Here is a 55,606-nt window from a genome sequence, read left to right as displayed (position 1 = left end):
CGGTGGGCGACTCCATCACACGCGGTTTCGACGCCTGTTCGGTCCTGGCCGACTGCCCCGAGGTCTCCTGGGCCACGGGCAACGACCCCGAGGTCGACTCGCTGGCCACCCGGCTGCTGGGGGGCGCCGAGGCGCCGGCGCGGAGCTGGAACTACGCGGTCACCGGCTCGCGGATGGCGGACCTGCCGGGGCAGCTGGCCTCGGCGGCGACCCACAAACCCGACCTGGTCACGGTGATGGTGGGCTCGAACGACGCCTGCCGGCCCACGGCTTCGTCGATGACGCCGGTGGCGGAGTTCCGGGCAGGTTTCGAGAAGGCCCTCACCGAACTGCGGGCCGCGTCCCCCGCCTCCCAGGTGTACGTGTCCAGCGTGCCGGACCTCCAGCGGCTGTGGGAGCAGGGCAAGGACAGCCCGATGGTCCGGCAGATCTGGAAGCTGGGGATCTGCCAGTCGATGCTCGCCGATCCGCTGTCGGCGGCCTCGGGGGCGACGGCCCGGCGCGAGCAAGTGCGGGCGCGGGTGGTCGAGTACAACGAGGTGCTGCGCGAGGTCTGCGGGAAGGATCCGCTGTGCCGCTACGACGGCGGGGCGGTGTTCCAGTACCCCTTCTCGGCGGAGCAGTTGAGCCGCTGGGACTGGTTCCACCCGGGCAAGGACGGTCAGGCGCGGCTGGCGGAACTCGCCCACCGTCAGGTGACGGCGGCCGAACCGCCACGTTGACGCGGACGGCCCGGGTGGACGGCGGGCGGACCGGGGGCGGGTGTCAGGGCCCGCCCCCGGTCCTGTTCCGGGGGCCGTATCAGGGGTGATTTCCGGCCATTTGCCGTTGTTACGGTGTGTTACGTGATGTCGAGCGTGGCGCTCAGTCGCGTGTCGCCGTGCGAGTGGCTCGCGCGGACCTCGTAGACCCCGCCGATCCGCTGCCAGCCGCGGGCCTCCTCGTCCCAGATCTCGAAGGCCCGGGCGGGCAGGGCGATCACGGCCTCGACGCTCTCGCCGGGGCCGGCCACGACACCCTCGAAGGCGGCCAGCCAGCTCGCCGGGCGTTCCACAGGGTCGGCCGCCGGCGCCAGGTAGACCTGGACGACCTCGCGGCCGGGCCGGGTGCCGGTGTTGGTGAGGCGGACCCGGACGGTGTCGGGGGTGACCTCCAGGGACTCGTACGTCCAGTCGGTGTAGCCGAGGCCGTGCCCGAAGGGGTAGGCCGGGGCGACGCCGTGCTTCTCGTAGGCGCGGTAGCCGATGAAGAGCCCCTCCCCGTACTCCAGGCACCCCTCGCCGGGGAGGACCTCGGTGACGGGGGCGTCGGCGAACCGGGCGGGCCAGGTGGTGGGCAGCCGGCCGCCCGGTTCCGCGTCCCCGAGGAGTACGTCGGCCAGCGCGGCCCCGCCCTCCTGCCCGGGGAACCAGGTCAGCAGTACGGCGGCCACCTCCTCGCGCCAGGGGAGCTCCACCGGGGAGCCCGCGTTGACGACGACCACGGTGTTCGGGTTGACGGCGGCGACGGCGCGCACCAGGTCGTCCTGACGGCCCGGCAGACACAGGTCGCGTCGGTCGAAGCCCTCGGACTCGACGCGCTCGGTGGTGGCGACGACCACCACGGCGGTGTCGGCGCCGCGGGCGGCCTCCACGGCCTCGGCGATCAGCTCGTCGGCGTCGCGGCGCGGGCCGAGGTGGAGCAGCGAGAACATGATCGCCTTGAGCGGCATCTCGGTCATGTCGGGGACCTGGCAGGTCAGCGACACCTCTACGGGCTCGCCCTCGGTGAGGGCGATCCGGGCGCGTTCGGCGGGGGCGCCGAAGAAGGCCTCGAAGGGGTCGGCCTCGTTGCCCATCTCCTGGACGCCCTCCCACAGGGTCCGCCCGCCGACGGCCAGGGTGAAGGCGCCGAGGCCGCGCGTGCCGAAGGCGTGCTCGCCGCTCTCGCGCGGCACGAACCGGCCGGTGACCTCGATGCTCGCCATGGTCTCGTACGAGGCCCCCGCGGGCAGGTCGTCGCCGATCCACTGGACCTGGCCCGACGGGAGGCTGCCCGTACCGAGGACCGCGCCGGAGGCGTCGCGGCAGACCGCGTGCAGCTCGAAGCCCTGGTCGGCGGCGGCCGGTTCCTCGGAGGGGTCTGCGCCCACGGCGAAGGTGAGCGAGCCGTCCGGCAGGGCCGCCGTGAGGCCGTCGAGCGGGGAGACGATCCGCTCGGGGAAGACGGTGGCGGAGCCGCCGCCGAGGACGCGGGCGTCGCGGGCGGCGGCGCCGATGAGGGCGACGGTGCGGCCCGCGGCGGCGTCCAGCGGCAGGGCGCCGTCCTCGTTGCGGACCAGGACGAAGCCGCGGACGGCCAGTTCACGGGCGAGGGCCTGGCCGTCGACCGGGGCGGGGGCCTCGGCGACGGCGGCGGGGGCGCCCTCCAGGACGCCGACCCGGGCGGCGAGGCGCAGGACGTTGCGCACGGCCTCGTCCACGGTGGCCTCGGCGACCTCGCCGGAGCGTACGGCCGCGGCGAGGGCGGGCCCGTAGACGGTCGTCGGGCCGGGCATGGCCACGTCGAGTCCGCCTTCGATGTCGCCGGTGGTGGAGCGGGCGGCCATCCAGTCGGAGACGTTGTACCCGTCGAAGCCCCATTCGCCGCGCAGGACCTCGTTCACCAGGTACCGGTGCTCGGTCATGGTCGTGCCGTTGACCTGGTTGTAGGCCGTCATGATGCCCCAGGGGTGGGCATTGGCGACGATGGCCTCGAAGGGCGCCAGGTAGAGCTCGCGCAGCGGGCGCGCGGCGATGACGTTGTCGACGGTGAACCGCTCGGTCTCGGCGTCGTTGCCGACGAAGTGCTTGACGGTGGTGCCCACGCCGCCGTCCTGGACGCCGTTCACGTAGCCGCTGCCGATGGCGCCGGTGAGGTAGGGGTCCTCGGAGTAGCACTCGAAGTGGCGGCCGCCGAGCGGCGAGCGGTGCAGGTTGACCGTGGGCGCGAGGAGGACGTGGACGCCCTTGCGGCGGGCCTCCTGGGCGAGGAGCCGGCCGGCCCGGCGGGCGAGCGCGGGATCCCAGGCGGCGGCGAGCGCGGTCGGGGACGGCAGCGCGACGGACGGGTCGTCGGCGGTCCACCGCACGCCGCGCACCCCGATGGGGCCGTCGGACATGACCAGGGACTTCAGCCCGATCTCGGGGAGGGCGGGCAGGGACCACATGTCCTGGCCCGACAGGAGGCGGGCCTTGGTGTCGAGGTCGAGCTTGTCGAGCGCCGCTTCCACGGCGTCCTGGCGGATCTGTTCGCGGGCCTGATCGGCATCGGTCACGGCCGTGCCTCCTCGTTGGGTGCGGTGCGTGCGTGCGGTGCCCCCATCGTGGACCTGTTGCCTGTAGAGCGGTAGGGTTCGTGATGTATTCGTGATATTGGGTTGTCGTACGGTCCTTCTGACAGGTGTGGACGGAAAGGGGTGCCGGGGCGATGGTCAGGGCGAGGAGCGAGGAGCGGCGCGGGGAGATCGTCCGCGCGGCGCTGGAGGTGATCGCGGAGCGCGGCTACCGGGGGGCGTCCCTGGGCTCGGTCGCCGAGCGCGTGGGCCTGACCCAGCAGGGGCTGCTGCACTACTTCCCGACGAAGGAGGCCCTGCTGGTCGCGGTGCTGGAGGAGCGCGACCGCTGGGACACCGGCGGCGGCTCGCGCGCCTCGGCCGACGCCTGGCGCCTGGACCTGCTGGCCTCGCTGGTGGACTACAACGCCATGCGCCCGGGCATCGTGCAGACCTTCTCGGCGCTGCTGGGCGAGAGCGTCACCGACGGCCACCCCGCCCGGGAGTTCTTCACCGAGCGCTACGCCCAGGTGCGTTCGGAGACGGCCGCGGTGCTGCGCGCCGAGTTCGGCGACCGCCTCCCCTCCGGCCTCACCCCGGAACAGGCCGCCCCGCTGCTGACGGCGGTCATGGACGGCCTCCAGTACCAGTGGCTGCTGGCCCCGGAGTCGGTGGACATGCCCGCCGCCTTCCGCTCCTTCCTGGCCCTGCTGCGGGGGCCGGACACGGCTTAGGCTGATCATGTGAAGATCGCCGCAGCGCAGCTGACCTGCGTACCCGCCGATGTCCGCGCCAACGCCGCGCAGGCCGCCGCCCTCGCCGCCTCGGCCCGTGAACAGGGCGCCGAGCTGGTCGTGTTCCCCGAGCTCACGCTCACCGGCTACGAGCTGGAGGCGCTGGCCGCCGACCCCGGACTGTGGACGGCCGCCGACGACCCCCGGCTGGACCCCGTGCGCTCCGCCGGCATCGCGACCGCGGTCAATGTCGCCCTCCCCTCCGGCGGCCCGCGCCCCCTCATCGCCACGCTGGTCCACGACGCGGACGGGGCGCACGTGACCACGTACGCCAAGCAGCACCTGTACCGGCACGAGCGGGAGCAGTTCGCGGCCGGTGGGGGCGACGGCTGCTTCGAACTGGGCGGGATCCGCTTCTCCTTGGGCATCTGCTACGACAACCACTTCCCGGAGCTGACCGGCCGGGCCGCGGCGGACGGCTGCCGCGTCCACCTGGCCAGCTCCCTGTACGGGACGGGCGACGGGATCCACGAGCGGGCCACCGTCCACCCGGGCATCGCCGAGGACCACGGCCTGTACGTGGTCCTCGCCAACCACGTCGGCGCGGCCGGCCCGTGGACCGGCTGCGGCCGGGCCGCGATATGGGCCCCGGGCGGTGCGCTGCTGGCCGAGGCCGACGACCGTACGGCCTGCGTGGTGACGGCCTCGGTGTGATGGGGTGGCGGCCATGAGCGACTACGAGACGATCACGGTTCCGGAACGGCTCCACGGCTACCCGGGCGTGGCCTTCGGCGGCTACGTGGCGGGCGTACTGGCCGGGCGGGCCGCCGCGGCGACCGTACGGGTGGACTTCCGGCGGCCGGTCCCGACCGGGGCGCCGGTCCGGATCGCCCCGACCCCCGGCGGCGGCAGCGAACTGACGGACGGGGACCTGCTGCTGGCCGCGGCGAGCCCCGCCCCGCCGGCTGAACCGCAGCTGCCCGCGGCCCCCACCTGGGAGCAGGCCACGGCGGCAGCGGAGGCCTTCCGGGCGGCCCCGCCGGACGGCATGGTCGACTGCTTCGGCTGCGGCCTGGACCGGACGCCCGCCACCGGGCTGCGCCTGCACTGCGGTCTGGTGACCGGCGGCGAGGTGGTCGCCGCCGCCTGGACCCCCGCGGCGGAACTCGGCGGCGCGGACGGGCTGCTCCCGCCCGAGCTGGTGTGGGGCGCGCTGGACTGCCCCGGGAACGCGGCCGGGCGGCTGCTCGACGGCCGCCGGGCCGGGGCGGTCACGGCCGCGCTGACCGCCCGGCTGCTGCGGCCGGTCCCGGTCGGCGAGGGGCTCGTCTCCTACGCCTGGCTGCTGACGGCCTCGGGCCGCAAGTACACCGTCGGCACGGCGCTGGCCACCTCGGCGGGCGAGCTCTGCGCCGTCGGGGAGGCGCTCTGGGTGGAGCCGCGCCCCACCGCTGCCTGAGCCGGGTCCGGCAGGAGGTGCTTGGCGCCCCACTCCCCCAGGGCCTCCAGGGCCGTGTTCAGGTCCTGGCCCAGGGGGGTCAGGGAGTACTCGACGCGCGGCGGGACCTCGGCGTACACCTCGCGGTGCACGATGCCGTCCGTCTCCAGCTCGCGCAGCTGCGCGGCGAGCACCTTCTCCGAGACCCCCGGGACCAGTCTGCGCAGTTCACCGAAGCGGCGCGGGCACTGGTCCAGCTCCCACAGGAGCGACACCTTCCACTTGCCGTCGATCACGGACATCGCCGCGGCGATCCCGCAGTGGTCCGCACCCGGCCTTCGTGTCACGGACACCGCACACCCTCCCACCTGCTCGCTCACCTCGGGGTAACCACCCACTCCAAGGTGCGTACTTGAGTGACTCATGGCCTTCCACCAGGCTAAACGCCATGACCGACAACACGCCGCAGAACCCGCTCGCCACCCCTTCCGCCCCGCTCACCCTGCTCGGACTCGGCGACATGGGCACGGCCCTCGCCCGCACCTGGCTCGCCGCCGGGCACCCCCTGACCGTCTGGAACCGCACCGCCGCCAAGGCCGGGGCCCTGGTCGCGGAGGGCGCCGTCGCCGCCGCGAGCCCCGCCGAGGCGGTGGCCGCCGGCCGGCTCGTCGTGCTGTGCCTGCTGGACGACGCCTCGGTCGGCGCCGCTCTGGAGGGCGTCGACCTGACCGGCAAGGACCTGGTCAACCTCACCACCGGCACCCCGGCCGAGGGGCGCGCGCGGGCCGCCTGGGCCGAGGCGCGGGGGGCCCGGTTCGTGGACGGCGGGATCATGGCCACGCCGAACATGATCGGCATCCCGGAGGCCGGGGGCTACGTCTTCTACAGCGGCTCGCGCGCACTCTTCGACACCCACCGGGCCACGCTCCAGGTTCCGGCCGGGGCCCGCTTCGTCGGCGAGGACCCGGGGCACGCGGCCCTGCACGACGTGGCCCTGCTGAGTGCGATGTACGGGCTCTTCGCCGGGATCTCGCACGCCTACGCGCTGATCGAGGGCGAGGACATCGCGCCGAAGGACCTGTCCCCGCTGCTGTCCGAGTGGCTCGGCGCGATGGGCTTCTTCACCGGCAACGCGGCCGAGAGGCTGACCTCGCGGGACTTCACCAGCGGGGTCGTGTCCAACCTGGCCATGCAGGTCACCGGCAGCGGCACCCTGCTGCGCACCGCCGAGGAGCAGGGGGTCAGCGCGGAGCTGATCTCCCCGTACCTGGAGCTGATGCGGCGCCGGCTGGCCGCCGATCCCGCCGCCCACGGCGGCGAGGACACGGCCGGCGCCATCACGCTGCTGCGGGCCGGGGCCCGGTCCTAGAAGCCGGGCGGCGGCGGACCGAAGCCCTTGGCCGGGGTCTGGGCCTGGGCCTGGGGCGATACCGGCGCCGGTGCGCCGGTCTGCTGCGGTCCGGCCTGGGCCGCGTGGTGCGTGTGACCCGCGTGGTTCGTGTGCCCCGCCCACTGCGCCTGGTTCGCGTCGCCCGCGGGGTTCCCCGGGGCCGCCTGGTCCGCCCGCTCCCGCGGTTCGCCGGCCGGCAGCAGGTCCCGCGCCATCAGGGTGGCGCCCGCCACCGCGCCCGGCATCAGGAACACCGCGACGAAGGGCACCACGAAGGACAGCACCAGCGGCACGCCGAAGCCGAGCACCAGCATCCGCCGCGACCGCAGCAGCGCCAGCCGGTCGGCCAGCTCCACCCGGCGCCGCTGGAGGGCGACGGAGGTGAGTTCGTGGGTCAGGAAGTAGCCCGAGACGCAGAACCCGATCGCCGGGACCACGGTCTGGCCGATCACCGGGATGAAGCCCAGGGCGAAGAGCAGGATCCCGTAGAGCAGGACCCGGCCGAGCACCTTCACGCTGTCCCGGGCGGAGATCCACAGCTCCTGCCAGAGGGAGAGACCGGACTCGGGGACGTCGCCGCCCTCGCTGCGGTCGACCGCCTCCGAGAGGGACTCGTAGAACGGCTGGCCGATCAGCAGGGTCACGGCGGTGAAGGTGATCACCGCGAGGAAGAGCCCGAGGCAGAAGACCAGGGCGGTCAGGAAGCCGCGGAAGAGTCCGAGCCACGGCGAGGACCATTCGTCGGCGAAGGGGGTGGCCCAGGCGGTCAGGTCGTCGGCGCCGGAGCCGAGCCCGATCAGCGCGCCGGCGTAGAGGACGAGCGTCACCAGCCCGGGCAGCAGCCCGAATCCCAGCCAGCGGCCGTGCCCGAACACCCATCGCTGTCCGGCCAGCAGATACCGGAAGCCCCCCGCAAGATCGCTCATGCGGCCAGTTTAGGGGGTGTGCGCCGGGTCTCCGCGGGAGAGGGGCCGGGGCCGGACACCCCCCTACGGCGAAGGCCGCACCCCGGTTGCGGGGTGCGGCCTTCAGCGAGCGGTGCCGGTCAGACGGCGAGCTCGACGGTGATGTTGCCGCGGGTGGCCTTGGAGTACGGGCAGACCTGGTGGGCCTTCTCGATGAGGTCCTTGGCGGTGGCGGCGTCCACGTTCGGGATCACGGCGGAGATCTTGACGATCAGGCCGAAGCCCTCGTCGTTCTTGCCGATGCCGACCTCGGCGGTGACGGTGGAGCCGGAGATGTCGGCGTTCTCGTTCTTGGCGACGACACCCAGGGCGCCCTGGAAGCAGGCGCTGTAGCCGGCGGCGAACAGCTGCTCCGGGTTGGTGCCGGCGCCGCTGCCACCGAGCTCCTTCGGCGGGTTCACGACGACGTCGAGCTGGCCGTCGTTGGTGGCGACGCGGCCGTCACGGCCGTTCTCGGCGGTGGCGACAGCGGTGTACGCGACGTCGGAGTACTGGATGGACATATAAGAAGATCCTCCTGGTGAATCGCCGCGACTCGCGCCCACGATCGCAACGGTGTGGGGCGAGCCTAACCGGTGAAAGAAACGATCATCTTTCCGGTGTTCTCGCCGCGCAGCATGCCGAGGAAGGCGGAGGTGGCGTTCTCGACGCCCTCGACGACCGTCTCGTCGTACCGGAGCTCACCGGAACGCAGCCATCCGGCGACGTCCTGGACGAACTGCGGCTGGAGTCCGGCGTGGTCGTTGACCAGGATGCCCTGCAGGCGCAGCCGCTTGCCGATGACCTGCATCAGGTTGCGCGGACCGGGGGCGGCCTCGGTGTCGTTGTAGTGGGCGATCGCACCGCAGAGGGTGGCCCGGCCGTTCACGTTCAGGGAGGAGATGGCGGCCTCCAGGTGGTCCCCGCCGACGTTGTCGAAGTAGACGTCGATGCCCTCGGGGGCGGACTCCCGCAGCTGCTCGCCGACGGGGCCGTTCTTGTAGTTGAAGGCGGCGTCGAAGCCGTACTTCTCTGTGAGCAGCGTCACCTTCTCGTCCGAGCCGGCGGAGCCGATCACCCGGGAGGCGCCCTTGATCTTGGCGAACTGGCCGACGAGGCCGCCGACCGCACCGGCCGCGCCGGAGACGAAGACGGCGTCGCCCTCCTTGAAGGAGGCGACCTCGAAGAGCCCGGCGTAGGCGGTCAGGCCCGGCATGCCGAGGACGCCGAGGTAGGTGGAGAGCGGGGCGAGGGCGCCGTCGACCTTGGTGGCGTGCTTCGCGTCGAGCTCCGCGTACTCGCGCCAGCCCAGGCCGTGCAGGACGTGGTCGCCGACCGCGAAGCGCTCGTCGGCGGAGGCCACGACCTCGCCGACCGCGCCGCCGTCCATCGGCTGGTCCAGCTGGAAGGGCGGGATGTACGACTTCACGTCGTTCATCCGGCCGCGCATGTACGGGTCCACGGACATGTGGAGGTTGCGTACGAGGATCCGGCCGGGGGCGGGCTCGGCGGACACGGGCACCTCGCGCAGGGCGAAGTCCTCGGCGACGGGCCAGCCCTGCGGACGGCGGACGAGGTGCCACTCGCGGCTGACGGCAGGGATCTCGGACATGCGGCGCTCCTGAGGGGGAAATGGCGGTGCTTCACAGAAAAGTGCTTCACCAGGTGAAACAACCATGCGCCTGGATATTTCATGTTGTCAAGTAAATGGGTACGCTGGATCCATGCCCAGTCGTCGCGCAGACCCAGTGACCCTTGAGGTCGTCGAACTCATCGGCGACGTCGTGTCCCGCTACCACGAGGAGTACGAGCACGCCGCCGCCCGCCATCAGCTCACCGGCGCCCAGGCCCGTGTGCTCGGGCTGCTCTCCCTGGAGCCGCTGCCCATGCGCCGCATCGCGCAGAAGCTGAAGTGCGAGCCCTCCAACATCACCGGCATCATCGACCGGCTGGAGACGCGGGGCCTCGTCGAGCGCCGCCCGGACCCGGCCGACCGCCGGGTGAAGCTGGCCGCCCCCACCGAGGAGGGGCTGCAGACCGCGGACCGGCTGCGCGAGTCACTGGACTTCGCGCGCGAGCCGCTGGCCGGTCTGTCCACGGCCGAGCGGGCGGTGCTGAGGGACCTGCTCAGGCGGATGCTGGCCGATCCCGCCGGTCGCTAGTGCTGTGGCCGGAAGGGTTTGCCGGGTCGCGTCGTCCGGTGCGGTGCATCGCAAGGCGGAGGGCCGCGGCTCGTACTGGACGTACCGGCGGGGTCCGACAACGCGGCGAGGTGCCGTGCCAGGCGGCGCGACCCGGTGAACCTTTCCGGTCACAGCACTAGCAGCCGCCGAAGAGGGACTCCCAGAACGAGCACGTCTTCGTCGGGGTCGGAGAAGGGGACGGCGGCGGAGGCGGAGGCGGCGCCGGCGTCCCCGTCGGGCTCGCGGTACCGCTGGGCTTGGGCTTGCCCGTACCCGTCGGCCCTACGGTGCCCCCCGGGCCGGGCGTACCGGACGCCGGCCCCGACGTGGCCGGAGCGGGCTCGGAGGAAGTCGGCCCCGGCTGCGTGCCACCCGGGGAGGCGGTCCCCGGCCCGGCCGTCTTCGCGGCTGCCGTACCGGTCTTCGCGGCCCCGGAGGCCTTCCCGGACCCCTTGGCCGTGGGCGCCGCGCCCGTCGGGGCGTCCGGCGCCGGGACGGGTTTCTGCGGCGCGGCGTCGTCGGTCAGCACCACCGTGGCGGCCCGGTCACTACGCTCCCCGTCTGAGGCGATCCCCGCCGCCGCCAGCGTGCCGCCGGTCGCGAGCACCAGCCCGAGCCCGATCGTCAGCACCGTCCGGCGCCGCCTGCGGTGCGTGGCCCGGCGGCGGGCCCCGGACCGGCCCTGGCCCTCGCCCGGTCCGGACAGCACGACGAGCGAGTCGGCGTACACGTCGGCCAGCGTGGAGGGCTGCGCGGAGGCACCCTCCGCGGCGTAGGGCGCGGCGGGCACGTCCGGCGCCTGCGGAGCGGCGGGCATCAAGTACTGGGCCGGGGTTCCGCACCCGGCGCACGCGAGCGCGCCGTTGAGGTGCCTCCGGCAGGCGGGACAGTAGTTCATGGCGCCCGCAGGCTACGCGGTTCCCGGCAACATCCGGATCCCGGGAACGTAAGGATCCTGTGTGGAATCGTTGACGCCATGACAGCGAACCCGACTCCGGGCGCCCGTGGAGCCTTCGGTCCGGCCGCCTTCCAGCTGGTGCTGCTCCGGCGGATGGCCGACTTCCAGCCCGACCTCGCCGACCGGGCCCGCCACCGGCTGGGCGCCTCGCTCGCCGAGCAGCGGGAGGCCAACAAGCGCTGGCAGGCCATGGTCCGCTCGCCCCGGTCGCGCGGGGCCCTCGCCCGCTACCGCTCGGTGCTCGGCCCGCCGGAATCCGCCGGGGCGCGCAGGATCGGCGACCTGGAGTGCCAGGCCCTGCTGTGGCCGGTGCCGCTCTGGCCGGACCTGCGCTTCGAGGTGCTGGCCGCGCCGGACGGGGCGGTGTGGAACGAGTGGCTCGTACGGGCCCCGGGCGCGCGGGGGCCCGTACTGGAGTCGCCGGAGGACCTGCGCCCCTGGTCGGCGACGGTGGACGAGGTGGCGCGGGCCTTCCCCCCGGCGCGGCCGATGGAGGGCACCGCGCCGACCCGCTGGCGCCTGGCCTTCGCGGCGCGGGGGCGGCCGTACGTGGCGGAGTTCACATACGGGCTGCTCCAGCAGGTGTCGCCGCAGGACGAGAACCGCTAGGAGGAAGGCCTAGGAAGCCAGGAAAGCCCGTACGCCGGCCGAGGTGCCGTCGTCGCCGAGCAGGTCGTTGTGCTTCAGGCAGCCGACCGGCGTGTTGGCGGCTCCGGTCAGCGGGACGCTGTCGTCCGGATTGACCACCTCGTCGCAGTTCGACCAGAAGGTCGCGTACTTCACCGCGCCCGGGGTCTCGTCCCCGGAGTTCAGGTTCTTCACCACGTACGACCCGGGGGTCATGTCCCGGCACGCCTGGTCCCACAGGGCGCAGGCCCAGGCGGTGGAGGTGCCGCGGTTGGGTCCGGCCAGCGAGACCCAGTGGTCCACGACGGCCGCGCCGCCGCCGAACTTCACGTACCAGCGGCTGACGAGCGAGCCGAAGGAGTGCGTGACCACGTCGACCCGCGCGGCGCCGGTCTGCCGGCGGACCTCCTCGACGTACCCGGCGAGCCGTCCGGCGAGCACCTCGTTGACCGACTGGTGGGTGTCGTAACCCCAGGAGAAGAGTTCCGAGTCGGCGTACCCGGCGGCCCGCAGGTCCTCGCGCAGACCTCCCCAGACGCCCGGATCGGCGTTGTAGCCGTGGACGAAGACCACCGGATTGCGCGGTGCCGCCTGGCCGGAGGCCTGAGCGGTGACCCGGTCGGCGGCATGGGAAGGGAAGGGCGCCAGCAGCGCCAGGCAGAGTGTCAGGAGAGCCAGCAGTCTCTGGCGGGCCGTCAGCATCGAGTCCCCTTTACCTTGTTACGCGTGAGTAGCGCGTGCGGTGCGCGCATGGTGCTGCCTGTCGGTACAGAAATCCACCCCCATGCAGGCGTGGCGCACCCCCGGCCGGAGCAGCTCAACGGGCGGTAAGGGCCAAATGTCCGAGATGATATGGAAAGCGACCGGCATTCCGCCGGTCCCCTTGCGTCAGTGCTCTCGGGAGGATCTGCCGTGACCGTCAGTCTTGAGCAGTTGCGCCGCTGCCACGTCGCCGTCGACCTGGGTGCGGCCAGAACCCGTGTGTACGTCAAGGGCGCCGGCCTGGTCGTCGACGAGCCCAGCGTCGCCGCGGTGAACACGCGGACCGGCGCGCTCATCGCCGTCGGGACCTTCGCCGAACGGATGACCGGCCGCACCCCCGACTACATCCGGGTCGTACGCCCCGTCTCCGGCGGCACGGTCGTCGACATCGAGATGGCCCAGCGGATGCTGCGTCACCTGCTCGGCGAGAAACTGCGGCGCGCCCTGCGCCGCAAGCCCCGGCTGCGGGCCGCCGCCTGCACCCCGCACGACGCGGACCCGCTGGCCCAGCGGGCGACCGTGGAGACCCTGGTCGGCCTCGGGGCCCGGCGCGTCGAACTGGTCGACACCCTGATCGCCGCGGCCGTCGGCTGCGGCCTCCCCGTGGAGCAGCCGACGGCGACGATGATCATGGTGTGCGGAGCCGCCGCCACCCAGGTGGCCGTCCTCTCCCTCGGCTCGATCGTCACCGCCGAGCGGATCCCGGTCGGCGGCGAGGCCATCGACCACGCGGTGGTCCAGCACCTGCGCCACGCGCACGAGCTGATGCTGCCCAGCCAGGCCGTCCGGCCGCTGCAGCTGGCCCTGCACGGCAACGGCATCACCGCCGAGGGACCGGCCTCCACCCTGATCCACGGCCGCGACGTGGCCACCGGCCTGGCCCGCTCCGTCCAGGTGGACACCGCGGCCGTACGGGACGCCATCCACACCCCCCTGACCGCCGTCCTCGACGGCATCGGCAAGGTGCTGCGGGACTGCCCGCCGGACCTGGTCGCGGACCTGACGGACCGGGGGATCATGATGGTGGGCGGCAGCGCCCTGCTGCCGGGCCTGGACCAGATGCTCCGCGACGCCACCGGGATGCCCGTCGCCATCGCGGAACGGCCGGACGTGTGTGCCGTACTCGGTCTCGGCGCGATGCTCGAAGGGAAGATCGCCCCCATGGTCCTCAACCCGCTGGCCGAATGACGGGTCCGGAGCCCACGCCGGAACAGCAGGAGCCGGACCCGGATCAGCCGGGGCCGGAACAGCCGGACCCGGAGCAGCAGGCCCAGCCGGATCCGGCGCAGGCGGGCCTTCCCGTCCTGCTGGAGGCAGTGCTCAGCGTCGGCTCCGAGCTGGAACTGCACGCGACCCTCCAGCACATCGTGGAATCGGCGGCCGAGCTGTGCTCGGCCCGCTACGCGGCGCTCGGGGTCATCGACCCCGAGCGCGTCCGGCTGACCGAACTGTTCACCGCCGGGATGAGCGAGGCCGAGCGCGCCGCGATCCCCCACCTGCCGGACGGGCGCTGCGGCCTGCTCGGCGTCCTCGTCTCCGACCCGCGCCCGCTCCTGCTCGACGACCTCACCAAGGACCCCCGGGCCGTCGGCTTCCCGCCGGGCCACCCGCCGATGCGCAGCTTCCTGGGCGTCCCGATCCGGGTGCACACCGAGGTCTTCGGCAACCTCTACCTGACCGAGAAGCGCGGCGGCGGCCCCTTCACCGAGGAGGACCTGGCCCTGGTGCGCGTCCTTGCCTCGCAGGCGGGCATAGCGATCGGCAACGCCCGGCTGTACGAGACCGCGCGCCGCCGGGAGCGCTGGATCGAGGGCGCCGCCGCCGTGACCACGACCCTGCTGGCCGGCCGCCCGGCGGCGGACGCGCTGAAGTGCGTGGCCGAGCGGGCCCGGCTGCTCGCGGACGCGGAGGCCGGGGTGGTGCTCCAGCCGACCCCGCAGGGCGGGATGGAGATCGTGGCCGCGTCCACCCAGGGCGACCCCGGGGACCTGGTCGGGACGACCATCGCCCCCGGCTCACCGGTCCTGGAACAACTGCTCGGCGGCGAGCCGGTGTTCATAGAGGACTCGGCCACCGATCCCCGGATGACCACGCACGTGCGGAAACGGTTCGGCCCCAGCATGATGCTCCCGCTCCAGAGCGGCGGCCAGCTGATCGGCACCCTGGCCCTGCCGCGCGGCCGGGGCGGCCGCCCGTACGACGCGGTGGACCGGCTGCTGGCCTCGCAGTTCGCCTCCCAGGCCGCGCTCGCCCTCGTCCTCGCGGACGCGCAGCACGACCGGGAGCAGCTGGCGGTGTACGAGGACCGCGACCGGATCGCGCGGGACCTGCACGACCTGGTGGTGCAGCGGCTGTTCGCGACGGAGATGATGCTGGAGTCCACCCGCCGCCGCTCGTCCAACGCCCCGAGCGGAGACACGGTGGGCGAGGAGCTGACCCGCGCCGTCGACGAGCTGGACTCCACCATCCAGGAGGTCCGGACGGCCATCTTCGCCCTCCAGCAGCCGCCGTCCGACGCCCCGACGACCTTCCGCGGCCGGGTCCTGCGCGAAACGGGCGGGGCGGGGGTGCTGCTGGGCTTCCAGCCGTCGGTGCACTTCGCGGGCGCGGTGGACGCACTGATCCCGGACCCGGTGGCGGGCGATCTGCTCGCGGCCCTGCGCGGCGCGCTGGCCGCGGCGCACCGGCGCAGCGGGGTCACCTCGATCGAGGTGGAGATCGACGCCGACCCCTCCCGGGCCCGCCTGACGGTGACGGACGACGGCCGCACGGAATCGGGCACCCGGGGCACGAGGACGACCTGGGAGTCGGCGCTGTGACCGCGTGACGGCCTGTCTCCCGGCGCTCCTCAGGTGCGCACCCCCCAGGGGGTGTCCCGCCGGTCAGGCCGGATCAGCCCGGGGCGGCCGACGCCATGGATCGCAAGGCCGAGGAGGGAGTCGACGCGGAGCGTCGGCGACCGACGAGAACGCGGCGAGGCGCGGTGCCGGCCGCCCCGGGCCCGGCCTGACCGGCGAGACACCCCCTAGGCTGATTCGGTGACGACGACCCGCCTCTCGGCCCGCGCGGCCATCGCCTCCGTTGCCGATCCCGGCAGCTTCGCCGAACTTCCCGCCCCCCGCCGGGAGTCCCCGCCCGACGGGCCTCTGACCTGGGACGGTTACGACGACTCCCGCGCCCGGGCCGCCGCCCGGACCGGCGAGCAGGAGTCCGTCGTCACGGGCACCGCCCGCATCGGCGGCAGCGAAGCTGCCGTGATCTCCTTCGAGTTCGGCTTCCTCGGCGGTTCCCTGGGCGAACGCACCGGAGACCGGCTCGAAGCCGCCTACACCCACGCTCGGGAGCACCGCCTCCCCCTCGTCTCCCTCATCGCCACCGGCGGCTCCCGCATGCAGGAGGGCATGCTGGCGCTGACTCAGCTCCAGCGGGTGGCCCGCCAGTGCGTCCTCACCCGGGCCGCCGGTCTGCCCCAGATCGCCGTCCTGCGCGATCCCACCACCGGCGGCGGCTGGGCCACCCTCGGCGCCGGGGCGGACGTGATCCTCGCCCTCCCCGAGGCCCAGGTCGGCTTCGCCGGGTCCCGGGTGCGCCCGGCGGACGCGGACCCGGCGGCGTACTCCGCCGAGGGGCAGTACGCCGCCGGGCACGTGGACGCCGTCGTCGCCCCGGCGGACCTCCCCGGCACCCTGGCCGACTGGCTCCGGCTCCTGGCCGCGCCCCGCCACGCGCCCCGCCCCGAGGGGGTCGCCGAGCCCGTCCCGCCCCCGGCCGCACTGGCCGCCGTAGCACCGCCCGAGACCGGCTGGGACGCCGTGCTCCAGGCCCGCCACCCCGGCCGGCCGCGCGCCGAGGCGTACCTGGACTCCTACTTCGGCCTGCGCCTGCCCCTCTCCGGGGACCGGGCCGGCGGCACGGACCCCGGCATGCTCTGCGGGTTCGGGCTGCGGGAGGGCCGGCCGGTGGCGTACGCCGCCCAGTGCGGCACCGCCACCCGGCCGGCGGGCTACCGTACGGCCGCCCGCGTCATCCGCCTCGCGGACCGGCTCGGGATCCCCGTGCTCACCCTGGTGGACACCCCGGGCGCCGCCAACGACGCCGCCGCCGAGCACGCGGGCGCCGGGGCGGCCATCGCGGACACCTTCGCGGCGCTGGCCGCGGCCGCCGTCCCGGTCACCACCCTGCTGATCGGCGAGGGCGGCTCCGGCGGCGCCCTCGCGCTGGCCGCGCCGGGGAACACCTGGGTCACCCCGGACAGCTACTTCTCGGTGATCGCCCCCGAACTGGCGGCGGCCATCCTCAAGCGCCCCCCGGCGGCCGCCCCGGCCACCGCCGACCAGCTGCGCATCCGCCCCCAGGACCTGGTGGCCCTGGGAGTGGCCCGCGGGATCGTGCCCTTCACACCCGACCGGACCGGGCGAACCGCGCCGGGCTGATCCCGACGTGCCGCCCGAAGTGGCGTGTCAGGTGCGCCTGGTCGTAGAAGCCCGCCGCCGTGGCCGCCTCGGCGGGCCGCATCCCGGCCAGCAGCAGCCGCCGCGCCACCGCGACCCGACGCCCCGTGAGATAGGCGTGCGGGGGCAGCCCGTACGCCCTCCGGAAGCTGCGGATCAGGTGCGTCGGGTGGCAGCGGCCGCCGGAAGCCTGCCCCAGCTCCGCCGCGGCCTCCTCCAGGGTGATCCCCTCGGCCACCCGGGCGTCGAGCAGCTCGCGCAGCCGTACGGCCAGGCCCGCGTCCGGGCCCCCGTACGCCGCCGCCTCGCGCCCCGACAGCCACCGGTGCAGCCGCTCCCGTACGAAGACCAGCCGCGACTGCGCTTCGAAGGGGTCCCGCTCGCCCAGGGCGCGGTGCAGCCCGTGCACGCGCTCCCGCAACGCGGGGTCGAACAGCAGCGGGGTGTCGACGGCGGCCCCGGTCAGCGCCTCCGGCAGCACGGAGGTGTCCAGGTACAGCACGCGCTTGCGGAAGCCCGCCTCGGTCACGGTCCGCCCGTCGTGGGGCACCCCGGGCGGCAGCAGGACCACCGCCCCGTCGACGCCGACGCCGTGCCGCTCGCGGTCCAGCGCGAAGTCGACCCGGCCGCCGTCCAGGATCATCAGCGCCCAGGTGTCGTGCACATGGGCCGGGTACGCGTGCTCGGTGAACCGGGCGTGGAAGACCTCGGCGATGCCCGGCACCGACGGCTGCCAGGCGGAGACGGTGCTGCGCGGACGTATCGCGGCCATGTCAGGAACGTACAAGACCGCCCGCGGGCGGGCCGCCAGGCTGTCCGCATGACGACACACAAGGTCAACATCGCTGAAAAACTGGCTGGTTTCACCGAGCAGTGGGCCCCGCGCCGCATCGCCCGCGTCAACGACTACGAGGTCAAGCTCGCCCGGCTGCAGGGCGAGTTCGTCTGGCACACCCACGAGGACACCGACGAGCTGTTCCTGGTCGTCGGCGGCACGCTGACGATCCGTCTGCGCGACGGTGACGTGGTCCTGGGCCCCGGCGAGATGTACGTCGTCCCCCGCGGGGTGGAGCACTGCCCGGCGGCGGACGAGGAGGCGCAGATCCTGCTGTTCGAGCCGGCCGGCACCGTCAACACCGGCTCCGCGGGCGGCGCCCGCACCCGGGAGCCCGTAGAGGCGTAGGTCGTCGGGGCGGGGGTGCCCGATCAGGCCTGGGGCGACCGCGCGTCGTACCGGGCGAAGCCCCGCCAGCGCAGGGCCAGCAGGCCCAGCACCAGGACGCACCCGAGCCCGCCGCCCGTGATCGCCACGGTCGGGGAGGTCAGGTCGGCGACGGTCCCGGCGAGGAAGTCCCCGAGCCGGGGCCCGCCCGCGACGACCACGATGAAGACACCTTGCAGCCGTCCGCGCATCTCGTCCGGGGTGGCGGCCTGGAGCATGGTGGTGCGGAACACCATGGAGGTGGTGTCCGCGTACCCGGCCAGGGCGAGGAAGAGCAGCCCGAGCCACAGGTTCCGGGTGAGCCCGAAGACGGCGATGGCCAGCCCCCAGGCTCCGACGGCGAGCAGGATCGCCACGCCGTGGCGGCGGACGCGGCCGTGCCAGCCGGAGAACACCCCGCCCAGCAGCGCCCCGACTGCGGGCGCGGCCACCAGCAGGCCGACCGTCTCGGCGTCCCCGCCGAACCAGAGCCCGGCGACGGCCGGGAACAGCGCCCTCGGGTGGGCCAGCACCATGGCGGCCATGTCGGAGAAGAAGGTCATCCGGATGTTCGGCCGGGTCCCGAGGAAGCGCAGCCCGTCCAGGACGGAGGCCCTGCCGCTGCTGCCCTCGGCGCGGTCGGGCTTCATCGACGGCAGCCGCCACATCGCGTACAGGGCGGCGGTGAAGGTCACCGCGTCGATCAGGTAGGCCGCCTGGTACCCCCACCAGCCGACGGTCAGCCCGCCCAGCATGGGCCCGACCATCATCCCGGCGGTGATGGTCACGGTGTTGAGCGCGTTGGCGGCGGGCAGCTGCTCGACCGGCAGCAGGCGCGGGGTCATCGCGGCCCTGGCCGGCCCGGTGAGGGCGCCGCAGACCGACTGGAGCGCGACGACCGCGTACAGGAACCAGACCCGGTGGTAGTCGAGCAGCGCGGCCCCGGCGAGCGCGATCGACAGGCCGGCGGAGCCGAGGGAGCTGTAGAGGCCGAGCTTGCGCCGGTCCACGGTGTCGGCGATGGCCCCGCCGTAGAGCCCGAAGACGATGAGCGGGACGAGGGAGAAGAGCCCGACGAGCCCGACGGAAAAGCTGGAGCGGGTGATCTCGTAGACCTGGAGCGAGATCGCGAGGGCGGTCATCGCCTGACCCAGCCAGGAAATCGTTCCGCCGATCCACAGCCGCCGGTAGTCCACGGAGGTGCGCAGTGGAGTGAGGTCGGCGAATATGCGCCGTTGGGGGCGGGTGGTTTCGGCGGTACGGGTCACAGCGGATGATAACCAGCGGCCGTTCGCCGCCTCCCGGGATTTTTTCCCGGCTCACACACCGGCACCAGTCTCCCCACCCGGACCCCCGGCCCCATACCGGAGCGGCCCTTGCCGCTAACTCGCCACTGTCATCGGGGATTTGACCGAATCGACGTGCGCTCATCGTCTCCCGTTCAGCTCATGATGAAAAGACTCGTATGTCCAGGGAGGCGTAGTGATCGAACCTGGCAACAGCACCACGAGCACCGGCACCACGCAGAACACGGTGCGTACCACCGTTCCCCTCACCGTCGGTGTCGAGGAGGAATTCCTCCTCGTCGACGCCCGGACCTTCCGGGTGGTTCCGGCCGCCCCGCTCGTCCTCGCCACGGCCGCCGGGCTGCCCGGCGAGCTGCACCCCGAGGGCACCCGCTACCAGGTGGAGATCTCCACCCCGGTCGCCCATTCGGCGGCCACCCTGCGCGAGGAGCTCGCCGAGCTGCGGCGCACGCTGGGCCGCGCGGCCCGCGTCCACGGCTGCCGGCTGCTGGCCGCGCCCTCGCCGGTCGTGGCCGTGGAGGGGCCCCTGCACCTGACCGACGACGAGCCGCGCCAGCGCGAGCAGCACCGCCGTTTCGGCGCGCTCACCGACACCCTGGTCAGCTGCGGCCGCCACATCCACATCGGCACGCTCGACGTGGACACGGCGGTTGCGGTGTCCAACCGGGTCAGGCCGTGGCTGCCGACGCTGATCGCGCTGGCGGCCAACTCGCCGTTCTGGGGCGGCCGCGACACCGGTCACGCGAGCTGGCGGGCGATGGCCTGGGCGGGCTGGCCCTCCGCCGGGCTGCCCCCGCACTTCACGTCCACGGCCCATTTCCGGCGCTCCGTGCAGACCCTGCTCGGCTCCGGGGCCGCCCTGGACACGAAGATGGTCTATTGGGACGTCCGCCCGTCCGGGAACTGGCCGACGCTCGAGATCCGGGCGCCCGACATGTCCCCGGACATCGACACGGCGATCCTCCAGGCCGAACTGGGCCGGGCCCTGGTGGCCACGGCCATCCGGGAGATCGCGGAGCACCGGCCCGAACCGGCCGTACGGGACGACGTACTGCGCCTCGCGCGCTGGCGGGCCGCCCACGACGGACTGGAGGGCTTCGGCCTCGACCCGTACACGGGCGCCGAACTCCCGGCGGCCGACCTCGCGGAGGCACTGCTGGACCTGATCGCCCCGGAGCTGGCCGCATCCGGCGACCTCGACCACGCGGCCAGAACCCTGGCGGGCCTCCTGCGCAACGGTTCGGGCGCCCACCGGCAGCGCGCGGCCTTCGCCCGCCGCCAGGACCTCACGGACGTCCTGCGCCACCTCACGGAGGAGACGGAGAACTTCTGAGTCCCGCGGGCGCCACCCGGCCGCAGGCGGCAATGTGCCGCCGCCTGCGGCCGGGTGGTGTCGAAGGGGTCAGGAGCAGCCGGGCACGGTGCCGTAGCAGTTCGTGGGCAGGTTGTTGACGATCTTGGATTCCTGGAGCGTGACCACGCCGCCGGGCCAGTTGTTGATGCCGCCGCCGTTGCGGGCGGCGCGGTTGTCCGCGACGGTCGTGTACTCGAGCGTCAGCCGGGCGGCGTCGGCCCCCGCGACCTGCTCGTTGTTGATGCCGCCGCCGTCGCGGCCGGCCGAGTTCTCCAGGACCTTGCTCTTGCGGAGCGTCGCGGTGCCCTCGTTGTTGATGGCGCCGCCGTCACGGCCCGACTTGTTGCCGATGAAGCTCGTCTCCTGGACGTCGAGGATCGCGTCCACGCCGTTGTTGACGGCGCCGCCCTCCAGGCCGGCCCAGTTCTCGATGAACTTGCTGTAGGTGATGGTGGCCCTGCCGAGGTTGTTGAGGGCGCCGCCGTTGCCGTCGCGGGCGTCGTTGTTCGCGAGGTGGGTGTGCTCGATGGTCACCCGGCCCAGGTTCTGGATGCCACCGCCGTCCTCGTCGGCCGTGTTACCGACGACGGTGCTCTTCTTGAGCCGGAGGGTGCCCTCCGCGCTGTTGTTGATGCCGCCGCCGTCGCCGGGTTCGCCGCCCGTGGTCGTGGCCACGTTGGTCAGGACGTGGCTTTCGATGAGGGTGACGTCGCCGCCCGCGTTGGAGATGCCGCCGCCGTCGCCGCCGGCCTGGTTGCCGGCGACCTTGCTCTGCTCCAGCCGCAGCGTGCCCTCGTTGGAGATGCCGGCGCCGTCCCCGTCGACGTGGCCGCCGGTCACGGTGATGCCCTTGAGCGTGAGACTGCCGCCCTCGTTGACCGCGAGGATGCGGAACAGCGGCAGGCTGTCGACGACGGAACGGATCAGGGTCGTGTTCTTGCCGGTGAGGGTGACGTGCCCGGTGATCGCCGGCAGGGCGTTCCCGGAGTCCGAGTAATCGTCTTCGAAGCGGTAGGCGCAGTTGTCGGCCAGTGTGATCGTGCCGCCCTCGGCGTTCGTATTCGCCACCCCGATGGCTGCGATGAGTCCGGCGACGTCACCGCAGGTGATGGTCGCGTCGGACGGCTGCGCCATGGCCGGAGCGGCCACCACGCACAGACCCACGCTCGCCGCCACGGCGGCTCCGGCGAGTACGAGACGATTCTTCATCCGTGTTTCTCCCTCTCGGTTCCAAGCCGGGCGCCCCACTCGTCCTGTCTTTGGGCAGCAAAGGAGGACGATCCTGATCACGGGACACCGGCAAGACGGAACCGTGGTACCCCTCACACGCGCCAGTTCCTCGCACCACGGTTCGGACTCTCCGCAATTGCATGCGAACGGCCGTCGCTCCCGCCCTCCGGCCCGACGCCCCGCGCCGACTCCCCGGAGGGCCGCGCGCCGCGATCGTGACGGTCACCACAGGCCTGGCCCGATTGCGGGTCACCTGAGGGCGCAACAGGCCCGGAAAACGCCAAAGCCGCAGGTGCGATCGTTTCTGCACCTGCGGCTTGCAGTGGGGCGGGTGGGACTCGAACCCACGGCCGACGGATTATGAGTCCGCTGCTCTAACCGGCTGAGCTACCGCCCCTTCACGGCGTGGCGCGTACATGTGTGCGCGCCGTCTGCCGCAGCATAGCCGCTCATACGATCTCCTGCCTCGGATGCCTCGCATGATCGGCTTCGCCTGCTCAGAGAGACCTCGCTGAGGGCTGCCCGGTTCCAGGACGGGGCAGGAAAGAAGAAAAAAAGAAGAGGAGGACCCGCTGGGGCCTCCTCTTCTTCTCCTGCTCCCCCGGCTGGACTCGAACCAGCAACCCTCCGGTTAACAGCCGAATGCTCTGCCAATTGAGCTACAGGGGACCGCGCTCCCCCGACTGGACTCGAACCAGTAACCTGCCGGTTAACAGCCGGCTGCTCTGCCAATTGAGCTACAGGGGATTGCTGCGGTGCATCGAACAGCCCACCTCCGGCCTTGCCGGGGGGCGAGCGCCCGTTGCGAGTCATAGATTAGCGCAAGCAGGGGGGTGCTCCGCCAATCGGTATCGCCAGCAGGCCGGGCACCACACGACGAAGGGTGACAGGCATGCGGTACAAGGTCACGTTCGCGGTCGGACTGGCCCTCGGGTACGTGCTGGGGACGCGCGCCGGGCGCGAGCGGTACGAGCAGCTGAAGAAGTCCGCCCGGGAGCTCGCGCAGAACCCGGTGGTGCGCAATGCCGCCGAGACCGCCGGGCAGAACGGGCGGGCGTTCGCGGGGAAGGCCTTCGCCGCCGTGAGCGAGAAGGTCGGCGACGCGGTCCCGGCCTCGCTGGCGGGGCGGGTACGGGGACTGCGCGACCGGGCCGGCGCCGGCGAGGACGACTGGGGAACCAGCAACACCTGAGGAGGGACACCTGAGGCCCCGGGGATCCGGAGTCTCTGAGTCCGCGGTGCTCCCGGGGTCCGTGCAGGCTCCCGGGGGCTCCGGGGCGGTGGAGACCGGCCCGGCGTGCGGCAGAATCCTCCGTATGGGGATAGTCGCCGGGCTGGACAGTTCTTCCGCCTTCACTCGCATCGTCGTCTGTGACACCGAAACGGGTGCCGTGCTGCGCCAGGGCTACGCGCCCCATCCGCAGCCCACCGGGGAGCCCGCCGGAGCCAACCCCCACGAGACCGATCCGCAGGCCTGGCTGCTCTCGCTCGGCGAGGCCGCCGGGGGCGGGCTCCTCGAAGGGGTCCAGGCCATAGGGGTCTCGGCGCAGCAGCACGGCCTGCTGCCGCTGGACGCGCAGGGCGGGCTCGTCCGGCCCGCACTGGTCGGCAACGACAAGCGCGGCCAGGTCGCCGCCGCCGACCTCACCGACGCGCTCGGCGGGCGGCAGGCATGGGCCGAGGCGGTGGGTTCGGTCCCGCACTCCGCGCAGCCGATCGCCAAACTGGCCTGGCTGGCCCGCGCCGAACCGGAAGCGGCCCGCCGGGTGGCCGTACTGATGTCCCCGCACGACTGGCTGGTCTGGCAGTTGCTGGGCCGGCCCGCCCGGCGGACCACCGACCGGGGCGGCGCCTCGGGCACCGGGTACTGGTCGGCGGCCACCGGTTCCTGGCGCCCCGACCTGGTCGAGCTGGCGCTCGGGCACCAGGCGCTGCTGCCGGAGGTGCTCGGCCCCTCCGATTGCGCCGGGACCACGCCCGAGGGGCTGCTGATCTCCGCGGGCACGGGCGAGACGATGGCCGCGGCGCTGGGCCTGGGCGTCGGCCCCGGCGACGCGGTGGTCTCGCTGGGAGCCTCCGGTTCCGTGATGGCCGTGCACCACGAGGCGCTGTCGGAGCCGGGCGGCCTGATCACCTCCCTGGCCGACGCGGGCGGCATGCACCTGCCCGTGGTGAACACCTCCAATGCCGTACGGGCCCTGCGCGGCACGGCCGAGCTGCTGGGCACCGACCTGGAGGGACTCTCCGACCTCGCCCTGAAGTCGACGCCGGGCGCCCACGGCCTCGTACTCCTGCCGTACCTGGAGGGTGAGCGGACTCCGAACCTGCCGCACACCGCCGGGACCCTCTCGGGGCTGCGGCGGGACTCGATGAAGCCGGAGCACCTGGCCCGGGCCGCCTTCGAGGGCATGCTGTGCGGGCTGGTGGACGCGCTCGACGTGCTGCGCTCGCGCGGGGTCGGGATCCGCCGGGTGTTCCTGCTCGGCGCGGCGGCCGGGCTGCCCGCCGTACAGGCCGCGGCGCCGGGGCTGTTCGGCACGCAGATCGTGGTGCCGGAGCCGGCCGACTACGCGGCGCTCGGCGCGGCGCGCCAGGCCGCGTGGGCCCTCGGGGCGCAGCAGGGCACCCTGTCCCCGCACACCCCGCCGCTCTGGCCGGCGCCCGCGGCGCAGATCTTCGAGCCGGGCGAGGAGTTCCCGGCGTGGCAGGCGGTCCGCCAGCAGTACATCGCCACGCGCGAGCAGATCCACCCCGGGGCCTTCTGACCCGGAGGGGCTCCGGCCCCGGACCGGGCCTGCGGTTGCCCGGGTCCGGGCCTGCGCTGCCCGGGTCCAGGCCTGCGATTGCCCGGGACCAAGCCTGCGGTTGCCCGGGGCTACTCCTTTTGACCGGGCTTTGCGAAATCCGGTGGGGATCGGGCCACCGTGTGGCTCAAGATGGAGGGATCCCCCTCGATCTTGCCCACCGGAGCCTGCGCGTGCTCATACGACTTCTGCGGACCCACCTGGGTCCGTACCGGAAAGCCATCGGTCTGCTGGTCCTGCTGCAACTGCTGCAGACCAGCGCGACCCTCTACCTGCCCACGCTCAACGCGGACATCATCGACAACGGTGTCGTCAACGGCGACACCGGCTACATCCTGCGCTTCGGCGCGCTGATGCTCGGTGTCTCGCTGGTCCAGCTGGTCTGCAACGCGGGGGCCGTCTACTACGGCGCCCGTACCTCGGCGGCCCTGGGCCGGGACGTCCGCGCCGGGGTCTTCGACCGGGTGCAGAGCTTCTCCGCGCGGGAGCTGGGACAGTTCGGGGCCCCGTCGCTGATCACCCGTACGACGAACGACGTCCAGCAGGTCCAGATGCTGGTGCTGATGTCGTTCACCCTGATGGTCGCGGCGCCGATCATGTGCGTCGGCGGCATCGCCATGGCGCTCTCGCTCGACGTGCAGCTGTCGGGCGTCCTGCTCGCCGTCGTCCCCGTCCTCGGCGTCTCCGTCGGCGCGATCGTCTTCAGGACGCGGCCGCTGTTCCGGCAGATGCAGGAGCGCCTGGACACCGTGAACCGGGTCCTGCGCGAGCAGATCACCGGCAACCGGGTGATCCGCGCCTTCGTCCGCGACACCTACGAGAAGGACCGTTTCCGCGAGGCCAACGCCGAGCTGACGGGTGTGTCGCTGGCCGCCGGCAAGCTCCTCGCCCTGATGTTCCCCACGGTCATCGTGGTCGTGAACATCTCCAGCGTCGCCGTCATCTGGTTCGGTGCGATGCGCGTCGACAGCGGCGGCATGGAGATCGGCCAGCTGACGGCCTTCCTCGCCTACCTGCTCCAGATCGTCATGGCCGTGATGATGGCCACCTTCATGTTCATGATGGTGCCGCGCGCCGAGGTCTGCGCCGAGCGGATCCAGGAGGTCCTGGACACCGGGTCGAGCGTGGTCCCGCCCACCGACCCGGTGCGCGAGCTCGCCCGGCACGGGCAGCTGGAGCTGCGCGGCGCCGACTTCCGCTACCCGGGCGCCGAGGTCCCGGTGCTGCACGGGGTGGACCTGGTGGCCCGCCCCGGCGAGACCACGGCGGTGATCGGCTCCACCGGAAGCGGCAAGTCCACCCTGCTGGGCCTGGTCCCGCGGCTGTTCGACGCGACCGGCGGCGAGGTGCTGGTCGACGGGGAGGACGTCCGCCGCCTCGACCCGGAACTGCTGGCCAGGACGGTCGGCATGGTTCCGCAGAAGCCGTACCTGTTCTCCGGAACCGTGGCCTCCAACCTCCGGTACGGGCGCCCCGAGGCGACCGACGCGGAGCTGTGGCGGGCCCTGGAGGTGGCCCAGGCCAAGGAGTTCGTCACCGAGCTGGAGGGCGGCCTGGACGCCCCGATCGCCCAGGGCGGAACCAACGTCTCCGGCGGCCAGCGCCAGCGTCTGGCGATCGCCCGGACCCTGGTGCAGCGCCCGGAGATCTACCTCTTCGACGACTCCTTCTCCGCCCTGGACTACGCGACGGACGCGGCGCTGCGCGCGGCGCTCGCCCGCGAGACCGAGGACGCGACCGTGGTCATCGTCGCCCAGCGGGTGTCCACCATCCGCGAGGCCGACCGGATCGTCGTACTCGACGAGGGCAGGGTCGTGGGCGTGGGACGGCACCGCGAACTGATGGACGGGAACGAGACCTACCGGGAGATCGTGCTCTCCCAGCTGACGGAGGCGGAGGCCGGATGAGCGGGCCCGGAGGACGGATGATGATGGGGCCGGCGCAACGGTCCCTGGACTTCAAGGGCTCGGGCGGACGGCTGCTGGGCCAGATCGCGCAGGACCGGGTCAAGCTGTGGGGCATGGTCGTCGCCGTCGTCGGCAGCGTCGCCTTCACCGTGATCGGACCCAAGATCCTCGGCCGGGCCACCGACCTCGTCTTCGCGGGGATCGTGGGCCGCCAGATGCCGGCCGGGATCACCAAGCAGCAGGCGCTGGACGGGCTGCGCGCCGACGGCAGGGACGGCACGGCCGACATGCTGGCCGGCACCGACTTCACCCCGGGCCAGGGCATCGACTTCGGCGCGGTCGGGGTCGTGGCGGTCTGGGCGCTGGTGGTCTTCTCCCTGGCCGGCCTGCTGATGCTGGTCGCGACGCGGCTGTCGAACCACGTCATGAACGGCACCGTGTACCGGATGCGCGAGGAGTTGCAGGCGAAGCTGTCGCGGCTGCCGCTGTCGTACTTCGACCAGCAGAAGCGCGGTGAGGTGCTCAGCCGCGCCACCAACGACATCGACAACATCGGCCAGACGCTCCAGCAGACGATGGGGCAGCTGCTGAACTCCCTGCTGACCATCGTCGGCGTGCTGGCGATGATGTTCTGGATCTCGCCGCTGCTGGCGCTGGTCGCGCTGGTGACCGTACCGGTCTCGGTCTACGTCGCGGCGAAGATCGGCAAGAAGTCCCAGCCGCACTTCGTGGCGCAGTGGAAGAGCACCGGCACCCTCAACGCGCACATCGAGGAGATGTACTCGGGCCACACGCTGGTCAAGGTGTTCGGGCGGCAGAAGGAGTCCGCGGCCCTCTTCGCCGAGCAGAACGAGGCGCTGTTCCGGGCCTCGTTCAAGGCGCAGCTGGTCAGCGGCCTCATGCAGCCGGTGATGGCCTTCCTGTCGAACATCAACTACGTGCTGGTGGCGGTCGTCGGCGGACTGCGGGTCGCCTCGGGCACCCTGTCGATCGGTGACGTGCAGGCCTTCATCCAGTACTCGCGCCAGTTCTCGATGCCGCTGACGCAGGTCGCCTCGATGGCGAACCTGGTGCAGTCCGGCGTCGCCTCGGCGGAGCGGGTCTACGAGCTGCTGGACGCCCCTGAGCAGGAGCCGGACGCCGAGGTCCCGGAGCGCCCCGAGACGGTGCGCGGCCAGGTCACGCTCGACAAGGTGGCCTTCCGCTACGAGCCGGACAAGCCGCTCATCGAGAACCTCTCGCTGAGCGTCGAGCCGGGCCAGACCGTCGCGATCGTCGGCCCGACGGGCGCGGGCAAGACCACCCTGGTCAACCTGCTGATGCGGTTCTACGAGGTCACGGGCGGCGAGATCGCCCTCGACGGGGTGGACATCGCGAAGATGACCCGCGAGGAGCTGCGCTCCGGCATCGGCATGGTGCTCCAGGACACCTGGCTGTTCGGCGGCACGATCGCGGAGAACATCGCGTACGGGGCCTCCCGCAAGGTCACGCGCGCCGAGATCGAGGAGGCGGCCCGGGCGGCGCACGCGGACCGCTTCATCCGCACGCTGCCGGACGGCTACGACACCGTGCTGGACGACGAGGGCGCGGGGGTCAGCGCGGGCGAGAAGCAGCTGATCACGATCGCCCGGGCGTTCTTGTCGGACCCGGTGATCCTGGTGCTCGACGAGGCGACGAGTTCGGTGGACACCCGTACCGAGGTGCTGATCCAGAAGGCGATGGCGCGCCTGGCGCACGGCCGTACGTCCTTCGTGATCGCGCACCGTCTGTCCACGATCCGCGACGCGGACGTGATCCTGGTCATGGAGAACGGCTCGATCGTGGAGCAGGGCAGCCACGAGGTGCTGCTGGCGTCGGGCGGTGCGTACGCGCGGCTGTACGCGGCGCAGTTCGCGCAGGCGGTCGCCGAGGTCGACTAGGCCGTTTCCTCCGGATCTGCCGGTCACCGGAGTGGAGGGGCGGGATGTGAGGATGGCGCCATGCGCGCTCCGTACGAACCCGTCCCTCTCACGGCTGCCTCCCTCGCCTCTTGGCGCGAGGAGGTCTCGGCGGCCCTCTGCGCCATGACCTGCGGCTTCGAGGAGAAGTACGGCTATGGCCCGGGGGAGAACGCGATTCACCCCCCGGAGGCGGGCGACCGGGCCGCTGCAGGGCGCCTGGCTGCGCAATCCGCGGCCTTCACCGATCTCGCTGTGTACTACAGCGAGATCGGCGCCGTGCACATGAGCGACGTCGGCAACGCCTACTTCCTGCACTCCGGGGCCCGGGCCCTCGGCGAACGCATCGACCTGCCCGGGGCGGGCGGCACCGCCCCCGCCGTACTGATCGGCTCCGACGGTGGCGGGATCCTGTTCGCGGTCGGCTCGGACGGTGCCGTGTGGCGCTCGCGGGGTGCTTCCGAGGAAGCCGGGTTCGACCGGATCACGAACGACCTCGGCGAGTTCCTCGACCTCCTGCGACGCTCGGTCCACCGTTTCAACGAGTCCGGGCAGCCTGGTTTCGTGTAGGCCCGCGTCACCGGGCCGGCCGGCTGCGGGGCGCCCCTCGCCGTCAGTCGAGATATCCCCGGAGCTGGTCGGCGAAGGCGTGGTCCCGCAGTTTGTTGAGGGTCTTGGACTCGATCTGCCGGATCCGCTCACGGGTCACGCCGAAGATCCGCCCGATCTCCTCCAGGGTGCGGGGGCGCCCGTCGGCGAGCCCGTACCGGAGCTGGACCACCTTGCGCTCCCGCTCACCGAGCGTCGAGAGCACCGCTTCCAGGTGCTCGCGCAGCAGGAAGAACGCGGCGGACTCCACCGGGGACGCGGCGTCGCCGTCCTCGATCAGGTCGCCGAGCGCCACGTCGTCCTCCTCGCCCACGGGGGCGTGCAGCGAGACCGGCTCCTGCGCGAGGCGGAGCACCTCCATGACCCGCTCGGGGGTCAGTTCGAGGTGTACGGCGACCTCTTCGGCCGTGGGCTCGTAACCGCGCTCCTGGAGCATGCGGCGCTGGACACGGACGACGCGGTTGATCAGCTCGACGACATGGACGGGCACGCGGATGGTCCGGGCCTGGTCGGCGAGGGCCCGGGACATCGCCTGCCGGATCCACCAGGTGGCGTAGGTGGAGAACTTGTACCCGCGGGCGTAGTCGAACTTCTCAACGGCCCTGATGAGCCCGAGGTTCCCCTCCTGCACGAGGTCGAGCATGGTGAGCCCGCGGCCCACGTACCGCTTCGCGACGGAGACGACGAGCCGCAGGTTCGACTCGATGAGCCGGCGTTTGGCCATCCGCCCCATGACGACGAGCTTGTCGAGATCGAGGGCGAGCTGCGAGTCGAGGTCACTGGCTCCCGCGAGCTTCTCCTCGGCGAACAGGCCGGCTTCGACGCGGCGCGCGAGGTCGACCTCCTCCTCGGCCGTGAGCAGCGGGATCCTGCCTATCTCACGCAGGTACTGCCGGAACAGGTCCGCGGAAGGACCGGCTCCGCCCCCGCTGTCGCCGCTGCGCCTGCGCTGCACGGGAACCTGCTCGATCAGCTCCGGCACCTCGGGCTCTTCGTCCACGGCTTCGGCCTCTGTCCCGGCCTCTTCGGCCTCCGAGGACTCGCTCACGTTCACGTTCACGGTCAGGGTCTCGGTCTGCACGGGGGCGGCCTCCAGGGCTCCGAGGACGGGGGCACCGCACCTCAGTGTGGGGTACGACACATCGCGGCCACGAGGGGCGTGCGGGCACTTTCTGAGCCCGCTGCGTGACCGGATGGTTACCCGCAGCGGAGAACCCCGATGCGGATCGGACTCATGTCCGAGATGATCGACTTCATGTCCGAGTACGAGACGCACGTGACGGTGCGCTGCGCCGATCCGGCGACGCTCGCCCGCCTCGACGCGTGGGCCGGGGCGCGGAAGCTGAAGGTGACGCACATCCTGCTGGCCCGGGGGCGGATGACCTCGCAGCCGATGCTGACCCTGCCCGACCGCACGGGCCACGAGCGGCTGGTGCCGCAGCTGCGGGCGGCCGGCTTCGACCCGGTGCGGGTCAAGGTGGAGACGGTCCCGTGGACCACGGACCGCCCGGGCCCGGGCGGCGGCTACTTCGAGCACCACCTCAAGCTCCGCCTCCCGCCGCACTACGACCGCGCGGCCCTGGAGGACCTGGCGGTACGGCACTCGGCGCACGTCTCGTGGAACGCCCGCCGGGTCCTGCCGGGCGGCGCTCACGAGCGCTTCGTGACGCAGCGCTGCCGGGGGGTCCCGGCGGAGCGGGCGGGGGCGGCCTGCGACGCGCTGTCCGCTGCGCTCGGCTCGGCGGGGTACGAAATCCGCTCGGAGGAGCGGGAGTTCGTGCTGTACGACAGTGACCTGTCCGTGGACGACGGGTGGATCGAGGAGGGGAACCTGCGATGAGCTCTGCCGGCGAACCGTGGAAGCCGTCGATTCCGGGCGGGCCGGACGACATCGCCGAGTCCGAGGCCGACCGGCTGCACAGGAAGGGGCAACTGCCCCGCACGCTGACCGCGGGGGTGGGAGCGGCCGCCGCCCGGCACAAGGTGTTCGATCCCGCGCTCAAACACTTCGACGAGGCCTACCGGCCCACCGACGAGGTGGTCTCCGACCCCGCGGTGCGGGTCCGCTGGCAGGCGGCGCGGCGTACGGCGCTCGCCGTGACCCTGCGGGCGGTCGCCTCGTCCGGGTGGGCCGGATCACTGGTGCTGCGCGGCAGCATGCTGATGTCCGGCTGGTACCCCGGGGTGGCACGTGATCCGCACGATCTCGACTTCGTGGTGGTGCCGCAGGACTGGCGGATCGAGGAACCCCGGACCCGCCTGATGCTGGACGCGGTCGCCTCGGCCGCCGAGCGGGCCGCCGCGGAGCACGGAGGGCTGGTCATGCCGGCTTCGGAGGCGGTCTCCGAGTACATCTGGACGTACGAGCGGGTCCCGGGCCACCGGCTGGTCCTTCCGTGGTCCGCACCGGGACTGCCCGGCGGCCACGTGCAGCTGGACTTCGTCTTCCACGAGGAACTGCCCGTCGCGCCGGAGATCTCCGAAGTCGCCGGGACCGGGCTGCGGGGCGCGACGCGGGAACTCTCCCTGGCCTGGAAGCTGCTGTGGCTGGCGACCGACATGTACCCGCAGGGCAAGGACCTTTACGACGCGGTACTGCTCGCCGAGGACTGCGTCGTGCCGTATCCGCTGCTGGAGACGGTGTTCCGGCAGTCCGGCGAGTGGCAGACCGGGGGCGTCCTCGACCCCCTCACCCTGGGCACGTTCGAGGGCCTCGACCTGAGCGAGTGGCCGGAGTTCGCCCGCGAGTACCCGGAGATCGGGGACGGCCCCGGAGCGTACGTACGCCGCCTGGTCGCGGCGCTGGCGCCGACCTTCGCCGGGGCGGGGCGGTCCTTCGGCGGGGCGGGACGGTCCTAGGCCGGTTCCACGCGGACCGCGCAGACCTTGAACTCCGGCATGCGGGAGACCGGGTCGAGGGCCGGGTTGGTCAGGGTGTTGGCGCGGCCCTCGCCGGGCCAGTGGAAGGGCATGAAGACCGTGTCCGCGCGGATGGCGTCCGTGATCCGGGCCGGGGCGACCGCGCGGCCCCGGCGGGAGACGACGGCCAGGGGGCTGCCGTCGACCGCGCCGATGCGGGCGGCGAGGCGGGGGTGGAGCTCCACGAAGGGGCCGGGGGCCGCCGCGTTGAGCTCGTCCACGCGACGGGTCTGCGCTCCGGACTGGTACTGGGCCACCACCCGGCCCGTGGTGAGCAGGATCGGGTACAGCGCGTCGGGGACCTCGGCGGCGTCCCGGTGCGAGACGGCCACGAAGCGGGCCCGGCCGTCGGGGGTGGCGAACCGGTCGAGGAAGAGACGGGGCGTGCCTGCGGGGCCCGGGGCGGGCGCGGGGGCCGTGGTGCCGGCAGGGGTCGTGGTGCCGGCGGGGGCCGTGGTGCCGGCGGGGGTCGTGGTGGCGGGGCCCGGGGCGGGCGCGGGGGCCGGGGCACCGGCAGCGGTCGTAGCGAGGGCCGAAGCGCCGGCGGGGGCCGAGGTGGCGGGGGACGTTTCGGGGGTCGGCGGGGTTTCGGGGCAGGGCCAGAAGACGCCCTGCTCCGACTCGATGCGGGCGTAGGAGATGCCCGAGTAGTCCGCGGGGCCGCCGGCCGAGGCGCGGCGCAGTTCCTCGAAGACCTCCTCGGGGTCGGTGGGGAAGCCCTTCTCGACGCCGAGGCGGCCGGCCAGCCCGTGCAGGACCTCCAGGTCGGTGCGGACACCGGGCGGCGGGGTCAGGGCCCGGCGGCGCAGCAGGACGCGGCCCTCCAGGTTCGTGGTCGTGCCCGTCTCCTCCGCCCACTGGGTGACGGGCAGGACCACGTCCGCGAGGGCGGCCGTCTCGGAGAGCACCACGTCGGCCACCGCGAGGAAGTCCAGCGAGCGGATCCGCTCCTCGATGTGCGCGGCCCGGGGCGCCGAGACCACCGGGTTGGAACCCATCAGCAGCAGGGCCCGTACGTCCGTTCCGAGGGCGTCGAGGAGTTCGTACGCGCTGCGGCCCGGCCCCGGGAGGGAGTCGGGGTCGACGCCCCAGACCCCGGCCACGTGCGCCCGGGCCTGCGGGTCGGTCAGCTTGCGGTAGCCGGGGAGCTGGTCGGCCTTCTGCCCGTGCTCGCGGCCGCCCTGGCCGTTGCCCTGGCCGGTGAGGCAGCCGTAGCCGGAGAGGGGGCGGCCGGCCCGGCCGGTGGCCAGGCACAGGTTGATCCAGGCGCCGACGGTGTCGGTGCCCTTGGACTGCTGCTCCGGGCCCCGGGCGGTGAGGACCATCGCGGAGGACGGCGCGCAGAACATGGCGACGGCCTCGCGGAGGCGGGGGACGGGGATCCCGGTGATGCGTTCCACCAGCTCGGGCCAGTGGGCCATGGCGGCGGCCCGGGCCTCCTCCCAGCCGGTGGTCCGGGCGGCGATGAACTCCTCGTCCGTGCGCCCCTCCGCCACGATCAGGTGCAGCATGCCGAGGGCGAGCGCGAGGTCGGTGCCGGGGCGGGGGGCCAGGTGGAGATCGGCCTGTTCCGCGGTGCGGGTGCGGCGGGGGTCGATGACGATGAGGGTGCCGCCGTTGGCCTTCAGCTCGGTGAGGTAGCGCAGGGCGGGGGGCATGGTCTCGGCGAGGTTCGAGCCGACGAGGATCACGCAGCCGGTGCGCGGGATGTCCTCCAGAGGGAAGGGCAGCCCGCGGTCGAGGCCGAAGGCCCGCTGGTGGGCGGCGGCGGCCGAGGACATGCAGAAGCGGCCGTTGTAGTCGATCTGCGAGGTGCGCAGGGCGACCCGGGCGAACTTGCCGAGCGCGTACGCCTTCTCGTTGGTCAGCCCGCCGCCGCCGAAGACCCCGACGGCGTCCGGGCCGTACGCGCGTCCCGTGCGGGCGAGGCCCTCGGCCACGGCGTCGAGGGCCTCCTCCCAGGTGGCCGGCTCCAGCTGCCCGGCGTGGGTGCGGATGAGCGGCTCGGTCAGGCGCACCCGGGAGGAGAGCACGGCGGGGGCGGTGCGGCCCTTGCCGCACAGCGCGCCCCGGTTCACGGGGAAGTCGGCACGCTCCTCCACCGTCACGGTGCCGCCGCCCGGCTCGGGGCGGAGCAGCATCCCGCACTGCAGCGCGCAGTACGGGCAGTGCGTGGCGGTGGCGGTGGCGTCCGGGGTGTGCATACGCCCCACCGTGCGACAGGGGTGTTACGCCGGCCGCCGCCCCGCGTTACAGGTGAGGGTGTTCGGCCTCAGCGCCATCCCCCGGCCCCGGTGAGGCCGGGCCCGTCGCGGGGCGGTCGAGGATCTCGGCGTACACGATCCGCCCGCCGCCCGCCGTGCCCGCCTCGCCGTCGCCGACGTCGAAATCGGCGGCCGCATGCCCGCTCCGGAAGCGGGGGCACGCTGCGGAGGCCGCGCCTTACGGCGGGGTCACTGGCCCGTCAGGTGCTTCACGGTCAGGCCTGCGGTCCAGCCGCCGTCGACCGCGAGTTCCGCGCCCGTCATGTAGGAGGCGGCGTCCGAGAGCAGGAACGCGACGGCGGCGGCTATCTCCTCCGGGGCGCCCACGCGGCCGAGGGGGGCGCCGGGGTAGTTGCCCTCGCCGGCCTGGATGCCAATGGGGGCGGTCATCGGGGTCAGGGTCATGCCGGGGTGCACCGAGTTGACGCGGATCCTGGCCTCGGCGAGCTCGACCGCACCGATCTTCGACAGGCCGCGCACCCCCCACTTGGAGGCGCCGTACCCCGCGGTGAGCGCGAGGCCGGTCAGACCGGCGGCGGAGGAGATGTTGACGACGGAGCCGCCTCCGCCGGCCCGCAGCAGCGGGATCGCGGCCTTGAGGCCGATGAACACGCCGACCAGGTTGACCTCCACGACCCGGCGGAAGTGCTCGACGCTCTCGTGCTCCAGGAACTGGCCGGTGGCTATCCCGGCGTTGTTCACCAGGCCGTCGACGCGGCCGAACTCGGCGACCGCGTACTCCAGCGCCGCCTGCCAGTCGGCCTCGCTCGTCACGTCGTGCCGGATGAACCGCGCCGCGCCGCCGAGCTCGGCGGCGGTCCCGGCGCCCTCCGCCTCCAGCACGTCGGTGATCAGCACCTGTCCGCCGCCGTCGACCACGGCCCGCGCCGCAGCCGCGCCCAGGCCCCGGGCTCCCCCGGTGATGACGACGACCTTGCCGCTCAGATCCACAACCGCCACGGTGCACACCCCTGATCTCGATACGGACAGACCGGCATATGACTAATCGGCATAGGCCGATGGCCGCGTCAGTCTGCCAGAGCGGCCAGCGCCCGCGACACCCCTTCCTCCTTCGGCCCCAGGAACCGCGGCGCGGGCTTGAAGGCCGCGTCCACCGCCGCCTTGCCCGCCGCGAAGACCTCGCGGGCACCGCCGTAGTACCAGGTGGCGTCGTGCACATCGGCCACCCCGACCCCGTACGCCTCCACGCCCGCCGCCTGGCACAGGGCCACGGCCCGGCGTATGTGGAAGCCCTGGCTGATCAGCACGGCGCGGTCGACCCCGAATATCCGCTTGGCCCGGACGCACGAGTCCCAGGTGTCGAAGCCCGCGTAGTCACTGACGATCCGTCCGTCCGGCACCCCCTGCCCGGTGAGGTAGGTGCGCATCGCGTCGGGCTCGTCGTACTCCGTGCGGCTGTTGTCTCCGGTGACCAGCACGACCTTGACCTTGCCGGTGCGGTACAGCTCGGCGGCGGCGTCGAGCCGGTCGGCCAGGTACGGGGTGGGCCGCCCCTGCCACAGGCCCGCCCCGAACACCACCGCCACCTCGGCGGCGGGCGCGTCGGCCGTGGTGCGCAGGCGGTCCGCGGCCGTCGCGTGCGTCCACGCCGACGGCAGCAGTGCCAGCACACAGCCCGCCATCACGAGCTGCACGGCGCGCCGTCTGCCCCGCACGCTCCGCAGCGCCGCCCTCAGACGCCTCAGCCCCTTCAGCCCCCTCGGCCATCGACGTACCGCCCGCGCCACCCGCACCGACCTCGCCGCACGCCCCGCGCGCGCCGCCCACCTCGCCCAGTCCGGCATCTTCATGGTCCCGTCCCCCCTCGCACCCCACACCTCACACACAAGTCGTTCGCACGCATTGACGAACCGCCCCGGCCCCCAGTTCCACCCCCACCACCTTTCACCCGTACGAATGAGCGAGTGAGCACCCGGTAAACACCCGTCACCCCGCCGCAACGCCCAGGCAACCTCCGGCGCGCAGGATCGGTTCATGACGGAGCCGGTGCACCCTCCCGAAGCCCTTTCCCTCCCCCTCGACACCGCGGCCGAGCTGCTGACCCGGTTCACCGCCCAGCTCGGCACGCAGCTCAGCGGGCTGCGCCCGCCCCGCGCCCGCCACGCGCTCGCCCCAGGAGCCGCCCCATGCACCCCACCCTCGTCGCCGTGGCCCACGGCAGCCGCGACCCGCTCGCCCTGCATACCGCCGGAGCCCTCCTGGAACTGGTCCGCGAGCTCCGCCCCCGGCTCGACGTCCGGCTCGGGCACATCGAGCTGAACCAGCCGCTGCTCGCGGACACCCTGCGCGCCGCCTCCGGGGAGGCCGTACTCGTACCGCTGCTCCTCGGGCGCGGTCACCACGTCAAGCGCGACCTCCCCGCGGCGGCCGCCCGGGCCACCCATCTGAGGACCCTCGTCGCCGCCCCGCTCGGCCCGCATCCGCTGCTCGTCGAGGCCCTGTACGAACGGCTCGTGGAGGCCGGCTGGGGTTCGGCCGGGGAGGGGAGGCCGGCCGTGGTCCTGGCCGCCGCCGGGTCCCGCGACCCCGACTCCGCCGCCGACACCCGCCGTACGGCCGCGCAGCTGTCCGAACGCCTCGGCGGGGTGCCCGTCGTACCCGCCTACGCCTCCGCCGCCGCCCCCACCGTCCCCGAAGCCGTCCGGGCGCTGGCCGCGCGCGGCCACCACCGGGCCGCCGTCGCCTCGTACTTCGCCTGCCCCGGCCGGTTCGCCTCGCAGTGCGCCGCCGCCGCGCCCGGCCCGGCCGCCGCCCCGCTCGGCGCGCACCCGGCGCTGGCCCGCCTGGTCCTCCAGCGCTACGACGAGGCCCTCGCCGTGGCGCGCCGGAGCCACCGGGAACTGGCCACCGCATAAGCAACGAGTTCGTTCGGATTGCTCGGATTGTCGGTGTCTCCGGTTAACGTCTCAGCATGGAAGGCACCGCACCCGCCCCCGCACACTCCTCCACCCCCGACCAGCCCTACGGCCCGGACGCCACCGAGCGCTGGTCCGCCGAACCGGACAAACAGCCCGGGCGCACCGCCTTCCAGCGCGACCGCGCCCGCGTGCTGCATTCCGCCGCCCTGCGCCGGCTCGCCGGGAAGACCCAGGTGGTCACCCCCGGCACCCGCTCGTACGACTGGGACGCGAGCCCGCGGACCCGCCTGACGCACTCGCTGGAGTGCGCGCAGGTCGGCCGCGAGCTCGGCGCCGCGCTCGGCTGCGACCCCGATCTCGTCGAGGCCGCCTGTCTCTCGCACGACATGGGCCACCCGCCCTTCGGGCACAACGGCGAGGAGGCGCTCAACGAGTTCGCCAAGGACTGCGGCGGCTTCGAGGGCAACGCCCAGTCCCTACGCCTGCTGACCAGGCTGGAGCCCAAGCGGTTCGTGCCCGATCCCGCGTCGGGCGAGCTCGTCAGTGTCGGCCTCAACCTCACCCGGGCCTGCCTGGACGCCGCCACCAAGTACCCCTGGGCCCGCGGGGGCCACCCCACGGACCCCGGCTCGGTGAAGTTCGGCGCGTACGAGGACGACCTGCCCGTCTTCGAGTGGCTGCGACTCGGCGCGCCCGCGGACCGCAAGTGCTTCGAGGCCCAGGTCATGGACTGGGCGGACGACGTCGCGTACTCCGTCCACGACTTCGAGGACGGTCTGCACGCCGGCCACCTCGACCCCAACCTCCTCTTCTCCGAGCCCGAGCGCGCGGCGATCTGGCGGGTCGCGATCGGCCGGTACGTGCCCTCGGACACCGATCCGGAGGAGCTGCGCGAGGCCCTCGACCGGCTGATGGAGCAGGAGTGGTGGCCGCACGGTTACGACGGTTCGGCCGTGGCGCAGGCCCGGCTGAAGGACGCCACCAGCCAGCTGATCGGCCGGTTCTGCCTGGCCGCCGAGGGCGCCACCCGCGAGGCGTACGGTTCCGGCCGCCTCACCCGGTACGGGGCGGAGCTGGTGGTCCCGCGCGAGGCGCGCAACGAGTGCGCGGTGCTCAAGGCGGTCGCCGACCTCTACGTCATGCAGCGCGACGAACAGGAGCGGATCCGGGCCGACCAGCGCATCGTCCTGGCCGAACTCGCCGAGGCGCTGAGCGCCCGAGCCCCGGAGGGACTGGACCCCCAGTTCCGGGCGATCTTCGACGCGGCCGCGGACGACCGGGCCAGGAAACGCGCGGTCATCGACCAGATCGCGTGCCTGACCGACGCAGCCGCCCGTTCCCTGCACGCGCGCCTCACCCGGCGCACGCGACGCGCCGAGGGGTGAGCTGATCGGGCCACTCCCCCTTCACGCGGCAGGCTCAGTGCGGGACGCTCGCATGTGGTCGCATGTGGCGGTGAGGTTATGAGGAGGCATCAGGTGGTCGACGCACACCGGACATTCGTCATCGTCGGCGCGGGGCTCGCCGGGGCAAAGGCGGCCGAAACGCTGAGGGCCGAGGGGTTCACGGGGCGGGTGATCCTGATCGGCGACGAGCGCGAGCATCCCTACGAACGGCCCCCGCTGTCCAAGGGGTACCTGACGGGGAAGGAGGAGCGCGACAGCGTCTTCGTCCACGAGCCGTCCTGGTACGCGCGCGCCGACGTCGAGCTCCACCTGGGCCAGCCGGCGGTGCACCTGGACCGGGACGCCAAGAAGGTGGTCCTCGGCGACGGCACCGCGCTGCACTACGACAAGCTGCTGCTGGCCACCGGCGCCGAGCCGCGCCGCCTGGACGTCCCGGGCACGGGCCTGGCCGGGGTGCACCACCTGCGCCGCCTCGCCCACGCCGAGCGGCTGCGGCGCGTCCTGGCCGGTCTCGGCCGGGACAACGGCCACCTGCTGATCGCGGGCGCCGGGTGGATCGGGCTGGAGGTGGCCGCCGCGGCCCGCGGGTACGGCGCGGAGGTCACCGTGGTCGAGCCGGAGGCCACCCCGCTGCACGCGGTGCTCGGCCCGGAGATCGGCCGTCTCTTCGGGGACCTGCACGCCGACCACGGGGTGCGGTTCCACTTCGGGTCCCGGCTGACCGAGATCGTGGGCCACGACGGCATGGTGCTGGCCGCCCGTACGGACGACGGGGAGGAGCACCCGGCACACGCGGTGCTGGCGGCGATCGGGGCGGCGCCGCGGACCGCGCTCGCCGAGACCTCCGGACTGGCCCTGGTCGACCGGGAGCACGGCGGCGGGATCGCCGTGGACGCCTCGCTGCGCACCTCCGATCCGGACGTCTTCGCGGTCGGGGACGTGGCCGCCGCCCACCATCCGGTGCTCGGGACCCGGCTGCGGGTGGAGCACTGGGCCAACGCGCTCAACGGCGGTCCGGCCGCGGCGCGGGCGATGCTGGGGCAGGAGGTCAGTTACGACCGGGTGCCGTACTTCTTCTCCGACCAGTACGACGTGGGGCTGGAGTACTCGGGTTACGCCCCGCCGGGCGGCTACGACCAGGTGCTGATCCGCGGGGACGCGGGGAAGCGGGAGTTCATCGCCTTCTGGCTCTCGGAGGGCCGGGTGCTGGCCGGGATGAACGTGAATGTGTGGGACGTCACAGGGCACATCCAGGCCCTGATCAGGTCGAAGGCGCCGGTGGACCGCGAGGCCCTGGCGGACCCGTCCATTCCGCTCGCGTCGCTGGTCACGGCGGAAGGTGCCTGACAGGTTTGCCCGCGCCCGGCCGTAGACTTCACGGGTGGCAGGACGGATCAATGACGACGACGTGAAGGCGGTACGGGACGCGGTCCCGATCGACGCCGTCGTCTCCGACTACCTCCAACTGCGCAACGCGGGCGGCGGCAACCTCAAGGGCCTCTGCCCCTTCCACGACGAGAAGTCCCCGTCCTTCCAGGTCAGCCCCAGCAAGGGCCTGTACCACTGCTTCGGCTGCCAGGCGGGCGGGGACACCCTCGACTTCATCATGAAGATCGACCACCTCTCCTTCTCGGAGGCGGTCGAGCGCCTGGCCGGCCAGGCCGGCATCACCCTGCGCTACGAGGAGGGCGGCTACACCGCCGGCACCAGCGGCCGCGGCGAGCGGATCCGGCTGGTCGAGGCGCACAAGGCCGCCGCCCAGTTCTACGTCGACCAGCTGGACAGCCCCGAAGCGGAGATCGGCCGCAAGTTCCTGGCCGGGCGCGGCTTCGACCAGGCCGCGGCCGCCCACTTCAGCGTGGGCTACAGCCCGGCCGGCTGGGACCACCTGACCCGCTTCCTGCGCGGCAAGGGCTTCAGCGACAAGGAACTGATCACCTCCGGCCTCGCCCAGGACAGCCGCAGCGGCAAGCCCATCGACCGCTTCCGCGGCCGGCTGATGTGGCCGATCCGCGACATCAGCGGCGAGGTGGTCGGCTTCGGCGCGCGCAAGCTGCGCGAGGACGACAACGGCCCGAAGTACCTGAACACCCCCGAGACCGCGATCTACAAGAAGTCCCAGGTCCTGTACGGCATCGACCTGGCCAAGAAGGAGATCGCGAAGACCTCGCGGGCGGTCGTGGTCGAGGGCTACACCGATGTGATGGCCTGCCACATGGCCGGGGTCACCACCGCGATCGCCACCTGCGGCACCGCCTTCGGCGGCGACCACATCAAGATCCTGCGCCGTCTCCTGATGGACAACGCGACTGCCGAGGTGATCTTCACCTTCGACGGCGACGCGGCCGGGCAGAAGGCGGCGCTGCGCGCCTTCGAGGACGACCAGAAGTTCGCGGCCGAGACCTCGATCGCGATCACCCCGGGCGGCATGGACCCGTGCGACCTGCGCCTGGCGCAGGGGGACGCGGCCGTGTCGGGGCTGGTGGAGTCCCGGACCCCGCTCTTCGAGTTCGCCCTGCGCCACATCGTGGCCCGGCACAACCTGGAGAACCCGGCGGGGCGGGCGGCCGCGCTGGACGAGGCGGCTCCGGTCGTCGCCCACATCAAGAACATCGCGATCCAGCACGAGTCGGCGGTCCAGCTGGCGGGCATGCTGGGCATCCGCGACGAGCAGTTCGTGGTCAAGCGGGTCGCACAGCTGGCGCGCTGGGCCCGGGAGCGCGGCAGCCAGCCCCCGCAGCAGGGCCGGGGCCGCCCCGCCTACGAGGCCGCGCCCGCCGAGCGGCCGGCCGGCGGTCCGGCGCTGAACCTGCGCAGCCCCGCCCACCGCACCGAGCGCGAGCTGCTCAAGCTGGCCCTCCAGCGCCCGGCCCTGGTCTCCCCCGCCTTCGACGCCTACGGCATGGACGAGTTCACCGCGCCGCCCTACGCGGCGGTCCGCCAGGCCATCGCGGACGCGGGCGGTGCCTCGCTCGCCGCCGACGACTACCTGGCCCGCGTGCGCGAGGCCGCCCCGAACGACACCGTCCGTGCGCTCGTCACTGAGCTGGCCGTCGAGGCCATCCACGCCAAGACGGTGGACGAGATCTACGCCGGGATGCAGCTGGTCCAGGTGCGGCTGCGCGCCGTGGACCGCCGGGTGCACGAGATCCAGGGCACCATGTCCCGGCTGGGCCCGCAGGCCCCGCCGGAGCAGCTGGCGGCGGTCCAGGAGGAGCTGTGGGTCCTCCAGCAGTACGGTCAGCGCCTGCGCAACCGCGGCGCCGAGGGGCTGTAACTCCCCCGAGGGCCGTAGCTCCCCCGGCCCGGACTCCCCCGGCCCGCGGATCCCGCCCGGCCGCTACCGCTTGAGCCAGTCGCCGCCCGGTATCTCCGTGCCCGAGGTCCGCAGCTCGCGGGCCAGGAGCGGGGAGGCCAGGTAGACCCACGCCAGGACGGAGGAGCCGTCGGGGCGGAGCACCTCGCGGGCCATCCGGTCGTACATGTTCCCCGGCCGGCCCGGGCCCTCGTACTCCTCCAGCCGGTCCAGCGCGACCAGCAGCTCCCCGTAGGCGCCGGGCTCGGCCGTGATCAGCTCCCCGACGGCGCCGGGGCCCGGGCGGTGGAGCGCGTACGGGTACCCGGGGCCTTCGTAGAGCGCCGTGTCCGGGAGCAGGCCGGGCTCCTCCGAGACCGTGCGGCCGCGCAGGAACAGGTCGTGGTTGACCTCGCCGGGGCGCAGGGTCCCGTAGACGAAGAAGGGGAGCTGCACGCTCCGGTCCGGTGGCCGAACGACCGATGTCACGGGGGCCCTCCCTCTGGTACGGCTGCTACGGACGGATGCCACGCGAGCGGGCGCGGGACAGGACCTTGGTCCCGACTTCCGCCGCACCACACCACCGTACGCACCCCTGTTACACAACCTCCCGAAGGCCGTGACCGTCGCCGTCTACCGTCGGTCCCGCCCACCAGTTCCACCACTTCCACCCCACGGTTCCCTCCCCATGACTCGATTCACCCGCCGCATCGCCGCCGCGCTGCTGTGCGCCTGCTCCTGCGCGGCGGCCGTCGGCGGCTGCGCGGCGCCCGGCGGGCTCGCCGAGGGCGATCCCGCTCCCCCCGTGTCCGCCCAGCCGCAGCCCGAGGCGCTCTGGCCCGCCTGGGCCCAGGAGTCCGCCAGGGCCCCCGGCGCCCCGGTGGGCCGGCGGGAGGCCGCGCCGAAGGCCCTCGAATCCGCACCCGAGGTGGGCCCGGGAGGGCTCCGCGCGGTGGACGCGCTGGAGGTCGCACGGGCCGACCCGCGGATGAGCCAGGCCCTGGGCGGGACCTCGATCACCGCGCCGGGCCGGGCCGGGGTCCGCCCGCCCGTCTACCGGGACCTGACCGGCGACGGGCAGCCGGAGCTCGTCGTCGCGGCCGACGTGGCGACCGGGCGCACCGCGCTGACCGTGTACACCACGGCCCGGGGGAAGATCTACCCCGTCCTCTTCACCATCGGCCGGCAGATCGCCGCCGAGGCCGTGGGCGAGGACCTGCTGATCCGCACGGCCGCCGACGACGGCTCCGAACAGGCCGTCCGCTACCACTGGGACGGCGAGCGGATGACGGTGGTCAGCGACGAGCGCCGCTTCGACAAGGCCGCCCGGCGCTGTGACGCCGAGGAGCGCGCACTGCCCGGCCGCGCCGCCGGGGACGGGCAGGTCTGCCGGTGAGGCCGGTCCTGATCCGCTACCGCCACCTCCTGTGGTCCCTCGGGCTGCGCTGGAAGATCGCCGTCCTGCTCGCCGCCGGCTGCTCGCTCGTCGCGCTCGCCATCGGGGTGCTGATCCACGAGGCGCGCGGCCGTCAGGTGGCCGACGCGGCGCGGGCGAGCGCCACCGCCCAGCTGATCCGCGTACGGCAGGTCTACGAGCTCACCGGCCGGCTCGATCCCGGCCGGGTGGGCGAGGCCGATGCGCGTATCGACTGCCCGGAGCTGGCCGAACCGCTGCGGGCGGCGGCCCTCGCCGGACTGCGGACCACCTACCTCGACCTGTCCGGACCGCACCCGGCGGTGTGGGCGGCCCGCCCGATCGGCGGGGCCCATGTGCTGTCCGTCCGCCAGCCGCTGGACGAGGAGCAGGCCGAACTCGCCGATCTGGACCGTCAGCTGATCGCGTACGGAGCGGTCGTCGTCGCGCTCGCGGCGATCGGCGGGGCGCTGCTGGCCAGCCGCCTGAGCAAGGACCTGCGGACGGCGGCGGAGACGGCCCGCCGGATCAGCGCGGGCGAGCTCGACGCGCGGATCGGGCCGTCGGGCGTGCCGGGGACGCGCGACGAGGTCGCCGCGCTGTCCTCGGCGGTCGACACGATGGCGGCCAGCCTCCAGCGGCGGCTGGAGGCGGAGCAGCGGTTCACCGCGGACGTGGCGCACGAGCTGCGGACGCCGCTGACCGGGCTGCACACCGCCGCCGAACTGCTGCCCGCGGGGCGGCCGACCGAGCTGGTACGGGACCGGGTGGCGGCCCTGCGGACGCTGACCGAGGACCTGCTGGAGGTGGCCCGGCTGGACGCGAACCGGGAGGAGGCCCAGCTGGAGGCGCACCGGCTGGGGCCGCTGGTGGAGTCGGTCACCCGGCGCTCGGGGGTCGCGGCCGAGGTGGTCGGCGCGGAGGTGGTCGGCGCGGAGGTGCCCGTGCGGGTGCGGACCGATGTCCGCCGGCTGGAGCGGATCCTGACGAACCTGCTGCTCAACGCCCGGCGGCACGGCGGGGACCCGGTCACGGTGACCGTGTCGGGGACGACCGTGACCGTGACGGACCGGGGGCCCGGTTTCCCGGAGGAGCTCCTGGCCGAAGGCCCGCAGCGGTTCCTGACCGGCACTCCCGAACGGGGCCAGGGCACGGGGCTGGGGCTGACCATCGCCCTCGGCCAGGCCCAGGTGATCGGCGCCCGCGTCACCCTGTCGAACCCGGCGTCCGGCGGGGCCCGCGCCGCGGTGACGCTCCCGCCGGCCTGACGGACCGGCCCGGACGACCCCCACGCGGGGGACGGGGTCACCCGGACGGCGCGGTCGGCCCGGACGGCGGATCCACCGGCTCTGACCTGCGGGAACGACCCGTCCGGTGGTCGCGCACGGGCGGACCTGACGGAACATCAGCAGGCGCGCGCCCGGCGGGGCGGGTTACCTCGGGGACACGACCCCGTGTCTTCAGGAGAGCCCCCATGCGCCGACGCACCGCTCACGCGCTCACTGCCACCGCGCTGACCGCCGCCGCGTTCACCGGCCCGGTCGCCGGTGCGGTCGCCGCCGTGGACCTCGGCATGGTGAGCTTCGCGCCCGGTGACTTCGCCCCGCTGGAGGTGTGGCCGAAATCCGCCGCCCCCGGCGCCACCGTCACCGTGAACACCAAGGCCTGCGGCCCCGGCAGCCACGCCGAGGGCGATGCCACCACGGTCGGCGGCGGCCGCTTCAAGCTGGTCCCGGGCACCCACAAGGAGGTGGTCGTGGGGCAGTTCCACGTCGCCCGCGACACCCGCCCGGGCACCTACGGCATCGGCGCCACCTGCGCGAACGGCAAGTTCGCCACCGGCGACCTGACCGTCACCGAACGCGGCCCGCAGGGCCCCGTCCACACCGGGGTGGGTGGTGGGACGACCACCTCCACCGACCCCGCCAAGATCGCGGCGGGAGCGGCAGTGCTGGCCGCGACCGCCGTCGGCGGTACCTGGCTCCTGCGTCGCCGGGCGAGCGGCACGCGGAGCTGACGGACGCCCACCGCGGCTCCGGCCGTGGTCCGACCGGTACCGTCCCCCGTCGCCCGCCCCGCGAGGTCCCCCCGTTCGCGGGGCCGGGCGACGGCCAGTCACCCCGAATCGACAGCCGAGGGGGTACGCATGGGTGGCGCATTCCGAGCCGTCCGGGGTGGCCCCGGAGCCGGACCCGCCCCACCGGGCCGGGCCCGGCGCAGGCCCACCGCCCGCCACGCGGGCCTCCTGGCACTTGCTGCCTGCGTCGGCGTCTGGCTCGTGACCAGCGGTTCCCACGAGCCGGTCGGGCCGCCGCTGCCGTCCCCGGCCGAGGCCCTCACCGCCGCCGGAGCCCGCGCGGCGGGCGCCGGTATCGCGCCGCTCCCCGGCTCCCCGCCCACGCGCGTCCGGATCCCCTCCATCCGGGTCGACGCCCCGCTGGTCGGCCTCGGCCTGCAGCCGGGCGGCAGCCTCGAAGTCCCCCCGCCCGCCCGGCGCGACCTGGCCGGCTGGTACCGCGAGGGCACCACCCCGGGGGCCGCGGGCACCGCCGTCATCGCCGGGCACGTGGACCACGCCACCGGCCCGGCGGTCTTCTACCACCTGGGCGCGCTGCGCCGCGGGGCCGCCGTCGAGGTGGTGCGCGCGGACGGGCGTACGGCCGTGTTCACCGTCCACGCGGTCGAGGTCTACGACGCCAAGGCCTTCCCCGACGCGCGCGTGTACGACCCTTCACCGCGCGCGGAGCTGCGGGTCATCACCTGTGGGGGCGGCTTCTCGCCGCGCACCGGCTACCGGGGCAACGTGGTCGTCTTCGCCCACCTGACCGGTACGTACTGACCTACGGGTACGGCCTCGCGTACGGCTATGCGTACGGGTCCGGCCCCGGCCCGGGCTCCGGCTCCGGCTCCGGCGCTCAGCCCCATTGCTCGAAGCCGAGCTTCACCACCAGGGCGCCCACCACGCTCAGCAGGACGCCGCGGACGAAGCCGCTGCCCTTCTTCAGTGCCATCCGGGCGCCGACCATGGCGCCGGCCAGGTTGAACACCGCCATCAGGGCGGCCAGCTGCCACAGCACCATGCCCTGGTACGCGAACATCGCGAGGGCTCCGGCGTTGGTGCACACGTTGACGATCTTGGCGGTCGCCGAGGCGGTGACCAGGTCGAGGTGGAGGAGCGCGGTGAGCGCGAGCACCAGGAAGGTGCCGGTGCCGGGCCCGATGAGGCCGTCGTAGAAGCCGATGCCGAGCCCGGCCAGCCCGATGGCCAGCAGCACCCGCTGACGGCTGACGGGCGAGGTGGCGGGGGCGGTGCCGAAGGCGGGGCGGAAGAGCACGAAGGCGGCGACGACCACCAGCACCACCATGATCAGCGGGCGCAGCGCGTCCTTGCTGATGCCTCCGGCGAGGGCGGCGCCGCCCATCGAGCCGGCGAGCGCGGCCGCGCCGATGCGGACGGCCAGCTTCACGTCCACCGGGGCCTTGCGCACGTAGGTCACGGCCGCGCCCCCGGTGCCGACGATGGCCACGGCCTTGTTCGTACCGAGGACGGTGGCGGGGTGGGCGTCGGGCAGGCCGAGCAGCAGCGCGGGCAGGAGCAGCAGGCCACCGCCGCCCACCACCGCGTCGATCCAGCCGGCCGCCGCCGCGGCCACGCACAGGATGATGATCATGGTCGTTGATATGTCAGGCACGTCCTGACCTTATGGACCTGGCGCTTGCAGGGACCATCAATGCCCGGAAACTTGCGCAAAGGTTGAGCTTCGCCCGGCCGGAGCCCGGTCGGGAGCCACCGGAGCAGCCGGTTCCACAACTGCCGTGAGGACACTCGCCGCCAGCACGCTGGCCAGCCCCAGCCCGGCCGCCAGCCGCCGCGCGGGCGGTACGGCGGCCAGTGCGGCCCGTACGGCCGGCCGCGGCAGCCAGGGGGACGGCTTGCGGTGCCGGGCGGTGCCCACCGGGCGGACCACGGCGGCGGGCGCGGACACGGGGAGGGTGACGTGCAGCGGGTGACGCATGGCGCGGGGACCTCTCGGGAGCGGGGCGCTGAAGCGGGCGGCGGCGGGTGCGGGCACGGGGCGGGGCAGTCGGACAGCGGGAACTCGGCTGCGGCGGCGGCTCGGACAGGGACCGTCAGAAGGTGAAGCACTCGCTGTGCACACGCCCGGCCGGGACCCCCGCCCGCAGCAGCGCGGCCCGGGTCGCCTCGGTCATCCCCGGCGGCCCGCACAGGTACACGTCGTGCTCGGCCAGGTCCGGCACCAGCGCGGCCAGCGCCTGCGGGGCCAGCGGATCGTAGGCACTGCCCGAGGGCCCGAGCAGGTAGTGCAGCCCGGCCCGCCGTTCGGCGGCGATGGCCTCCAGTTCGGCGCGCAGGAGGAGGTGCTCCTCGGCTCCGGCCCGGTAGAGCAGAGTGATGTCGCCGGGGCCGCCGGGCAGCGTCTCGAACAGGGCCCGCATCGGGGTGATGCCGACGCCGCCCGCGATGAGCAGCACCTTGGGCCGCGTCCGGCGGGCGGCGGTCAGCGCCCCGAACGGCCCGGTGGCCAGGACCCGGGCGCCGGGACGCAGCCGGCGGATGCGGCGGGAGTGGCCGCCCAGCCCCTTGACCGTGATCCGCAGGGTGTTCCCGCGGACCGGCGCGGACAGCGAGAACGGCAGGGCGGTGTGCCACAGCCGCCGCTGGAGGAACCGCCAGCGCAGGAATTGGCCCGGCTCCGCGCGCAGTTCCGCGAGGTGCTCCCCGTACATGACGACGGAGACCACCCCGGGCCCCTCGGCGCGGACCTCCGCGACCCGCAGCGCGTGCCGCAAAGCCTGCCGTACGGGGACCACCGCGCGGTACCAGACCAGCAGGACGGCGACCGCGCTGTGGGCGAGGGCCCAGAACCAGGCGACCGGGGCCAGGTCGGGTCCCGCGAGCTGGTGCACGAAGCCGAGGGCGACCGCGACGTGTACGAGCAGGTGCACCCCGCGCCAGGTCTCGTGCGAGAGCCGGCGGCGTACGGCCCGGGCGGAGGTCACGCCGACCGCGGCCAGCAGGGCGGTACCGAGCGCGGCGGCGGCGAGCGCCGGGTAGCCGAGGAGCTCCCGGCCTGCGGAGACCACGTCGAGCCCCTCGTGCACGGCGTACCCGAGCAGGGCGAACAGCCCGTGGCCGAAGCAGAGCAGGAGCACGTACCGGCCGCCCAGCGCGTGCCAGCGGGCGAGCCGGTCGGTGCCGACCCCGTGCTCGACGGCGGGGACCCGGGCCATCAGGAACAGCAGCACCAGCGCCCCGTACCCGGCGAGCAGGCCGGTCAGGTGGGCGGCCGTGGCGAACAGCGCGTCGGGCCGGGCGGAGGGGCGTACCTGCGCGGCCCAGAGCAGGGCCACCGCTCCCGCCCCGCCCAGCATCCCGCCCCTGACCCGCACCGCCACGTCTCGCATACGGGTCACGCTAAGGGCCGCCACCGTGGCCCGGATGATCCTTAAGGCCGCCTTGAGGAACGCCTCACCGGCCCTTAACCCCCACGCTGAGGTGGGCGTTCCGTCGGGGAAACAAGGGCGATGCGGTGGGGAAACAGCGGCCGCGCACCCTCATGGCATGACCTCGGACCAGCGTGTGGTGGTGATCGGCGGCGGCCTCGCGGGCCTGCGGCTCGCGCAGCGGCTCGGCGCGGGCGCGGACACCGGCGCGGACGCCTCGGTGACCGTGCTGGGCGAGGAAGTGCACGTCCCGTACAACCGGGTCCTCCTCGCCGAGGTACTGGCCGGCCGGTACGCACCGGAGGTGACCTCCCTGCCCTCGCCCGGCCCCGCGCTGCGCCGGGGTGTGCGGGCGGTCCGCGTGGACCGCGCCGACCGCACGGTCCACTGCGACGACGGCAGCACGGAGCGGTACGACACGCTGGTCCTGGCCACCGGGTCCAATCCCGTCCTGCCGCCGCTGCGCGGGCTGTTCGAACCCGGGGCCGGGGAACTCCCCGAGGGGGTGCACGCGTTCCGCACCATGGACGACTGCCTGGCCCTCTCGGCGGCCGTACGTCCCGGCGTGCGGGCGGTGGTGATCGGCGGCGGCCTGCTGGGCGTCTCGGCGGCCCGGGCGCTGGCCGAGCGCGGCGCGCAGGTGGTCCTGGCCCAGCAGGCGGAGCGCCTGATGGAGCGCCAGCTGGACGCGGACGCCTCGGCCCTGCTGCACGCCCACCTGAAGGATCTCGGCGTGGAGATCCACACCGAATGCCGGGTCCGCGGCCTGACCACATCGGCGGCTCCGCTCCCGGGGCTCCGCCCCGGACCCCGCGCCTCAAACGCCGGCGAGGCTGGAATTGCCCTGCGGGCAACCCAGCCGCGCAGGGCGGGCAGCACCAGCAAAAATCCAGCCCCTCCGGCGTTTGAGGAGCGGGGTCTGGGGCGGAGCCCCAGCAGCCGCCCCGCACGGGGCAACCGCCGGGTCACCGGGGTCGAGCTCGCCGACGGCTACCGGCTGGACGCCGACCTCGTCGTGCTGGCCTGCGGCGTACGCCCCCGCACCGGCCTCGCCCAAGCCGCCGGCCTCGCCATACGCAAGGGCATCGTGGTCGACGACCGGCTGCGCACCAGCGACCCCCGGATCCACGCCATCGGCGACTGCGCCGAGCACGCCGGCCAGGTGTACGGCCTGGCCGGCCCGGCCCTGGAGCAGGCCGACGCCCTCGCCGACGCCCTCACCGGCCGCGGGACCCCGTACGGCGGCACCCGCGCGCTGACCCGCCTCACCCTGGGCGGCGCCGGAGCCGGCCCCCTCGACCTCGCCGCATTCGGCGAGACCACCCCGCTCCCCGGCGACGACGTGGTCCGCCTCGCCGACGCCACCCGCCGGACCTACCGGAAGGTCGTCGTCCGCGGCGACCGCCTCGTCGGCGGGGTGCTGCTCGGCGAGCTCTCCACCGTGGGCGCCCTCGCCCGCACCTGGGACGGCGACGCAGCCCTGCCCGACCCCGCCGACCTGTTCCACCTGCTCACCGACGACGGAGGCCACTGACATGACCGAGCCCTTGCCCACGATCGTGCTCATCGGGCACGGCATGGTCGGCCAGCGCTACCTCGAAGCGCTCGCCGAGCACGGGGTCACCGCCACGCACCGGATCACCGTGCTCTGCGAGGAGCCCCGGCCCGCCTACGACCGCGTGCACCTGACCTCGTACTTCTCCGGCAGCAGCGCCGAGGACCTGTCCATGACTCCCCCGGGGTTCATGGCGGAGCACGGCATCTCCCTGCACCTCGGCGACCCGGCCGAGCACATCGACCGGGACGCCCGCACCGTCACCTCCCGCTCCGGGCAGGTCTTCCCCTACGACGTCCTCGTCCTGGCCACCGGCAGCTACCCCTTCGTGCCGCCCGTCCAGGGCAAGGACGCCCCCGGCTGCTTCGTCTACCGCACCATCGAGGACCTCCTGGCCATCGAGGAGTACGCCAAGGGCCGCACCACGGGCGCGGTCGTCGGCGGCGGTCTCCTCGGACTCGAAGCCGCGGGCGCCCTCCAGGGCCTCGGCCTCACCACCCGCATCGTCGAGTTCGCCCCGCGCCTGATGCCCGTCCAGGTCGACGAGGGCGGCGGCGCGGCCCTGCTGCGCACCATCGAGTCCATGGGCCTCACCGTCCACACCGGCGTCGGCACCCAGGAGGTGCTGACCGGCGAGGACGGCCGGGTGTCGGGCATGCGGCTCTCGGACGGCTCCGCCGTCGACACCGACCTCGTGGTCTTCTCCGCCGGCGTCCGCCCCCGCGACCAGCTCGCCCGCGACTGCGGCCTGGACGTCGGCGAGCGCGGCGGCATCCAGGTCGACTCCCGCTGCCGCACCTCCGACCCGCGGGTCTACGCCATCGGCGAATGCGCCCTGGCTTCCGACGGCCGCGTCTACGGCCTGGTCGCCCCCGGCTACGAGATGGCCGAGACCGCCGCCGACGACCTCCTGGGCCGGGAGAAGGAGTTCACCGGGGCCGACCTCTCCACCAAGCTCAAGCTGCTCGGCGTGGACGTGGCCTCCTTCGGCGACGCCCACGGCAGCGCCCCGGGCAGCCTGGACGTCGTCTGGTCCGACTCCCGCTCCGGTGTCTACAAGAAGCTCGTCGTCTCCCCCGACGGGGTGCTCCTGGGCGGGGTCCTGGTCGGTGACGCCGACTCGTACGGTGTGCTGCGCCCGCTCACCGGCAGCGTGCCGCCCGTCGCGCCCGAGCAGCTGGTCCTGCCCGCCGGACTCGGCGCGCCCGTCGCCCTCGGCCCGTCCGCCCTGCCCGACCACGCGGTGATCTGCTCCTGCCACAACGTCACCAAGAAGGCCATCGCCGCCTGCGCCACCCTCCCCGAGGTCAAGAAGTGCACCAAGGCGGGCACCGGCTGCGGCAGCTGCCTCAAGGTGATCGGCCAGCTGTTGCCCGCCGCCACCGACAAGGGGCTGTGCGGCTGCTTCCCGCACACCCGCGCCGAGCTCTACGAGATCGTCCGCACCCGCCGCCTGACCTCGTACGAGCAGCTGCTCGACGGCCACGGCCGGCCCGAGGCCCGCGGCGGTGACGGCTGCGAGGTCTGCAAGCCCACCGTCGGCTCGATCATCGCCTCCCTCGCCCCGACGCTCGGCGCGAGCGTCTACGTCCTGGACGGGGAGCAGGCCGCCCTCCAGGACACCAACGACCACTTCCTCGCGAACTTGCAGCGCAACGGCTCGTACTCGGTCGTCCCGCGCATTCCCGGAGGTGAGATCACCCCGGAGAAGCTGATCGTGATCGGCGAAGTGGCCCGCGACTTCGGGCTCTACACGAAGATCACCGGTGGGCAGCGGATCGACCTGTTCGGGGCGAGCGTGGACCAGCTCCCGCGGATCTGGGCCCGGCTCGTGGACGCCGGGTTCGAGTCCGGGCACGCGTACGGGAAGGCCCTGCGGACGGTGAAGTCCTGCGTGGGACAGACCTGGTGCCGCTACGGGGTCCAGGACAGCGTACGGATGGCCATCGACCTGGAGCTGCGCTACCGGGGCCTGCGCGCCCCCCACAAGCTCAAGTCGGCGGTGTCCGGCTGCGCCCGCGAGTGCGCGGAGGCACAGAGCAAGGACTTCGGCGTGATCGCGACGGCGAGCGGCTGGAACCTGTACGTCGGCGGCAACGGCGGGGCCACGCCGCGCCACGCCGACCTCCTCGCCCAGGACCTCTCGGACGCCGAACTGGTGCGGCTCATCGACCGGTTCCTGATGTTCTACATCCGCACCGCCGACCGGCTGGAGCGGACCTCCACCTGGCTGGAGCGGCTGGAGGGGGGCCTGGAGCACCTGCGGGACGTCGTCGTGCACGACTCGCTCGGGCTGTGCGCCGAGCTGGAGTCCCTGATGGCCGACCACGTGTCGCACTACCGCGACGAGTGGGCCGAGACCCTCCAGGACCCGGAGCGGCTGCGCCGGTTCGTGTCCTTCGTCAACGCGCCCGGCGCCCCCGACCCGACCGTGAAGTTCGTCCCCGAGCGGGACCAGGTCAAGCCCGACCTGGCCGTTCTCACCCTTGAGCCCGTGGGAGGCACACGATGACCGTCGAACTCGAGGTGCCGGAGGGCTGGCTGACGGTGTGCGAGCTGTCCGCGCTCACCCCCGGGCGGGGGGTCGCGGCCCTGCTGCCCGACGGGAGCCAGGCCGCGGTGTTCACCGACCGCTCGGGGCGCACGTACGCGATCGCCAACCAGGACCCCTTCACCGGCGCGCAGGTCCTCTCGCGGGGACTGCTGGGGTGCGCGCAGGGCCGGCCCTTCGTGGCCTCGCCGCTGCTCAAGCAGCGTTTCGACCTGGAGTCGGGGCGCTGCCTGGACGACGAGGAGGTGGCGGTCCGGACCTACCGGGTGCGGACCGCCGCGACCTCGTGAGGCACGGGGCTCAGCCCTGGACCGCCGCCGGGTCCATCCACATGATCTCCCAGGTGTGGCCGTCGAGGTCGTCGAAGGCGCGGCCGTACATGAAGCCGTGGTCCTGCGCGGGACGGGGCTCGGTGGCCCCGGCGGCGACGGCCCCGTCGACGAGCTCGTCGACCTTGGCGCGGCTCTCGGCGCTCAGGCACAGGAGCACCTCGGAGGTCCTGGTGGCGTCCGCGATCTCCTTGTGGGTGAAGTCCTTGTAGCGGGCCTCGGTCAGGAGCATCGCGACGATGGTGTCGCTGATCACCATGGAGGCGCAGTTCTCGTCGCTGAACTGGGCGTTGAAGGAGTATCCGAGCTTGCCCCAGAAGGCCTTGCTGGCATCCAGGTCCTTGACGGGCAGGTTGACGAAGATCATGGTCGCGGGCATCTCGGTCCCTCTTCTTCTCTCGTGGTGTGCTTTCGAGAGGTAGACCGGGGGCTCCGGGGAAACTCATCGCTCCCGCCGGATTTTCTCCAGGATTTTTTCCGCGGCCCGGTGACCTGCGGGAACCGCGGGTCAGGCGACCGAGCGCAGCTCCAGCGCGGCCAGCGGGACGAAGCCGACCCGGCCCTCGCCGTGCAGCGGTCCGGCGTCGGCGCCGGCCAGCCGCCGGTGCAGGGCCAGCGCGATCCGCTCGCCCTGTGCCTTGGCCCGTTCGGCGTTCGGTCCGCGGTGCAGGCCGTCGATCGTCGCGTTCCACAGCTGGAGCCAGCGTCCGAAGTCCGCGCCCGTCATGGCCCGCGCCGAGTGCAGCGCGGCGTGCGGGGCGAAGGCGTCGCGCCCGTAGTCGGCGCTGCGGAACAGGGCCCGCTCCCAGAAGTCGGTGATGCGGGGCAGGTGGACCTCCAGGTCCGTGCCCGCGATCTCGGTGAAGAAGGGACCGATCCGGCGGTCGGCGAAGGCTGCGCTGTAGAAGCGGCGCAGCACGACGTCGAGGTCGGCGCGGCCGCGGATGTCGGCATCGGCGGCGAAGTGGTTCATCGCTCCACCATCCTTCCCCATCCGGGGCCTCCCCAGGGCAGAAAGTCCCGCAGTACGTCACATCGTGCCGGGGTCCGCCGCCCGCAGTAGCGTCGGAGCATGGCCGTCAAGAAGATCACCGAGAAGCTGTCGGACGAGGCCCTGGTCGCGGAGACCGGCCGGGACTGGGCCGGCTGGTTCGCCGAGCTCGACGGCTGGGGCGCCACCGCGCGCACCCACACCGAGATCGCCCGCCGGCTCGTGGACGCGTACGGGGTGAGCGGCTGGTACGCCCAGTCGGTCACGGTGGGCTACGAGCAGGAGCGGGGGATGCGCGAGGTCGGCCAGTCCTGCGACGGCGACTGGCAGGCGTCGGCCAGCCGCACCGTGGGCGCCGGACCCGAGCGGGTGACGGAGGCCTTCGCCGACGCGGCGGTGCGCGAGCGCTGGCTGCCGCACGCGGATTTCGCTCTGCGCACGCACCGGCCCGGGAAGTCGCTCACCGCCGACTGGGACGGCGGAAGCAGCCGTATCTCCGTCTATCTCACCCCCAAAGGCCCGGACCGTACGCAGGTGGGACTCGGGCACACGAAACTCGCAGACGCCGACGCGGTGGAGGTCTACAAGTCTTTCTGGAAGGAGCGTCTCGGTGTCCTGAAGTCCCTCCTCGAGGATTGAACTCGAAGCGGTCGCTCGTGCGTAATGAGGAATTGAGGTCACGTCAACTCAGTGCTCCTAGGTTCCTCGACGCGTGCGACCCCCGCGCCCGGCCGGGCACGGGGGGACTTCCTCCCACAGGAGTGACCGTGGAACGTCGTACCTTCCTGCGCGGTGCCGTCATAGGCTCCTCGGCTGCCGCCTTCGGCGGCACGCTGATGCACGGCGCCGCCTACGCGGCGCCCGCCCAGCCCGGCGCCGGACCCTACGGGGCCCTCGGCGCGGCGGACGCGAACGGCATCCAGCTGCCCGCCGGCTTCAGCAGCCGGGTGATCGCCCGGTCCGGCCAGAACGTCGGCTCCACCTCGTACAAGTGGCACAGCGCCCCCGACGGCGGGGCGTGTTTCGCGGACGGCACGGGCTGGATCTACGTGTCCAACTCGGAGATCTCCTCCACCGGCGGCGCGAGCGCGGTGAAGTTCGACTCGTCCGGCTCGATCACCTCCGCCTACCGGATCCTGTCCAACACCAACCGCAACTGCGCGGGCGGCGCGACCCCCTGGAACACCTGGCTGTCCTGTGAGGAGGTCAGCCTCGGCTACGTGTACGAGACCGACCCGTGGGGAGTGAACGCCGCCGTCCGCCGCTCCGCGATGGGCCGCTTCAACCACGAGGCGGCGGCCGCCGACCCGGTCCGCAAGGTCGTCTACCTCACCGAAGACGACTCCAGCGGCTGCTTCTACCGCTTCGTCCCCACCACCTGGGGCAACCTCTCCTCGGGCACCCTGCAG

50 protein-coding genes, 3 tRNA genes and 1 pseudogene (2 of these 54 cut by a window edge) are annotated in these 55,606 nt (G+C 73.4%); 31 read left to right on the top strand and 23 right to left on the bottom strand.

From position 1 onward, the window contains the following. Positions 1–722: the 3' portion of an SGNH/GDSL hydrolase family protein gene (locus AB0D94_RS12395; RefSeq protein ID WP_362049938.1), read on the top strand. It extends 175 nt beyond the left edge of the window; 722 of the gene's 897 nt are visible here — the last part of the coding sequence; its start codon lies off the left edge, out of view; its stop codon occupies positions 720–722. 119 nt (positions 723–841) lie between these two features. Here the strand turns inward: AB0D94_RS12395 and AB0D94_RS12390 are convergent, their stop codons facing one another. Next, positions 842–3,295: a glycoside hydrolase family 3 C-terminal domain-containing protein gene (locus AB0D94_RS12390; RefSeq protein WP_362049807.1), complete on the bottom strand. Its 2,454-nt coding sequence runs from the start codon at positions 3,293–3,295 to the stop codon at positions 842–844. A gap of 152 nt (positions 3,296–3,447) precedes the next feature. On the opposite strand from AB0D94_RS12390, the gene AB0D94_RS12385 reads away from it, so the two are divergent. Further along, positions 3,448–4,026: a TetR/AcrR family transcriptional regulator gene (locus tag AB0D94_RS12385; RefSeq protein WP_362049804.1), complete on the top strand. Its 579-nt coding sequence runs from the start codon at positions 3,448–3,450 to the stop codon at positions 4,024–4,026. 9 nt (positions 4,027–4,035) lie between these two features. Next, the gene (locus tag AB0D94_RS12380; protein WP_362049801.1) at positions 4,036–4,740 is read left to right on the top strand and encodes a carbon-nitrogen hydrolase family protein; all 705 of its coding nucleotides are present in this window, start codon (positions 4,036–4,038) and stop codon (positions 4,738–4,740) included. Between the two features lie 618 nt (positions 4,741–5,358). On the opposite strand, the gene AB0D94_RS12375 is transcribed toward AB0D94_RS12380, so the two are convergent. Then, the gene (locus tag AB0D94_RS12375; RefSeq protein ID WP_362049798.1) at positions 5,359–5,817 is read right to left on the bottom strand and encodes a helix-turn-helix domain-containing protein; all 459 of its coding nucleotides are present in this window, start codon (positions 5,815–5,817) and stop codon (positions 5,359–5,361) included. Positions 5,818–5,912: 95 nt separating this feature from the next. On the opposite strand from AB0D94_RS12375, the gene AB0D94_RS12370 reads away from it, so the two are divergent. Then, positions 5,913–6,833 carry an NAD(P)-binding domain-containing protein gene (locus tag AB0D94_RS12370; protein ID WP_362049795.1) on the top strand — a complete coding sequence of 307 codons (921 nt, stop codon included), beginning with the start codon at positions 5,913–5,915 and terminating at the stop codon, positions 6,831–6,833. Here the strand turns inward: AB0D94_RS12370 and AB0D94_RS12365 are convergent. From AB0D94_RS12365 to AB0D94_RS12355, 3 genes are all read right to left on the bottom strand, one after another. Then, positions 6,830–7,780, bottom strand: a complete 951-nt coding sequence (locus AB0D94_RS12365) for an EI24 domain-containing protein (RefSeq protein ID WP_362049792.1) — start codon at positions 7,778–7,780, stop codon at positions 6,830–6,832. The two genes, AB0D94_RS12370 and AB0D94_RS12365, sit on opposite strands and share 4 nt — an antisense overlap. Positions 7,781–7,899: 119 nt before the next feature. Then, positions 7,900–8,322 carry an organic hydroperoxide resistance protein gene (locus AB0D94_RS12360; RefSeq protein ID WP_266936809.1) on the bottom strand — a complete coding sequence of 141 codons (423 nt, stop codon included), beginning with the start codon at positions 8,320–8,322 and terminating at the stop codon, positions 7,900–7,902. A 65-nt stretch (positions 8,323–8,387) separates the two neighbouring features. Beyond that, a complete protein-coding gene (locus AB0D94_RS12355; RefSeq protein ID WP_362049787.1) occupies positions 8,388–9,410 on the bottom strand; it encodes an NADP-dependent oxidoreductase in 1,023 nt (340 codons plus the stop codon). 112 nt (positions 9,411–9,522) lie between these two features. Here AB0D94_RS12355 and AB0D94_RS12350 point away from each other — a divergent pair, with 112 nt between their 5' ends. Next, complete coding sequence (locus AB0D94_RS12350) at positions 9,523–9,960, top strand: MarR family transcriptional regulator (protein WP_362049784.1); 438 nt, start codon at positions 9,523–9,525, stop codon at positions 9,958–9,960. A 157-nt stretch (positions 9,961–10,117) separates the two neighbouring features. Here the strand turns inward: AB0D94_RS12350 and AB0D94_RS12345 are convergent, their stop codons facing one another. Beyond that, positions 10,118–10,879, bottom strand: coding sequence for a hypothetical protein (locus tag AB0D94_RS12345; protein WP_362049781.1), 762 nt, complete (start codon positions 10,877–10,879; stop codon positions 10,118–10,120). Positions 10,880–10,957: 78 nt separating this feature from the next. Here AB0D94_RS12345 and AB0D94_RS12340 point away from each other — a divergent pair, with 78 nt between their 5' ends. After that, positions 10,958–11,548, top strand: coding sequence for a hypothetical protein (locus AB0D94_RS12340; RefSeq protein ID WP_362049778.1), 591 nt, complete (start codon positions 10,958–10,960; stop codon positions 11,546–11,548). Between the two features lie 9 nt (positions 11,549–11,557). On the opposite strand, the gene AB0D94_RS12335 is transcribed toward AB0D94_RS12340, so the two are convergent. Further along, entirely contained in the window at positions 11,558–12,268 is a 711-nt protein-coding gene (locus tag AB0D94_RS12335; RefSeq protein ID WP_362049775.1) for a triacylglycerol lipase, read from the bottom strand. A 210-nt stretch (positions 12,269–12,478) separates the two neighbouring features. Here AB0D94_RS12335 and AB0D94_RS12330 point away from each other — a divergent pair, with 210 nt between their 5' ends. From AB0D94_RS12330 to AB0D94_RS12320, 3 genes are all read left to right on the top strand, one after another. Further along, on the top strand, positions 12,479–13,516 hold the full coding sequence (locus AB0D94_RS12330; RefSeq protein ID WP_215140901.1) for a rod shape-determining protein: 1,038 nt from the start codon (positions 12,479–12,481) through the stop codon (positions 13,514–13,516). Further along, the gene (locus AB0D94_RS12325; protein ID WP_362049770.1) at positions 13,513–15,147 is read left to right on the top strand and encodes a GAF domain-containing protein; all 1,635 of its coding nucleotides are present in this window, start codon (positions 13,513–13,515) and stop codon (positions 15,145–15,147) included. Before AB0D94_RS12330 ends, AB0D94_RS12325 begins: the two co-directional genes overlap by 4 nt. A gap of 219 nt (positions 15,148–15,366) precedes the next feature. Then, a complete protein-coding gene (locus AB0D94_RS12320) occupies positions 15,367–16,761 on the top strand; it encodes a carboxyl transferase domain-containing protein (RefSeq protein ID WP_362049767.1) in 1,395 nt (464 codons plus the stop codon). Here the strand turns inward: AB0D94_RS12320 and AB0D94_RS12315 are convergent. After that, a complete protein-coding gene (locus tag AB0D94_RS12315; protein WP_362049764.1) occupies positions 16,724–17,551 on the bottom strand; it encodes an AraC family transcriptional regulator in 828 nt (275 codons plus the stop codon). The genes AB0D94_RS12320 and AB0D94_RS12315 overlap by 38 nt on opposite strands. Before the next feature lie 48 nt (positions 17,552–17,599). Here AB0D94_RS12315 and AB0D94_RS12310 point away from each other — a divergent pair, with 48 nt between their 5' ends. Further along, positions 17,600–17,962 carry a cupin domain-containing protein gene (locus AB0D94_RS12310; protein ID WP_362049761.1) on the top strand — a complete coding sequence of 121 codons (363 nt, stop codon included), beginning with the start codon at positions 17,600–17,602 and terminating at the stop codon, positions 17,960–17,962. 23 nt (positions 17,963–17,985) lie between these two features. Here AB0D94_RS12310 and AB0D94_RS12305 read toward each other — a convergent pair whose 3' ends face one another. Next, entirely contained in the window at positions 17,986–19,248 is a 1,263-nt protein-coding gene (locus AB0D94_RS12305; protein ID WP_362049758.1) for an MFS transporter, read from the bottom strand. A 214-nt stretch (positions 19,249–19,462) separates the two neighbouring features. Here AB0D94_RS12305 and AB0D94_RS12300 point away from each other — a divergent pair, with 214 nt between their 5' ends. Next, on the top strand, positions 19,463–20,620 hold the full coding sequence (locus AB0D94_RS12300; RefSeq protein WP_362049755.1) for a glutamate--cysteine ligase: 1,158 nt from the start codon (positions 19,463–19,465) through the stop codon (positions 20,618–20,620). Positions 20,621–20,689: 69 nt separating this feature from the next. Here the strand turns inward: AB0D94_RS12300 and AB0D94_RS12295 are convergent, their stop codons facing one another. The 4 genes from AB0D94_RS12295 to AB0D94_RS12280 form a co-directional block, all read right to left on the bottom strand. Continuing rightward, positions 20,690–21,850, bottom strand: coding sequence for a hypothetical protein (locus AB0D94_RS12295; RefSeq protein WP_362049752.1), 1,161 nt, complete (start codon positions 21,848–21,850; stop codon positions 20,690–20,692). A gap of 344 nt (positions 21,851–22,194) precedes the next feature. Then, positions 22,195–22,268: transfer RNA gene (locus AB0D94_RS12290), tRNA-Ile, on the bottom strand. Between the two features lie 199 nt (positions 22,269–22,467). Beyond that, a tRNA-Asn gene (locus tag AB0D94_RS12285) sits at positions 22,468–22,540 on the bottom strand. A gap of 5 nt (positions 22,541–22,545) precedes the next feature. Beyond that, positions 22,546–22,618, bottom strand: a tRNA-Asn gene (locus tag AB0D94_RS12280). A 145-nt stretch (positions 22,619–22,763) separates the two neighbouring features. On the opposite strand from AB0D94_RS12280, the gene AB0D94_RS12275 reads away from it, so the two are divergent. The 5 genes from AB0D94_RS12275 (at position 22,764) to AB0D94_RS12255 (ending at position 29,089) form a co-directional block, all read left to right on the top strand. Then, a complete protein-coding gene (locus tag AB0D94_RS12275) occupies positions 22,764–23,063 on the top strand; it encodes a YtxH domain-containing protein (RefSeq protein WP_362049750.1) in 300 nt (99 codons plus the stop codon). Between the two features lie 124 nt (positions 23,064–23,187). Next, on the top strand, positions 23,188–24,636 hold the full coding sequence (locus tag AB0D94_RS12270) for an FGGY family carbohydrate kinase (RefSeq protein WP_362049748.1): 1,449 nt from the start codon (positions 23,188–23,190) through the stop codon (positions 24,634–24,636). A gap of 212 nt (positions 24,637–24,848) precedes the next feature. Next, the gene (locus AB0D94_RS12265; RefSeq protein ID WP_362049743.1) at positions 24,849–26,582 is read left to right on the top strand and encodes an ABC transporter ATP-binding protein; all 1,734 of its coding nucleotides are present in this window, start codon (positions 24,849–24,851) and stop codon (positions 26,580–26,582) included. Then, the gene (locus tag AB0D94_RS12260; protein WP_362049740.1) at positions 26,579–28,501 is read left to right on the top strand and encodes an ABC transporter ATP-binding protein; all 1,923 of its coding nucleotides are present in this window, start codon (positions 26,579–26,581) and stop codon (positions 28,499–28,501) included. Before AB0D94_RS12265 ends, AB0D94_RS12260 begins: the two co-directional genes overlap by 4 nt. 60 nt (positions 28,502–28,561) lie before the next feature. Further along, complete coding sequence (locus tag AB0D94_RS12255) at positions 28,562–29,089, top strand: SMI1/KNR4 family protein (protein WP_362049737.1); 528 nt, start codon at positions 28,562–28,564, stop codon at positions 29,087–29,089. Positions 29,090–29,132: 43 nt separating this feature from the next. Here AB0D94_RS12255 and AB0D94_RS12250 read toward each other — a convergent pair whose 3' ends face one another. Then, the gene (locus AB0D94_RS12250; protein ID WP_362049734.1) at positions 29,133–30,209 is read right to left on the bottom strand and encodes an RNA polymerase sigma factor; all 1,077 of its coding nucleotides are present in this window, start codon (positions 30,207–30,209) and stop codon (positions 29,133–29,135) included. Between the two features lie 153 nt (positions 30,210–30,362). On the opposite strand from AB0D94_RS12250, the gene AB0D94_RS12245 reads away from it, so the two are divergent. Then, entirely contained in the window at positions 30,363–30,968 is a 606-nt protein-coding gene (locus AB0D94_RS12245; protein ID WP_362049731.1) for a hypothetical protein, read from the top strand. Further along, positions 30,965–31,987, top strand: coding sequence for a nucleotidyl transferase AbiEii/AbiGii toxin family protein (locus AB0D94_RS12240; protein WP_362049728.1), 1,023 nt, complete (start codon positions 30,965–30,967; stop codon positions 31,985–31,987). Before AB0D94_RS12245 ends, AB0D94_RS12240 begins: the two co-directional genes overlap by 4 nt. Here AB0D94_RS12240 and AB0D94_RS12235 read toward each other — a convergent pair. From AB0D94_RS12235 to AB0D94_RS12225, 3 genes are all read right to left on the bottom strand, one after another. Further along, entirely contained in the window at positions 31,984–34,251 is a 2,268-nt protein-coding gene (locus tag AB0D94_RS12235; RefSeq protein ID WP_362049725.1) for a molybdopterin oxidoreductase family protein, read from the bottom strand. The genes AB0D94_RS12240 and AB0D94_RS12235 overlap by 4 nt on opposite strands. Positions 34,252–34,500: 249 nt before the next feature. Continuing rightward, positions 34,501–35,271 (bottom strand): glucose 1-dehydrogenase, encoded by a 771-nt coding sequence (locus tag AB0D94_RS12230; RefSeq protein WP_362049722.1) that lies wholly within the window; start codon positions 35,269–35,271, stop codon positions 34,501–34,503. Between the two features lie 68 nt (positions 35,272–35,339). Further along, a complete protein-coding gene (locus AB0D94_RS12225) occupies positions 35,340–35,954 on the bottom strand; it encodes an ElyC/SanA/YdcF family protein (protein ID WP_362049935.1) in 615 nt (204 codons plus the stop codon). Between the two features lie 352 nt (positions 35,955–36,306). Here AB0D94_RS12225 and AB0D94_RS12220 point away from each other — a divergent pair. From AB0D94_RS12220 to dnaG, 4 genes and pseudogenes are all read left to right on the top strand, one after another. Beyond that, a pseudogene (locus AB0D94_RS12220) lies at positions 36,307–37,187 on the top strand (CbiX/SirB N-terminal domain-containing protein). A gap of 56 nt (positions 37,188–37,243) precedes the next feature. Next, positions 37,244–38,575 (top strand): deoxyguanosinetriphosphate triphosphohydrolase, encoded by a 1,332-nt coding sequence (locus AB0D94_RS12215; protein ID WP_362049718.1) that lies wholly within the window; start codon positions 37,244–37,246, stop codon positions 38,573–38,575. Between the two features lie 93 nt (positions 38,576–38,668). Beyond that, complete coding sequence (locus AB0D94_RS12210) at positions 38,669–39,943, top strand: FAD-dependent oxidoreductase (RefSeq protein WP_362049715.1); 1,275 nt, start codon at positions 38,669–38,671, stop codon at positions 39,941–39,943. Between the two features lie 34 nt (positions 39,944–39,977). Then, the gene (dnaG, locus tag AB0D94_RS12205) at positions 39,978–41,873 is read left to right on the top strand and encodes a DNA primase (protein WP_362049712.1); all 1,896 of its coding nucleotides are present in this window, start codon (positions 39,978–39,980) and stop codon (positions 41,871–41,873) included. A gap of 63 nt (positions 41,874–41,936) precedes the next feature. Here the strand turns inward: dnaG and AB0D94_RS12200 are convergent, their stop codons facing one another. After that, entirely contained in the window at positions 41,937–42,380 is a 444-nt protein-coding gene (locus AB0D94_RS12200) for a gamma-glutamylcyclotransferase family protein (protein WP_362049709.1), read from the bottom strand. 199 nt (positions 42,381–42,579) lie between these two features. On the opposite strand from AB0D94_RS12200, the gene AB0D94_RS12195 reads away from it, so the two are divergent. The 4 genes from AB0D94_RS12195 (at position 42,580) to AB0D94_RS12180 (ending at position 46,144) form a co-directional block, all read left to right on the top strand. Beyond that, the gene (locus tag AB0D94_RS12195; protein ID WP_362049706.1) at positions 42,580–43,287 is read left to right on the top strand and encodes a hypothetical protein; all 708 of its coding nucleotides are present in this window, start codon (positions 42,580–42,582) and stop codon (positions 43,285–43,287) included. Next, positions 43,284–44,573, top strand: a complete 1,290-nt coding sequence (locus AB0D94_RS12190; protein ID WP_362049703.1) for a HAMP domain-containing sensor histidine kinase — start codon at positions 43,284–43,286, stop codon at positions 44,571–44,573. Before AB0D94_RS12195 ends, AB0D94_RS12190 begins: the two co-directional genes overlap by 4 nt. A gap of 206 nt (positions 44,574–44,779) precedes the next feature. Then, positions 44,780–45,322 carry a hypothetical protein gene (locus tag AB0D94_RS12185; RefSeq protein WP_362049700.1) on the top strand — a complete coding sequence of 181 codons (543 nt, stop codon included), beginning with the start codon at positions 44,780–44,782 and terminating at the stop codon, positions 45,320–45,322. A gap of 261 nt (positions 45,323–45,583) precedes the next feature. Continuing rightward, on the top strand, positions 45,584–46,144 hold the full coding sequence (locus AB0D94_RS12180; RefSeq protein WP_362049697.1) for a class F sortase: 561 nt from the start codon (positions 45,584–45,586) through the stop codon (positions 46,142–46,144). A 76-nt stretch (positions 46,145–46,220) separates the two neighbouring features. Here AB0D94_RS12180 and AB0D94_RS12175 read toward each other — a convergent pair whose 3' ends face one another. From AB0D94_RS12175 to AB0D94_RS12165, 3 genes are all read right to left on the bottom strand, one after another. After that, complete coding sequence (locus tag AB0D94_RS12175) at positions 46,221–46,997, bottom strand: TSUP family transporter (RefSeq protein WP_362049694.1); 777 nt, start codon at positions 46,995–46,997, stop codon at positions 46,221–46,223. Between the two features lie 36 nt (positions 46,998–47,033). Then, positions 47,034–47,321 (bottom strand): hypothetical protein, encoded by a 288-nt coding sequence (locus AB0D94_RS12170; protein WP_362049691.1) that lies wholly within the window; start codon positions 47,319–47,321, stop codon positions 47,034–47,036. 115 nt (positions 47,322–47,436) lie between these two features. Continuing rightward, a complete protein-coding gene (locus AB0D94_RS12165; protein WP_362049688.1) occupies positions 47,437–48,732 on the bottom strand; it encodes a ferredoxin reductase family protein in 1,296 nt (431 codons plus the stop codon). A 157-nt stretch (positions 48,733–48,889) separates the two neighbouring features. Here AB0D94_RS12165 and AB0D94_RS12160 point away from each other — a divergent pair, with 157 nt between their 5' ends. The 3 genes from AB0D94_RS12160 to nirD are packed head-to-tail and all read left to right on the top strand — an operon-like array spanning position 48,890 to position 53,167. Further along, the gene (locus tag AB0D94_RS12160; RefSeq protein WP_362049685.1) at positions 48,890–50,305 is read left to right on the top strand and encodes an FAD-dependent oxidoreductase; all 1,416 of its coding nucleotides are present in this window, start codon (positions 48,890–48,892) and stop codon (positions 50,303–50,305) included. 1 nt (position 50,306) lies between these two features. Continuing rightward, entirely contained in the window at positions 50,307–52,838 is a 2,532-nt protein-coding gene (gene nirB / locus AB0D94_RS12155) for a nitrite reductase large subunit NirB (RefSeq protein ID WP_362049682.1), read from the top strand. Continuing rightward, entirely contained in the window at positions 52,835–53,167 is a 333-nt protein-coding gene (gene nirD / locus AB0D94_RS12150) for a nitrite reductase small subunit NirD (protein WP_362049679.1), read from the top strand. Before nirB ends, nirD begins: the two co-directional genes overlap by 4 nt. A gap of 10 nt (positions 53,168–53,177) precedes the next feature. Here nirD and AB0D94_RS12145 read toward each other — a convergent pair whose 3' ends face one another. Together AB0D94_RS12145 and AB0D94_RS12140 are read right to left on the bottom strand one after the other, a co-directional pair. Continuing rightward, positions 53,178–53,585, bottom strand: coding sequence for a VOC family protein (locus AB0D94_RS12145; RefSeq protein ID WP_362049676.1), 408 nt, complete (start codon positions 53,583–53,585; stop codon positions 53,178–53,180). Between the two features lie 129 nt (positions 53,586–53,714). Then, complete coding sequence (locus AB0D94_RS12140; RefSeq protein ID WP_362049673.1) at positions 53,715–54,179, bottom strand: group III truncated hemoglobin; 465 nt, start codon at positions 54,177–54,179, stop codon at positions 53,715–53,717. Positions 54,180–54,278: 99 nt separating this feature from the next. Here AB0D94_RS12140 and AB0D94_RS12135 point away from each other — a divergent pair, with 99 nt between their 5' ends. Together AB0D94_RS12135 and AB0D94_RS12130 are read left to right on the top strand one after the other, a co-directional pair. Next, positions 54,279–54,836, top strand: a complete 558-nt coding sequence (locus AB0D94_RS12135) for a hypothetical protein (RefSeq protein ID WP_362049670.1) — start codon at positions 54,279–54,281, stop codon at positions 54,834–54,836. Positions 54,837–54,964: 128 nt separating this feature from the next. Then, a protein-coding gene (locus AB0D94_RS12130; RefSeq protein WP_362049666.1) for an alkaline phosphatase PhoX crosses the window boundary here: on the top strand, positions 54,965–55,606 show its 5' portion. 519 nt of this gene lie beyond the right edge of the window; the window shows 642 of its 1,161 coding nt (coding positions 1–642); it begins with the start codon at positions 54,965–54,967; its stop codon lies beyond the right edge, outside the window.

Origin of the sequence: Streptomyces sp. NPDC048255 (genome assembly GCF_040652415.1) — a bacterium.
Lineage (GTDB): Bacteria > Actinomycetota > Actinomycetes > Streptomycetales > Streptomycetaceae > Streptomyces.
Note: the sequence above shows the minus strand (reverse complement) of the source record. Positions and strands in the feature narration are given on the sequence as shown.

What these genes read in the sequence shown, in the direction of transcription:
- AB0D94_RS12385 (WP_362049804.1), top strand. Translation starts at nt 3,448, where the DNA reads ATGGTCAGGGCGAGGAGCGAGGAGCGGCGCGGGGAGATCGTCCGCGCG.
- AB0D94_RS12370 (WP_362049795.1), top strand. Translation starts at nt 5,913, where the DNA reads ATGACCGACAACACGCCGCAGAACCCGCTCGCCACCCCTTCCGCCCCG.
- AB0D94_RS12365 (WP_362049792.1), bottom strand. Translation starts at nt 7,780, where the DNA reads ATGAGCGATCTTGCGGGGGGCTTCCGGTATCTGCTGGCCGGACAGCGA.
- AB0D94_RS12360 (WP_266936809.1), bottom strand. Translation starts at nt 8,322, where the DNA reads ATGTCCATCCAGTACTCCGACGTCGCGTACACCGCTGTCGCCACCGCC.
- AB0D94_RS12355 (WP_362049787.1), bottom strand. Translation starts at nt 9,410, where the DNA reads ATGTCCGAGATCCCTGCCGTCAGCCGCGAGTGGCACCTCGTCCGCCGT.
- AB0D94_RS12350 (WP_362049784.1), top strand. Translation starts at nt 9,523, where the DNA reads ATGCCCAGTCGTCGCGCAGACCCAGTGACCCTTGAGGTCGTCGAACTC.
- AB0D94_RS12345 (WP_362049781.1), bottom strand. Translation starts at nt 10,879, where the DNA reads ATGAACTACTGTCCCGCCTGCCGGAGGCACCTCAACGGCGCGCTCGCG.
- AB0D94_RS12340 (WP_362049778.1), top strand. Translation starts at nt 10,958, where the DNA reads ATGACAGCGAACCCGACTCCGGGCGCCCGTGGAGCCTTCGGTCCGGCC.
- AB0D94_RS12335 (WP_362049775.1), bottom strand. Translation starts at nt 12,268, where the DNA reads ATGCTGACGGCCCGCCAGAGACTGCTGGCTCTCCTGACACTCTGCCTG.
- AB0D94_RS12325 (WP_362049770.1), top strand. Translation starts at nt 13,513, where the DNA reads ATGACGGGTCCGGAGCCCACGCCGGAACAGCAGGAGCCGGACCCGGAT.
- AB0D94_RS12315 (WP_362049764.1), bottom strand. Translation starts at nt 17,551, where the DNA reads ATGGCCGCGATACGTCCGCGCAGCACCGTCTCCGCCTGGCAGCCGTCG.
- AB0D94_RS12310 (WP_362049761.1), top strand. Translation starts at nt 17,600, where the DNA reads ATGACGACACACAAGGTCAACATCGCTGAAAAACTGGCTGGTTTCACC.
- AB0D94_RS12295 (WP_362049752.1), bottom strand. Translation starts at nt 21,850, where the DNA reads ATGAAGAATCGTCTCGTACTCGCCGGAGCCGCCGTGGCGGCGAGCGTG.
- AB0D94_RS12275 (WP_362049750.1), top strand. Translation starts at nt 22,764, where the DNA reads ATGCGGTACAAGGTCACGTTCGCGGTCGGACTGGCCCTCGGGTACGTG.
- AB0D94_RS12270 (WP_362049748.1), top strand. Translation starts at nt 23,188, where the DNA reads ATGGGGATAGTCGCCGGGCTGGACAGTTCTTCCGCCTTCACTCGCATC.
- AB0D94_RS12260 (WP_362049740.1), top strand. Translation starts at nt 26,579, where the DNA reads ATGAGCGGGCCCGGAGGACGGATGATGATGGGGCCGGCGCAACGGTCC.
- AB0D94_RS12255 (WP_362049737.1), top strand. Translation starts at nt 28,562, where the DNA reads ATGCGCGCTCCGTACGAACCCGTCCCTCTCACGGCTGCCTCCCTCGCC.
- AB0D94_RS12245 (WP_362049731.1), top strand. Translation starts at nt 30,363, where the DNA reads ATGTCCGAGATGATCGACTTCATGTCCGAGTACGAGACGCACGTGACG.
- AB0D94_RS12240 (WP_362049728.1), top strand. Translation starts at nt 30,965, where the DNA reads ATGAGCTCTGCCGGCGAACCGTGGAAGCCGTCGATTCCGGGCGGGCCG.
- AB0D94_RS12235 (WP_362049725.1), bottom strand. Translation starts at nt 34,251, where the DNA reads ATGCACACCCCGGACGCCACCGCCACCGCCACGCACTGCCCGTACTGC.
- AB0D94_RS12225 (WP_362049935.1), bottom strand. Translation starts at nt 35,954, where the DNA reads ATGGCGGGCTGTGTGCTGGCACTGCTGCCGTCGGCGTGGACGCACGCG.
- AB0D94_RS12215 (WP_362049718.1), top strand. Translation starts at nt 37,244, where the DNA reads ATGGAAGGCACCGCACCCGCCCCCGCACACTCCTCCACCCCCGACCAG.
- AB0D94_RS12195 (WP_362049706.1), top strand. Translation starts at nt 42,580, where the DNA reads ATGACTCGATTCACCCGCCGCATCGCCGCCGCGCTGCTGTGCGCCTGC.
- AB0D94_RS12185 (WP_362049700.1), top strand. Translation starts at nt 44,780, where the DNA reads ATGCGCCGACGCACCGCTCACGCGCTCACTGCCACCGCGCTGACCGCC.
- AB0D94_RS12170 (WP_362049691.1), bottom strand. Translation starts at nt 47,321, where the DNA reads ATGCGTCACCCGCTGCACGTCACCCTCCCCGTGTCCGCGCCCGCCGCC.
- AB0D94_RS12165 (WP_362049688.1), bottom strand. Translation starts at nt 48,732, where the DNA reads ATGCGAGACGTGGCGGTGCGGGTCAGGGGCGGGATGCTGGGCGGGGCG.
- AB0D94_RS12160 (WP_362049685.1), top strand. Translation starts at nt 48,890, where the DNA reads ATGACCTCGGACCAGCGTGTGGTGGTGATCGGCGGCGGCCTCGCGGGC.
- nirB (WP_362049682.1), top strand. Translation starts at nt 50,307, where the DNA reads ATGACCGAGCCCTTGCCCACGATCGTGCTCATCGGGCACGGCATGGTC.
- nirD (WP_362049679.1), top strand. Translation starts at nt 52,835, where the DNA reads ATGACCGTCGAACTCGAGGTGCCGGAGGGCTGGCTGACGGTGTGCGAG.
- AB0D94_RS12145 (WP_362049676.1), bottom strand. Translation starts at nt 53,585, where the DNA reads ATGCCCGCGACCATGATCTTCGTCAACCTGCCCGTCAAGGACCTGGAT.
- AB0D94_RS12140 (WP_362049673.1), bottom strand. Translation starts at nt 54,179, where the DNA reads ATGAACCACTTCGCCGCCGATGCCGACATCCGCGGCCGCGCCGACCTC.
- AB0D94_RS12135 (WP_362049670.1), top strand. Translation starts at nt 54,279, where the DNA reads ATGGCCGTCAAGAAGATCACCGAGAAGCTGTCGGACGAGGCCCTGGTC.